This is a genomic window from Neisseria gonorrhoeae (assembly GCF_003315235.1).
GTDB classification, from domain to species: domain Bacteria; phylum Pseudomonadota; class Gammaproteobacteria; order Burkholderiales; family Neisseriaceae; genus Neisseria; species Neisseria gonorrhoeae.
Genome location: NZ_QNRU01000006.1, coordinates 1 through 57,671, shown reverse-complemented (window position 1 = coordinate 57,671; position 57,671 = coordinate 1). Strand labels below are relative to the sequence as shown.

The 57,671-nt window shown below is 54.1% G+C and carries 46 protein-coding genes, 5 pseudogenes and 1 riboswitch (1 of these 52 running past the window's edge); of the genes and pseudogenes, 26 read left to right on the top strand and 25 right to left on the bottom strand.

From position 1 onward, the window contains the following. From DFR77_RS04535 to DFR77_RS04515, 5 genes are all read right to left on the bottom strand, one after another. On the bottom strand, positions 1 to 332 hold the 5' portion of the coding sequence (locus DFR77_RS04535; RefSeq protein WP_003687399.1) for a hypothetical protein. 16 nt of this gene lie to the left of the window's left edge; only the first 332 of its 348 coding nucleotides appear in the window; its start codon is at positions 330 to 332; the stop codon falls past the left edge of the window. Between the two features lie 184 nt (positions 333 to 516). Then, positions 517 to 1,791 (bottom strand): HlyD family secretion protein, encoded by a 1,275-nt coding sequence (locus DFR77_RS04530; RefSeq protein WP_003692577.1) that lies wholly within the window; start codon positions 1,789 to 1,791, stop codon positions 517 to 519. A gap of 60 nt (positions 1,792 to 1,851) precedes the next feature. Then, on the bottom strand, positions 1,852 to 2,124 hold the full coding sequence (locus DFR77_RS04525; RefSeq protein WP_226888059.1) for a hypothetical protein: 273 nt from the start codon (positions 2,122 to 2,124) through the stop codon (positions 1,852 to 1,854). 74 nt (positions 2,125 to 2,198) lie between these two features. After that, a complete protein-coding gene (locus tag DFR77_RS04520) occupies positions 2,199 to 2,426 on the bottom strand; it encodes a hypothetical protein (protein ID WP_003696696.1) in 228 nt (75 codons plus the stop codon). A gap of 8 nt (positions 2,427 to 2,434) precedes the next feature. Continuing rightward, on the bottom strand, positions 2,435 to 3,589 hold the full coding sequence (locus DFR77_RS04515; RefSeq protein WP_003690582.1) for a cupin domain-containing protein: 1,155 nt from the start codon (positions 3,587 to 3,589) through the stop codon (positions 2,435 to 2,437). A gap of 251 nt (positions 3,590 to 3,840) precedes the next feature. On the opposite strand from DFR77_RS04515, the gene DFR77_RS04505 reads away from it, so the two are divergent. Continuing rightward, positions 3,841 to 4,134, top strand: coding sequence for a hypothetical protein (locus tag DFR77_RS04505; RefSeq protein WP_002258326.1), 294 nt, complete (start codon positions 3,841 to 3,843; stop codon positions 4,132 to 4,134). Continuing rightward, positions 4,131 to 5,174 (top strand): N-acetyl-gamma-glutamyl-phosphate reductase, encoded by a 1,044-nt coding sequence (gene argC, locus DFR77_RS04500; RefSeq protein WP_003687386.1) that lies wholly within the window; start codon positions 4,131 to 4,133, stop codon positions 5,172 to 5,174. Before DFR77_RS04505 ends, argC begins: the two co-directional genes overlap by 4 nt. Positions 5,175 to 5,767: 593 nt before the next feature. Here the strand turns inward: argC and recG are convergent. The 3 genes from recG to grxC all read right to left on the bottom strand — a co-directional run bounded on the left by recG (position 5,768) and on the right by grxC (position 8,617). Continuing rightward, on the bottom strand, positions 5,768 to 7,810 hold the full coding sequence (gene recG, locus DFR77_RS04480) for an ATP-dependent DNA helicase RecG (RefSeq protein ID WP_003692571.1): 2,043 nt from the start codon (positions 7,808 to 7,810) through the stop codon (positions 5,768 to 5,770). A gap of 85 nt (positions 7,811 to 7,895) precedes the next feature. Beyond that, positions 7,896 to 8,339 (bottom strand): protein-export chaperone SecB, encoded by a 444-nt coding sequence (secB, locus tag DFR77_RS04475; protein WP_003687381.1) that lies wholly within the window; start codon positions 8,337 to 8,339, stop codon positions 7,896 to 7,898. Positions 8,340 to 8,359: 20 nt separating this feature from the next. Next, positions 8,360 to 8,617, bottom strand: coding sequence for a glutaredoxin 3 (gene grxC, locus DFR77_RS04470; RefSeq protein WP_003687379.1), 258 nt, complete (start codon positions 8,615 to 8,617; stop codon positions 8,360 to 8,362). Between the two features lie 218 nt (positions 8,618 to 8,835). On the opposite strand from grxC, the gene rng reads away from it, so the two are divergent. Then, on the top strand, positions 8,836 to 10,329 hold the full coding sequence (rng, locus tag DFR77_RS04465; RefSeq protein WP_003687377.1) for a ribonuclease G: 1,494 nt from the start codon (positions 8,836 to 8,838) through the stop codon (positions 10,327 to 10,329). 34 nt (positions 10,330 to 10,363) lie between these two features. Here rng and DFR77_RS04460 read toward each other — a convergent pair. From DFR77_RS04460 to DFR77_RS04440, 4 genes and pseudogenes are all read right to left on the bottom strand, one after another. After that, a pseudogene (locus DFR77_RS04460) lies at positions 10,364 to 11,615 on the bottom strand (ATP-binding protein). Between the two features lie 81 nt (positions 11,616 to 11,696). Further along, positions 11,697 to 12,326: a response regulator transcription factor gene (locus tag DFR77_RS04455; RefSeq protein WP_003687375.1), complete on the bottom strand. Its 630-nt coding sequence runs from the start codon at positions 12,324 to 12,326 to the stop codon at positions 11,697 to 11,699. A 268-nt stretch (positions 12,327 to 12,594) separates the two neighbouring features. After that, complete coding sequence (locus tag DFR77_RS04450; protein ID WP_003687374.1) at positions 12,595 to 13,908, bottom strand: CitMHS family transporter; 1,314 nt, start codon at positions 13,906 to 13,908, stop codon at positions 12,595 to 12,597. Between the two features lie 368 nt (positions 13,909 to 14,276). Beyond that, positions 14,277 to 14,849, bottom strand: coding sequence for an NADPH-dependent FMN reductase (locus DFR77_RS04440; RefSeq protein WP_017146713.1), 573 nt, complete (start codon positions 14,847 to 14,849; stop codon positions 14,277 to 14,279). Positions 14,850 to 15,007: 158 nt separating this feature from the next. Between DFR77_RS04440 and dacB the strand changes: the two genes are divergently transcribed. Further along, positions 15,008 to 16,417, top strand: a complete 1,410-nt coding sequence (gene dacB, locus DFR77_RS04435; protein WP_003694761.1) for a D-alanyl-D-alanine carboxypeptidase/D-alanyl-D-alanine endopeptidase — start codon at positions 15,008 to 15,010, stop codon at positions 16,415 to 16,417. Positions 16,418 to 16,481: 64 nt separating this feature from the next. Here the strand turns inward: dacB and metK are convergent, their stop codons facing one another. Next, complete coding sequence (gene metK / locus DFR77_RS04430) at positions 16,482 to 17,651, bottom strand: methionine adenosyltransferase (protein ID WP_003692561.1); 1,170 nt, start codon at positions 17,649 to 17,651, stop codon at positions 16,482 to 16,484. A 183-nt stretch (positions 17,652 to 17,834) separates the two neighbouring features. Beyond that, positions 17,835 to 17,944, bottom strand: a riboswitch (SAM-I-IV-variant riboswitch). A gap of 97 nt (positions 17,945 to 18,041) precedes the next feature. On the opposite strand from metK, the gene DFR77_RS04420 reads away from it, so the two are divergent. Continuing rightward, positions 18,042 to 18,890: a lysophospholipid acyltransferase family protein gene (locus tag DFR77_RS04420; protein WP_020996767.1), complete on the top strand. Its 849-nt coding sequence runs from the start codon at positions 18,042 to 18,044 to the stop codon at positions 18,888 to 18,890. Positions 18,891 to 18,934: 44 nt separating this feature from the next. On the opposite strand, the gene tsaD is transcribed toward DFR77_RS04420, so the two are convergent. The 4 genes from tsaD to DFR77_RS04395 form a co-directional block, all read right to left on the bottom strand. After that, positions 18,935 to 19,999, bottom strand: a complete 1,065-nt coding sequence (tsaD, locus tag DFR77_RS04415) for a tRNA (adenosine(37)-N6)-threonylcarbamoyltransferase complex transferase subunit TsaD (RefSeq protein ID WP_003687363.1) — start codon at positions 19,997 to 19,999, stop codon at positions 18,935 to 18,937. Positions 20,000 to 20,114: 115 nt separating this feature from the next. After that, complete coding sequence (gene ccsB, locus DFR77_RS04410) at positions 20,115 to 21,302, bottom strand: c-type cytochrome biogenesis protein CcsB (RefSeq protein ID WP_003687361.1); 1,188 nt, start codon at positions 21,300 to 21,302, stop codon at positions 20,115 to 20,117. Then, positions 21,295 to 23,247, bottom strand: coding sequence for a cytochrome c biogenesis protein ResB (locus tag DFR77_RS04405; protein WP_033909003.1), 1,953 nt, complete (start codon positions 23,245 to 23,247; stop codon positions 21,295 to 21,297). The genes ccsB and DFR77_RS04405 overlap by 8 nt, the downstream gene beginning before the upstream one ends. A 277-nt stretch (positions 23,248 to 23,524) precedes the next feature. Continuing rightward, positions 23,525 to 24,148 (bottom strand): c-type cytochrome, encoded by a 624-nt coding sequence (locus tag DFR77_RS04395; protein ID WP_003687359.1) that lies wholly within the window; start codon positions 24,146 to 24,148, stop codon positions 23,525 to 23,527. Between the two features lie 206 nt (positions 24,149 to 24,354). On the opposite strand from DFR77_RS04395, the gene yihA reads away from it, so the two are divergent. Beyond that, the gene (yihA, locus tag DFR77_RS04390) at positions 24,355 to 24,984 is read left to right on the top strand and encodes a ribosome biogenesis GTP-binding protein YihA/YsxC (protein ID WP_003687358.1); all 630 of its coding nucleotides are present in this window, start codon (positions 24,355 to 24,357) and stop codon (positions 24,982 to 24,984) included. A 119-nt stretch (positions 24,985 to 25,103) separates the two neighbouring features. Here yihA and DFR77_RS04385 read toward each other — a convergent pair whose 3' ends face one another. Then, entirely contained in the window at positions 25,104 to 27,500 is a 2,397-nt protein-coding gene (locus tag DFR77_RS04385) for a penicillin-binding protein 1A (RefSeq protein ID WP_003687357.1), read from the bottom strand. Between the two features lie 151 nt (positions 27,501 to 27,651). Between DFR77_RS04385 and pilM the strand changes: the two genes are divergently transcribed. The 17 genes and pseudogenes from pilM (at position 27,652) to DFR77_RS04285 (ending at position 48,661) form a co-directional block, all read left to right on the top strand. Further along, a complete protein-coding gene (gene pilM / locus DFR77_RS04380) occupies positions 27,652 to 28,767 on the top strand; it encodes a type IV pilus biogenesis protein PilM (protein ID WP_003696683.1) in 1,116 nt (371 codons plus the stop codon). 2 nt (positions 28,768 to 28,769) lie between these two features. Next, a complete protein-coding gene (locus DFR77_RS04375; RefSeq protein WP_003687354.1) occupies positions 28,770 to 29,369 on the top strand; it encodes a PilN domain-containing protein in 600 nt (199 codons plus the stop codon). Next, positions 29,370 to 30,017 (top strand): type IV pilus inner membrane component PilO, encoded by a 648-nt coding sequence (locus tag DFR77_RS04370; RefSeq protein WP_003690570.1) that lies wholly within the window; start codon positions 29,370 to 29,372, stop codon positions 30,015 to 30,017. A 17-nt stretch (positions 30,018 to 30,034) separates the two neighbouring features. Further along, positions 30,035 to 30,580 (top strand): pilus assembly protein PilP, encoded by a 546-nt coding sequence (locus tag DFR77_RS04365; RefSeq protein WP_003692554.1) that lies wholly within the window; start codon positions 30,035 to 30,037, stop codon positions 30,578 to 30,580. A gap of 18 nt (positions 30,581 to 30,598) precedes the next feature. Then, the gene (locus DFR77_RS04360) at positions 30,599 to 32,794 is read left to right on the top strand and encodes a type IV pilus secretin PilQ (protein ID WP_003696681.1); all 2,196 of its coding nucleotides are present in this window, start codon (positions 30,599 to 30,601) and stop codon (positions 32,792 to 32,794) included. 1,269 nt (positions 32,795 to 34,063) lie between these two features. Continuing rightward, positions 34,064 to 34,576, top strand: coding sequence for a shikimate kinase (locus DFR77_RS04345; protein ID WP_003687349.1), 513 nt, complete (start codon positions 34,064 to 34,066; stop codon positions 34,574 to 34,576). A gap of 79 nt (positions 34,577 to 34,655) precedes the next feature. Beyond that, on the top strand, positions 34,656 to 35,735 hold the full coding sequence (gene aroB, locus DFR77_RS04335) for a 3-dehydroquinate synthase (RefSeq protein ID WP_003690567.1): 1,080 nt from the start codon (positions 34,656 to 34,658) through the stop codon (positions 35,733 to 35,735). A 738-nt stretch (positions 35,736 to 36,473) separates the two neighbouring features. Then, positions 36,474 to 37,316, top strand: a complete 843-nt coding sequence (locus DFR77_RS04330; RefSeq protein ID WP_003687345.1) for a class II glutamine amidotransferase — start codon at positions 36,474 to 36,476, stop codon at positions 37,314 to 37,316. Between the two features lie 29 nt (positions 37,317 to 37,345). Beyond that, the gene (locus DFR77_RS04325) at positions 37,346 to 37,810 is read left to right on the top strand and encodes a transcriptional regulator NrdR (RefSeq protein ID WP_003692543.1); all 465 of its coding nucleotides are present in this window, start codon (positions 37,346 to 37,348) and stop codon (positions 37,808 to 37,810) included. A 31-nt stretch (positions 37,811 to 37,841) separates the two neighbouring features. Then, a complete protein-coding gene (gene ribD / locus DFR77_RS04320; protein WP_003687342.1) occupies positions 37,842 to 38,951 on the top strand; it encodes a bifunctional diaminohydroxyphosphoribosylaminopyrimidine deaminase/5-amino-6-(5-phosphoribosylamino)uracil reductase RibD in 1,110 nt (369 codons plus the stop codon). A gap of 194 nt (positions 38,952 to 39,145) precedes the next feature. Further along, positions 39,146 to 40,567, top strand: a complete 1,422-nt coding sequence (locus tag DFR77_RS04315; RefSeq protein ID WP_003699474.1) for a lipopolysaccharide biosynthesis protein — start codon at positions 39,146 to 39,148, stop codon at positions 40,565 to 40,567. Beyond that, positions 40,564 to 41,629 (top strand): annotated as a pseudogene (locus DFR77_RS04310) (glycosyltransferase family 4 protein). Before DFR77_RS04315 ends, DFR77_RS04310 begins: the two are co-directional and overlap by 4 nt. A 13-nt stretch (positions 41,630 to 41,642) precedes the next feature. Continuing rightward, positions 41,643 to 42,815, top strand: a complete 1,173-nt coding sequence (locus DFR77_RS04305; protein ID WP_003699470.1) for a glycosyltransferase — start codon at positions 41,643 to 41,645, stop codon at positions 42,813 to 42,815. Beyond that, a complete protein-coding gene (locus DFR77_RS04300; protein ID WP_003699467.1) occupies positions 42,808 to 44,049 on the top strand; it encodes a NeuD/PglB/VioB family sugar acetyltransferase in 1,242 nt (413 codons plus the stop codon). Before DFR77_RS04305 ends, DFR77_RS04300 begins: the two co-directional genes overlap by 8 nt. A gap of 130 nt (positions 44,050 to 44,179) precedes the next feature. Further along, positions 44,180 to 45,355, top strand: a complete 1,176-nt coding sequence (locus DFR77_RS04295) for a DegT/DnrJ/EryC1/StrS family aminotransferase (RefSeq protein WP_010359745.1) — start codon at positions 44,180 to 44,182, stop codon at positions 45,353 to 45,355. A gap of 47 nt (positions 45,356 to 45,402) precedes the next feature. Further along, the gene (locus DFR77_RS04290) at positions 45,403 to 47,313 is read left to right on the top strand and encodes a polysaccharide biosynthesis protein (protein ID WP_003687337.1); all 1,911 of its coding nucleotides are present in this window, start codon (positions 45,403 to 45,405) and stop codon (positions 47,311 to 47,313) included. A gap of 55 nt (positions 47,314 to 47,368) precedes the next feature. After that, positions 47,369 to 48,661: a valine--pyruvate transaminase gene (locus DFR77_RS04285; RefSeq protein WP_010359743.1), complete on the top strand. Its 1,293-nt coding sequence runs from the start codon at positions 47,369 to 47,371 to the stop codon at positions 48,659 to 48,661. Between the two features lie 51 nt (positions 48,662 to 48,712). On the opposite strand, the gene DFR77_RS04280 is transcribed toward DFR77_RS04285, so the two are convergent. From DFR77_RS04280 to DFR77_RS13980, 4 genes are all read right to left on the bottom strand, one after another. Beyond that, the gene (locus tag DFR77_RS04280; protein WP_003692529.1) at positions 48,713 to 49,549 is read right to left on the bottom strand and encodes a PHP domain-containing protein; all 837 of its coding nucleotides are present in this window, start codon (positions 49,547 to 49,549) and stop codon (positions 48,713 to 48,715) included. Positions 49,550 to 49,843: 294 nt separating this feature from the next. Next, a complete protein-coding gene (locus DFR77_RS04270) occupies positions 49,844 to 50,047 on the bottom strand; it encodes a hypothetical protein (protein WP_003692526.1) in 204 nt (67 codons plus the stop codon). Then, on the bottom strand, positions 50,025 to 50,258 hold the full coding sequence (locus DFR77_RS13985; RefSeq protein ID WP_010950990.1) for an RNA-binding S4 domain-containing protein: 234 nt from the start codon (positions 50,256 to 50,258) through the stop codon (positions 50,025 to 50,027). The genes DFR77_RS04270 and DFR77_RS13985 overlap by 23 nt, the downstream gene beginning before the upstream one ends. Before the next feature lie 11 nt (positions 50,259 to 50,269). Beyond that, positions 50,270 to 50,506 (bottom strand): hypothetical protein, encoded by a 237-nt coding sequence (locus DFR77_RS13980; protein ID WP_003704548.1) that lies wholly within the window; start codon positions 50,504 to 50,506, stop codon positions 50,270 to 50,272. Positions 50,507 to 50,790: 284 nt separating this feature from the next. On the opposite strand from DFR77_RS13980, the gene dnaE reads away from it, so the two are divergent. Continuing rightward, positions 50,791 to 54,225: a DNA polymerase III subunit alpha gene (dnaE, locus tag DFR77_RS04250; RefSeq protein WP_003687327.1), complete on the top strand. Its 3,435-nt coding sequence runs from the start codon at positions 50,791 to 50,793 to the stop codon at positions 54,223 to 54,225. Positions 54,226 to 54,290: 65 nt separating this feature from the next. Continuing rightward, a pseudogene (locus DFR77_RS13975) lies at positions 54,291 to 54,521 on the top strand (hypothetical protein); the annotation flags it as partial. Positions 54,522 to 54,876: 355 nt separating this feature from the next. Here DFR77_RS13975 and DFR77_RS04235 read toward each other — a convergent pair. The 3 genes and pseudogenes from DFR77_RS04235 to DFR77_RS04220 all read right to left on the bottom strand — a co-directional run bounded on the left by DFR77_RS04235 (position 54,877) and on the right by DFR77_RS04220 (position 56,581). Further along, a pseudogene (locus DFR77_RS04235) lies at positions 54,877 to 55,807 on the bottom strand (alpha/beta hydrolase). 69 nt (positions 55,808 to 55,876) lie between these two features. After that, positions 55,877 to 56,420, bottom strand: a pseudogene (locus DFR77_RS04225) (TonB-dependent receptor domain-containing protein); the annotation flags it as partial. After that, positions 56,366 to 56,581, bottom strand: a complete 216-nt coding sequence (locus DFR77_RS04220) for a hypothetical protein (protein WP_020996764.1) — start codon at positions 56,579 to 56,581, stop codon at positions 56,366 to 56,368. The gene DFR77_RS04220 and the pseudogene DFR77_RS04225, both read right to left, overlap by 55 nt. A gap of 159 nt (positions 56,582 to 56,740) precedes the next feature. Between DFR77_RS04220 and DFR77_RS04215 the strand changes: the two genes are divergently transcribed. Then, positions 56,741 to 57,400 carry an HAD-IA family hydrolase gene (locus tag DFR77_RS04215; protein ID WP_003692521.1) on the top strand — a complete coding sequence of 220 codons (660 nt, stop codon included), beginning with the start codon at positions 56,741 to 56,743 and terminating at the stop codon, positions 57,398 to 57,400. Positions 57,401 to 57,671: the final 271 nt, after the last annotated feature.

The following is a 57,671-nucleotide window of genomic DNA, read 5'->3' as shown; positions in this document are numbered from 1 at the left end:
TCACAATGGCAGTCTTCTCCGCATTGGCAGTTGCGCCTGTCGATCATTTTTCCCCATTTTGCACCGGCAAAACCGCCGATATGCCCACCCAATGCAGAACCGCCCTCAGCTCCTACCCATCCGCCGCCTGCGCCGCCGATGGCAATTCCGGCAGGATTTCCGCCTGTTACCAATGCGCCGCCCGCCATTCCCGTGAATGCTCCGGCAAACGACCCTAAAGCGCCGCCGACCTTGCTTCCGACCCATTCTCCGGAGACTCTGCCCCTGTGCCCCCAAGTACCTTCTGTGCCGCCGAAAACAGCGGTCATTTCGTTCATGGTCAATTCTCTCATTTCAAAACTCCTTTTATCGTCAATCGAAAAATTGAAAGGGCAGATACCCTATCCTTGCTTTTACAGACAGAGTATCTGTAAAAGGGGGTAGTTTCAGGCAGCTTCAGTGTTTATGTTTTTATGTAGTGTTTTACAGGTCGTCTGAAGAGGTTTCAGACGACTTTTTATCTTTCAGCCTCAAGCCTTACAACCTGCCCGACATACTATAAATCGGCTCCAATACCCATTCGTACAGCCGCCGTTTCTCGTGTAGGATGTCTGCTTCCAGCGTCATGCCGATTTGCAGCGGTTTTTCCTCACCGTATGCAGTGATGGTTGGTTTGTCGGGTTTTATTTTCACGAGATAAACAGGTTCGTTGCTCTTCGCCAAATCGGAGGATACCATGCCCAATCCCGACAATTCCTGTCTGCCCAGTGCCGTTTTTGCCACTGATACGACACTGCCGGAAGCAAGCCCGAATTTCTGATAGGGATATGCCTGATAACGTAGGACAACCTTGTCTTTCGGCTTGATAAAGCCTGCTGCACTGCTGGGGATATATAGATGGGCATATAACTCGGTACGTTCGGGAACAATGCTCAAGAGCAGTTTGGAAGGATCAACCTGCCGTCCGACTTCGACGTTCGGTATTGCTATATAACCCGACCGTCCTGCACGGATGATTTGTTCAGAGCGCATTTCAAAATCCAAAACTTCTTGAGAAATATCGGCAATGGTGCGTTCAAGCTGGCTTTGTTCTGTCTCATGCCGTTTGGGGAGGCTGGCCAATGTCAGATTCTGCGTGCGGATTTCCTGAAGCAGCCCGGCTTCTTCTCGGCGGTAGGCATCAAGTTTGGCTTTCTGCTCTAAAAGCTCTGCCTCGACATTCATCGTTTCTTGTTTTGACACTGCATCATTGGCGGATAGGAAACGATATTTCCGCAACATTTCTTCCGCAAGTCTAATGCGCCTTTTCTGGCCGTCTATCTGTTGCAAAATATGGAGTTTCTGGTTTTCCAAACGTTCGACAGTTGCTTTAAGGCTGCGCGTTTCATTCTCGTGTATCAGCTTCAGACGACCCAGTTCCTGTTCTGCCAACGTTTTCTTCAAAACCGCTTCCGTTTTCAACTGCTGCTGCACGCTACCTCCTGCGCCGAAACGTGAGGTCGAAAGCGCAAATAGCTTGTCGCCAGCCTTGACCTTTTCTCCATCTTCCACGAATTTCGCTGTAATTGTCCCCGTATCCGGTGCATACACCCTGATTACGCCCGATGCAGGTAAAATTTGTCCCTCCACTGTTGTCTTTCGCGTATAGTTACCGAATATCAAAAACAGGATAATCAGTAACGCAGATATCGATGCAAATGTCGTCCATAGGGAAAATGACAACGGTCGTGTCAGAATCACTTTACCCGTCAGGCTGGTTTGCCGGGCAATGGCGACTTCAGGGCGGAAGAAAGGTTGCTTGGGTCTATTCATAAAATTGAAGTTAAGAAAGTTTCAGACGACCCCTAGAGATCGTCTGAACAATGAGAAATATCAGCAGTAATCTGTACCGTCAGTGTAGCCGTTTCCTGATTTATCTGCTTTTGTTGCGGGAGCAGTTAATCCATGTTCAATCTCAAAGATTGGTCTTCCGTTATAAGGAGGTGCATTAACGGCATCATTTACCCAATCACGAGTCAGATTGTATACACCATTTGCACCATATAGCACCGAAAAAATTTTTCGGCAGGAAATGAACTGTCGCTGCAGCAGCAGGTATTGCAACAAAATCCCCCCATGTGGGACCTCCTTTGGTTGTGGCAGCATTAGCTACATTTCCAGCTATATTGTCTGTTACAGGACCTCCCCCTGAAACCAGCTTCAATTCATGAAGTTGAAGTTCAATCATTTTTATACTCCTTTTCTTGGTTGGTATTCCTAAAAATTCGGCTAACAAAAACATATGGCAGATATATTGAAAAAAAATTCAAAGTACCCTGAATAAAATTCAAATTCCAACTATATTTGTTAATGTAGTCGAGAAGAAACATATCTGATAAAGAATATAGCAATTGATAACAAGCTATTACTAATATTACGAAAGATGTAAACTGCTTCCAGTTTTTCATAGAATCCCTCACAAAATTTCCAGAAAATCTAACTCTATCAACTGATAGATCAACTTCCTAACTTCTTCATGTTTTGCCTGATTGAAGTTAACCAGTAGATTTTTCAACAATAACGGTTCATTCTTACCGATGTGTTCTAACACTTTTTTCCCCAACTCATCTACGCTTATCTTCATCCCATTCCCAATCAAATATCCCTTTTCCAACGTATCCAAATTATTGGCATTTAATCTCAACCTGACGTCGTCTGAAAGCGGAGTAGCGTTGGGATTCGCGAACTGTTCGAGATGAAAAGCGGTATCGGTACGTTCTTTGCCGAGAAAGTCTTCACTGAAGGCTTCGTAATTGACGGGGTCGGCAATCATGGCGGCAATTTGTGCGGCAGTATCGTTGATACGCGTCCTATCTTGCTCCCAGTCTGAGAAACTGTGGCGCAGACTTTCTATGGTGGGAAATTTCTTCATTAGCCACTCGAGGTAATTATAGCCGTTTGGTGGGAAGGTACCGACAGCGAAGTGGAAGGTTTCACAGCCGAGCGGGATAGGTCTGTGCCACCAACCGCGTGGGATGTAGAGGACATCACCTGCTTCAAGGATAATATCCATATCGATATGTTCAGGAATGGAAATATCAGTATCTTTAGTCTGTTGCATATACAATGGCATAGGGAAATCAGGGGCAGTAAGTTGCCAACGTTTCTTGCCGAAAAGCTGGACGGCATACATATCTCGGGCGTCCCAATGGTTTTTATAAGATTCGTCGCTGCCAAAAGCAAGATATCCACTAACAATAGTATGTGCGCCGGCAAAGCGGGCGACTTGACGGGCGATATGGTCTGAAAACGGCTCGTTGTTAATATGGTTATAGACTAACGACGCACCATTCTTCATATGTTCGTAGATAACGGATTTAATAAAACGGTAGCGAGTTTTGCCCAAATCGTCGAAACTTTCGACGTATTCTTCTTTAGGAACGATTGCGCCTTTTTTACGCAGATGAAACAGCGGTGCGGTTGGGTCTGCTCGTTGGTATATCTCGTTGATATATTTACAAGATGCGGCTTCGAGATTCCGAACCGCTCCTTTAAAGAGCTTGGGCTTTTGATACAGATAAGTCTGTCGGAACGTTTTAGGACTAATGCCGAAGTCGAGATGGATGCCCATTACTTCCCCTTACTCAGAAAATATTTAAAATTTATAATGTTACATATAGTTACAAATATTAGAGTTTTTTGTGTGTGCATCAAGGAATTGTTGACAATTTTAGTTAAAAATTTGTCTCCAAACGGAAAAAAGCGGTTTGTTTTTTGTTGTTAACATTTTTATTGTAATTAAATAAAAGGTCGTCTGAAAACGGTTTTCAGACGACCTTTTGCTATAATCGGGCTTCATCGCCCCGTTCGGTTTGGAACCTTATGAAAACCCTCGTCCTCCTCCTGCTTTCCTTCTCCACGACCACCGCTTTCGCCGCATACGGTTTGGGTTTGGGGCAGGCACCGAAATATCCTGCCGGCTTTCGCGCCTACGGTTATGTTTATTCCGGACGGCAGGGCTGGGTTTTAAAAACAGAGGCGGATGCCATTAAATTAGACACGCTTTTCAAACGCTTTGTGTACCGTCCTTCCGCCGCCAATCAAAACCCCGTCGGACAAGCCGTCGGACAGCGTTCGGACGGCATACCCGCCAACCACACAAAGGAAAAACCATGAGCAAAAAAATCAAAGCCGGCATTGTCGGCGCGACGGGCTACACGGGCGTGGAACTGCTGCGCCTGCTTGCCGCCCATCCAGATGTCGAAGTTGCCGCCGTAACCAGCCGCAGCGAAGCGGGAACCGCAGTTGCCGATTACTTTCCAAGTCTGCGCGGCGTGTACGGCCTCGCCTTCCAAACGCCCGACGAGGCAGGTTTGGAACAATGCGACATCGTCTTCTTCGCCACGCCCAACGGCATCGCCATGAAAGACGCGCCGCGCCTGATTGAACAGGGCGTGCGCGTCATCGACCTTTCCGCCGACTTCCGCATACGGGACATTCCGACCTGGGAACACTGGTACGGCATGACCCACGCCGCCCCCGGCCTCGTTTCCCAAGCCGTGTACGGATTGAGCGAACTCAACCGCGAAGCCGTCGCACAGGCGCGCCTCGTCGCCAACCCCGGCTGCTACCCGACCTGCGTATCCCTGCCGCTCGTGCCGCTGTTGCGGCAATGCCGTCTGAAGCCCGGTATGCCGCTGATTGCCGACTGCAAATCCGGTGTGTCCGGCGCGGGCAGGAAAGGCAATGTCGGTTCGCTGTTGTGCGAAGCCGGCGACAACTTCAAAGCCTACGGCACAGCCGGACACCGCCACCTGCCCGAAATCAGGCAGACCATCGCCGGGCTTCAGGACGGCATCGCCGAAGGATTCGTGTTCACGCCGCACCTCGCGCCGATGATACGCGGTATGCACGCCACCGTTTACCTCCACCTTTCAGACGGCAGCGACCCCGAAACCGTCCTGCGCGACTACTACCGCGACAGCCCGTTCATGGACATCCTGCCCGCCGGTTCGACACCCGAAACCCGCAGCGTGCGCGGCGCAAACCTCTGCCGCATCAGCATCCGTCAGGCGGCGCAATCCGATGTGTGGGTCGTCCTTTCCGTCATCGACAACCTCGTCAAAGGCGCGGCGGGTCAGGCAGTCCAAAATATGAACATTATGTTCGGACTGGAGGAAACACACGGCTTGGGCGGCATCCCCCTGCTCCCCTGAAGCGCAAACGGCAAACCGCAGGCATCGTGCCTGCGGTTTTTTGATGCCGTCTGAAAGCGGCGGTTTTTTTAGGTTCGGACGGCTTTTGGCTCATCATTCAGCGAAAACAAAAATCTAAAATACCGTCATTCCCGCAAAAGCGGGAATCTAGTTTATCCGGCTTCAGCAATTTCCGACACATTTCCACACGCTTCGATTCCGTCATTTCTCCGGTTTCAATCGTTTCCGATAACACCGTGGTTTTTCATTTCTAGATTCCCGCCTGCGCGGGAATGACGGCGGGGGGCTTGCCGTTTTCCCGATAAGCCTCTGCGGATTCTCATTGCCGGATTTCCGCCCACTTGGGAATAACGGGATTTAAAATCATGAAAATGTGTCAAAAATAATATAGTGGATTAACAAAAACCGGTACGGCGTTGCCCCGCCTTAGCTCAAAGAGAACGATTCTCTAAGGTGCTGAAGCACCAAGCGAACCGGTTCCGTACTATTTGTACTGCCTGCGGCTTCGCCGCCTTGTCCTGATTTTTGTTAATCCACTATAAAAAATCAGATTTCCGTTACACTTTTTTCTAATATTTCAGACGGCATTTTGCTCACACACCCAAATAACCTTCCCTGCCGGAAAGCCACCTTGCCAAATGCGCTTCGACGATTTCAGGGTTTTGTTCAATCAGCATCGGGGCGGTTTCGCGCGCTTGTTCCAAAAGGTGTAAGTCTTCTTCGAGCTTGGCGAAGCGCAGCATAGGCACGCCGCTTTGGCGCGCGCCGAGAAATTCGCCGGGGCCGCGGATATTGAGGTCTTGGCGGGCGATTTCAAAGCCGTCGGTGTGTTCGTAGATGACTTTCAGCCGCGCTTTGGCGAGTTCGCCCAAGGGTTCGGCAAACAGGAGGACGCACACGCTTTCCGCCGCGCCGCGCCCTACCCGTCCGCGTAATTGGTGAAGCTGCGCCAAGCCCATGCGCTCGGCGTGTTCGATCACCATCAGGGCGGCGTTGGGCACATCTACGCCGACTTCGATGACGGTGGTGGCAACCAAGACGTTCAGACGGCCTGCGGCAAATTCCGCCATGACTTCGGCCTTTTCGGCGGCCTTCATGCGCCCGTGTACCAGTCCGATATTGGGTTCGGGCAATGCCGTCTGAAGCCGGGCGAGGGTTTCGGCGGCGGTTTGCAGTTGCAGGGTTTCGCTTTCTTCAATCAATGGGCAGACCCAATATGCCTGCCGCCCTTTTCGGCAAGTGCCGAGGACGAAGCCTTCGACTTCGGCGCGGCGGACGTTGTTGACGAGGCGCGTTTTAATCGGCGTGCGCCCGGGCGGCAATTCGTCGATGACGGATACGTCCAAGTCAGCGAAGAAGCTCATGGCGAGCGTGCGCGGGATGGGTGTGGCGGACATCATCAGCTGATGGACTTCGCGCCCTTTGTTTTTGAGTGCGAGGCGTTGTGCAACGCCGAAACGGTGCTGTTCGTCCACAATGCTCAAGCCCAAATTGTGAAACGCCACGCCGTCTGAAAACAGGGCGTGCGTGCCGACGGCGATTTTGACGCTGCCGTCGGCGAGTTTGGCTTTGGCTTCGTCTTTGGGTTTTTTGCGCAAACTGCCAAAAAGGCAGACAACTTCAATGCCCAAAGGTTCGAGCCATTGTTTGAACTTGATGAAGTGCTGTTCGGCAAGGATTTCAGTGGGCGCCATTACAGCCACTTGCGCGCCTGATTCGATGGCGGTCAGCGCGGATAAGGCGGCGACGATGGTTTTGCCGCTGCCGACATCGCCTTGCAGCAGGCGGTGCATGGGGTGGGTTTGCGCCATATCGCGGCAGATTTCGGAAACAACTTTTTCTTGTGCATCGGTCAGGGCAAACGGCAGGGCTTGGCGCAGGGCTTGGGTCAATGTGCCGTCGCCGCGCAATGCCGCCGCCGTGCCGCTGACGCGCTTCTGCCGCGCCAAACGCATGGACAACTGTTGCGCCAAAAGTTCGTCGAATTTGAGCCGCTGCCACGCCGGCAGCGTGCCGTCTGAAAGTTGATGAATAGTGAAACTCGGCGGCGGCGAATGCAAAAGGCGCAGGCTTTCGGCAAGGCGCGGCAGCTTCAGACGGCCTAATAAAGCATCAGGCAAGGTGTCGTGCAGCGGCGTAACGTCCAACGCCGTCTGAATGATGCGGCGCAAAGTGGGCTGGTTCAAACCGTTTACGGTCGGGTAAACCGGCGTGAGGCTTTCCGCCAAACCGCCGCCCTCGGCATCGCGGATTTTGGGATGAATCATCTCGTCGCCGTAAAATCCGTGTTTGATTTCGCCCACGGCGCGGATGCGTTTGCCGACCGCCGTCTGCTTCTGATGGCTGGCGTAAAAGTGGATGAAGCGCAGAAAAAGGACGCTGCCGGAACCGTCGGCAATTTGAACAATCAGCTGCTTGCGCGGTTTGAACGTTACTTCCTGATGGATAACCTCGCCCTCGACCTGACACGGCACGCCAATCGGCGCGTCCTTAATCGGCATAATGTGCGTCTCGTCCTCGTAACGCAGCGGCAGGTGCAACACCAAATCCCACGCGGTATGGAGGTTGAGTTTGTCGAGCTTCTTGGCGGAAGCATCGGTGATTTTGAGCTGTTTCTGGGTTTCGGGCGACATCATAGGCAGATTCCTTTGGACGCGCCTATTTTATCCGAAAACAAAAATGCCGTCTGAAACGGATTCAGACGGCATCGGCAGGCAGGAATCAAGCCCCGGCGGCTTCGGCTTCCTGCTGTTGTTGGTAAATCGCTTCAAAATTAATCGGCGCAAGCAGGACGGGCGGGAAGCCGGCGCGCGTTACCGTACCGGAAACCGCTTCGCGCGCGTAAGGGAAGAGGATGTTCGGACACGCCACGCCCAACAGCAGCTGCACATCTTCTTCGGGGATGTTTTCCAGACGGAAAATACCGCTTTGGGTTACTTCGTTCAAAAACATCGTGCGCTCGTTATCCAATTTGGCGGTAACGGTTACGGTAACGTCCACGTCGTAGTAGCCGTCTTCCAGCTTTTGGCTGCCGGTGGAAACGCGCATATCCACTTCGGGATCGCCCTGTTCCAAAAAGATTTGCGGCGCGTGCGGCACTTCCAAAGACAAGTCTTTGACATACAGTCGCTCGATGCTGAATACGGGTTGCAGTTCTTCGCTCATTTTGTTTTCCTAGTTGTGGGTTAAGGGTTCAGCAGTCCGTCCAGCCCGCCTTCCTGCTGAAGGCGGTAGAGGTCGGTAAATCCTCCGACGTGCGTTTCGCCGATGAAAATCTGCGGCACGCTGCGCTGTCCCGAAAGCCGCTGCATTTCGGCAAAGGCTTCGGGGCTTGCATCGACACGGATTTCGTCGATATGTCCGACACCTGCCGCGTGCAGCAGCCTTTTCGCCATCGCGCAGTAGGGGCAAAACGGACCTGTGTACATGGTAACGGTCTGCATATTGGGTTTCCGAAAGTTTTGCAATGATAATCAATATAGGGGCAATCGCTCCGTTTGGCAAGTGCGGAACAGATGCACGTTCAGACGGCATGTGCGGAGTGTGTCAAAGTTTCTTTTTTAAAGTATGATAGGCATTGTGAAAAATATTTTTGCACCCGCTCTGCGCGGCGGGGCGGAACGGATGCAAAAATATTTTTATTACATTTTCAGGAAAAACCATGTTGTCAGGACTCCCCATCCCCAAAGACATCGCGCGCCCGCCCGAAACGATATTGGTCAACATCACGCCGCAGGAAACGCGCGTGGCGGTGTTGGAGGAAAACAATATCTGCGAGCTGCACATCGAGCGCAACAGCGGGCACAGCCTGGTCGGCAATATCTATCTGGGCGTGGTGCGCCGCGTACTGCCCGGGATGCAGAGCGCGTTTATCGACATCGGCTTGGAACGCGCGGCGTTTTTACACATCGTCGATGTCCTCGAACAACGCCGCAACCCCGAAGAAACCCAGCGCATCGAACATATGCTGTTTGAAGGGCAGTCGGTTTTGGTGCAGGTCATCAAAGACCCGATCAACACCAAAGGCGCGCGGCTTTCCACCCAAATCTCGCTGGCGGGGCGTTTCCTCGTCCACCTTCCGCAAGAAGACCACATCGGCGTGTCCCAACGCATCGAAGACGATGCCGAACGCAGCAGCCTGCGCGAACGCCTCGACAAGCTCCTGCCGGAAAATGCCTGCCGGGGCTACATCATCCGCACCAACGCCGAAAACGCCACCGACGAACAGCTCCAGTCCGACATCGACTACCTGACCAAAGTGTGGGAACACATCCAAGAACAGGCGAAAATCCGGCCGCCGGAAACCCTGCTTTATCAGGATTTGCCTTTAAGCCTGCGCGTGTTGCGCGATATGGTCGGCTGCGACACGCAGAAAATCCTCGTCGATTCCACCGTAAACCACGGGCGCATGACGCGTTTTGCCGAACAATACGTCCACGGCGCATTGGGCAGGATAGAATTGTTCAAAGGCGAACGCCCGCTGTTTGAAACCCACAACATCGAACAGGAAATCAGCCGCGCCCTGCAACCGCGCGTCAACCTCAACTTCGGCAGCTACCTGATTATCGAGTCCACCGAAGCCATGACCACCATCGATGTCAACACCGGCGGCTTCGTCGGCGCGCGCAATTTCGACGAAACCATCTTCCGCACCAACCTCGAAGCCTGCCACACCATCGCCCGCGAATTAAGGCTGCGCAACCTTGGCGGCATCATCATCATCGACTTCATCGATATGGCGCAGGAAAGCCACCGCGAAGCCGTGTTGCAGGAGCTTGCCAAAGCCCTCGCCTTCGACCGTACCCGCGTTACCCTGCACGGTTTTACCAGCCTGGGGCTGGTCGAGCTGACGCGCAAACGCTCGCGCGAAAACTTAAACCAAGTCCTCTGCGAACCCTGCCCTTCCTGCCAAGGCAGGGGCCGCCTGAAAACGCCGCAAACCGTATGCTACGAAATCCAGCGCGAAATCGTCCGCGAAGCGCGCCGTTACGATGCCGAAAGTTTCCGCATCCTCGCCGCCCCCAACGTCATCGATTTGTTTTTGGACGAAGAATCGCAATCCTTGGCAATGCTGATAGATTTCATCGGCAAACCGATTTCTTTGGCGGTCGAAACCGCTTACACGCAGGAACAATACGATATTGTGCTGATGTAAAAAATGCCGTCTGAAGCCTTCAGACGGCATCTGTCTATTTCAGGGTTTCCTTGTCCAACAGCGCGCGTATCAACAGCCCGTGTCCGAAACGTCGGCTGTCGGTCAGTTCCAAATATCCGCCGTATTTTTTGGCCAGCGTGTCGGCAATCGACAGCCCCAGCCCCGCCCCCTGCTGCTCCGTTCCCAAAATACGGTAAAACGGATCGAGGACGCGGGCGCATTCGGATTCGGGAATGCCGTTCCCGTTATCCTCCACCCACACGGCGAGATATTTCCCTTCGTCCGTGAAACCCAAATCTATCCTGCCCTCGGGCGGCGTGTAACATACCGCGTTGTCGGCAAAGGTTTTAACCAGCGTATAGATTTCCGTTTCGTCGGCAGACACTTCGACATCGCCTCCGACCGCCACACCGATGTCCTGACGTTTTTCCAAAACCAGCGGCATCAGTTCCTGCAACACTTGGCGGAAACGGCTTTGCAGACCGAATGTCGTTTTCGCCAAGGGGGGTTTCGTCCGACTGCGAACGCGCCAGTGCCAAAAGCTGTTCGAGCAGGTGTTTGTTGCGCCTGATGCTCTGCTGCAAAACGGCGGACTGCCGCCCCGCATCGGGTGGGAGCGGCATATTGTTGAGCCGTTCCGCCTGAAGGGAAAGGGCAGTCATCGGCGTACGCAATTCGTGTGCCGCGTCGGCGACAAACCGCTGACGGCGGCGTATATCTTCATCAACACGTTTCAAAAGCAGATTGATGGCGGTTACGAACCCTCTGATTTCACTGGGAATATTGTACACACTCAAAGCAGACAGGCCGTTGATTCGGCGTTGTTCGAGACTTTGCGACAATTTGCGGACGGGGCGCATGGCTTTGTGCGTAATCCACACAGTCAGCAGTATCATCAGCGGCAGTGCCGCCAACAGGGGCAACACGCTTTGCCGTGCCGCATCCTCCGCCAAATCTTCACGGTATTCGTTTTCCTGCATGACGGCAATCCGTCCCTGTTCGGTCGTGCGGATATAGGCGCGGTAATAATCGTCGTCCCCGTCCGCCCGAAGCGTGTGCAGACCGTCCGCCAGATGCGCGGGCAGGCTGACAACAGGGTCTTCCTGCCGCGGCATCTGTACCAAAATACGCGTATCGCCGTCGCCTTCGGGCAAAGTTTCGGGTTTGGAATCAGGGCCGACATACAATGCCGCCTGACGGAGCAGGTCGTCCTGCAACGCTTCCGTTTCGTGGAAGGTTTCGTAGTAGGAAAACATACCTGCAAGCATTGCCAGCGGAACAAACATCCAAATCAGGGCAAGGCTGATTCTGACCTGAAGCGAATGTTTTAAAATTTTAAAAAAACGGTCCGGCATCTTCGTTCCTGTTCAGACGGCATCTTGACGCGGCATCAGCCAGCCGACACCGCGCACATTTTGTATGCTTTCCTTACCCAATTTCTTGCACAGCCCGTGAATCAGAAAATCCACCGCATTGCTTTCGACTTCCCCGCCCCAACCGTAAACCTTGTCCTCCGAATCCGAGCGCGACAAAATCACACCCGGCCTCGCCAGCAAAGCCTGCAATACCGAAAACTCCTGGTTGCTCAATGCCACCTGCCTCCCCTCGGCAATAATTTCTACCTGATACGTTGCAGGATTGAGGGATAACGCACCATTTGACAGACACGCCTGCGCCTGTCCGCTCCCGCGCCGCAACACCGCCCGCATCCGCGCCTTAAACTCCGCCATATCGAACGGCTTGACGATATAGTCATCCGCACCGCCGTCCAAACCGTTCAGCCGGCTGTACAAATCATCCCGCGCCGTAACGATCAGCACGGGGACGGTACAGCCTGCCGCGCGTATTTCCGACAAAACATCCAAACCGTCCCGCCCAGGCAAACCCAAATCCAGCAGCATCAAGTCATAAGGCTGGGCAGCGGCAGCCGCCGCAACCTGCGCGCCGTTTTTGACCCAATCCACCGCATAGCCGCCGTCTTTCAAACTTGCCGACACCGCTTACGCAATCATCGCATCGTCTTCCACCAGCAAAACACGCATCAACTTTCCCTTCAAAATAAACCGTGCCTATTCTAACACCCCAAAATTAGCCGCAATTTAGCGGCCTTTACGCTTGCCGGTATTTTTCAAAACTGCGGCACAAAAAAAACCGCGCCGGCAACCGCCTTCAGACGGCATTGGGGCGCGATTGCAACACACGGACAGGCAGGCAAAGCCTGCGACAGATCACAGGAACGATTCGGGCTTCAGGCGGCTTCGCCGTTTACGGCAGAGGCACGATTCCTGCCGCTATCGAACTGACCAATATCGCCAGCGACAAACCCCACGCCCAGAAAAACGAATAACGGATGTGTTTGCCCATCGACAATTTCGCCAAACCCAAACCCATCCACAAAGCCGGCGAAAGCGGCGTAACAAAAGTACCGACGATACTGCCGATCAACATCGCATAGCCTGCCGCTTCGGGTGCAACGCCCGCCTGCGAGGTAATCTGTTCCACAATCGGAAACAGTCCGAAATAATAAGCGTCCGTACTCAAAACCAACTCAAGCGGAATACCCAACACACCGATGGCAATATGCAGATAAGGCAGCAACGCGTCCGGCAGGATATGCACAAGGTCTTTGGAAATCGCGTCCAACATCCCCGCGCCCTTCAAAATCCCCAAAAACGTACCTGCCGCCAAAATAATGGACGCCATCATCACCGCGCCGCCGGCGTGGGCATAAATCCGCTCCATCTGTTCCTGCGGGCTGCGGTAATTCAAAAGCAACGCCGCCGTTGCAGCCAGCATAAATACATAACCCGGCGGGAAGATGCCCGAAAAAAGCAGGCTCATCGCCGCCAAAAACAGCAGGACATTCCACCAAAACAGTTTCGGACGCGCCAATTTTTGTTCTTCTTCCGACAAAGGCGCCGGCTTTATCAAATCCGCCACGGCGGGCAACGCGCCCAACTCCCGGACAATCCGCCTTTTTTCACGCACACCCAAAAACAGGGACAGCACAAGGATAAACACCACACCGATAATTTGCACCGTCAACAAAGGTTTATACAATTCGCCCACATCTGCGCCCAACACGCTTGCAACCCGCCCGATCGGCCCGCCCCGCGGCAAAAGGTTGATTAGCCCCGCGCTGGAAGTCAGCAGCAAAAACAGCAGGTAAGGATTCATATGCAGACGCTTGTAAAGCGGCAAAAGGGCGGGGACGACCGATAAAAACGTCGTCGCGCCCGCCCCGTCCAACTGTGCCACCACCGACACCAAGACCGTCCCCACACTCACTGCCACGATATTACCCCGAGTCAGCTTAATCAAACCGCCTATCATCGGACGGAACAGCCCCACATCGTTCATGATTCCAAAAAACAAAATGGAAAACATAAACATAATCACAATCTGCGTCACCGATTTCGTGCCGCCCGAATAAAATTCTTTTAATTGGGATACATCAAACCCCGCCAGCAACGCCCCAATCAGCGGCACCAAGATTAATGCGATGATGGGCGACACTTTTTCCGTCAGCAACAGCCATACGATGACCCCGATAATCAGCAATCCGATAAACGTCAGCATTATTTCTCTTTATTTTATTTTGAACATAAAACCGCCCGTGCAGGCAAAACCGCCAACATATGCGGGATAAGCCTTGCATTCCATTCACGCCTGCCGACATTTCTGCATCCGTCCGTCATTTCACGGCGGCAACCGATACGGAACAACCGGTATCGGGACGGCGCGGGGGCATCCGTCCCGGTGCGCCGATTCAAACGAAACTGCCCCCTATCATTGCGGAGCGCGGGGCGTGCCGTACACGCGGGATTTTAAACACGCCGATCATTTGCCGCGCATTATCCGGCAAACGGCAAACCTTGACGCTGCCCGGCCCATATAAAAAAGCCGCAAAACCCGAACCGGTTTTGCGGCTTTTCGATTTGGTTTGTTTATTTGGCATTTCTTTCAATCAAACCGACAAACTGATTGATATATGACTGAACAAAATCCCTTGCCGAGTCAATCAACTTACCGTTTTCATCAAACAGCGTCGGCGAATTGCCCAAAAATACTTCCGGCTGTCCGGTTACGGGCATATCAAAATACGACAGGGCAAGGCGCAGGTTTTTTTGGGAACTGTAACCGCCCATCTTGCCGACGGAATGGCTGATGATGCCGGCCGGTTTGTTTTTCCAAGCCACGTCGGCATTCGGTTTCGAGCCGATGTCCACCGCATTTTTCAAACAGGCGGGAATGGTGCGGTTGTTTTCGGACGTAACGAACAAAATGCCGTCCGAAGCCTTAATCGTTTCGCGGAAAGCCGTGTAGCTTTCGGGCAGCGGCACATCTTCCACCTCAGGGTCGTCATAATCGAAATTGTAAAGCGGCAGATGTCCGATTTCGACGATTTCCGCCTGCCAGCCTTCGGGGAACATCTCCGCCGCATTCAATGCCACTTTGCGCGCAAACGAAGCACGGCGCAGGCTGCCCACCAAAATACTGATTTTCTTAGCCACAATCATTCCTCCTGAATATTAAGTTTGTGCGTTTCAATCATTTCATAATGGTAACGATTATTATATATGTGATTTCCCCTGCAAACAAGCCGGTCCGCCGCCCCGGCGTTCCCACTTATCCGGCTTTGCCTTATAATTGCTTTTTTTATGTAACAGATTCACCTATGAATTTCCCCAAAACAGCGGCCTCCCTGCTGCTGCTTCTCGCCTCCCTCGCCGCACACGCGCTCGATACCGGCCGCATTCCGCAAAACGAAATCGCTGTATATGTCCAAGAGCTTGACAGCGGAAAAGTCATCATTGACCACCGTGCCGGCATACCCGTCAATCCCGCGTCCACGATGAAGCTCGTTACCGCGTTTGCCGCCTTCAAAACCTTCGGCAGCAATTACCGCTGGGCGACCGAGTTTAAAAGCAACGGTACGGTAAACGACGGCACGCTTGACGGAAACCTGTATTGGGCGGGCAGCGGCGACCCCGTTTTCAATCAGGAAAACCTGCTTGCCGTCCAACGCCAGTTGCGCGACAAAGGCATCCGCAATATCACGGGGCGCCTGATGCTCGACCACAGCCTGTGGGGCGAAGTCGGCAGTCCCGACCATTTTGAAGCCGACAGCGGTTCGCCGTTTATGACGCCCCCAAATCCGACTATGCTGTCTGCCGGTATGGTTATGGTGCGCGCCGAACGCAATGCCGCCGGCAGTACCGACATCCTCACCGATCCGCCTTTGCCGCATATTTTTGCCCAAAACAACTTGAAAATTACCGCCTCCCAAGCTGCCTGCCCTTCGGTCAAAAAACTGATGCGCGCATCTTTTTCGGGCAATACGCTGAAATTGCGCGGCAATATTCCCGAAAGCTGTTTGGGCAAGCCTGTCGGTGTCCGGATGTTCGCGCTTGACGAACTGATCCGCCAAAGTTTTACCAACCGCTGGCTGCTCGGCGGCGGACGGATTTCAGACGGCATCGGCATAGCCGACACACCGGAAGGCGCGCAGACGCTTGCCGTTGCACACGCCAAACCGATGAAGGAAATTTTGACGGACATGAACAAGCGTTCGGACAATCTGATTGCGCGTTCCGTCTTCCTCAAACTCGGCGGCGACGGCAAACTGCCCGCCGTTTCCGAACAGGCGGCGTCTGCCGTCCGGCGAGAACTTGCCGTATCGGGCATCGATGTTGCTGATTTGGTTTTGGAAAACGGTTCGGGTCTGTCCAGAAAAGAAAGGGTAACGGCGAGAATGATGGCGCAAATGTTGGAAACGGCTTATTTCAGCCCGTTTGCACAAGATTTCATCGACACGCTGCCCATCGCCGGCACAGACGGGACTTTACGCAACCGCTTCAAACAAAGCGGCGGGCTGTTGCGCTTAAAAACCGGCACGCTCAACAATGTCCGCGCCCTTGCAGGTTATTGGCTGGGCGACAAACCGATGGCGGTGGTCGTCATCATCAACAGCGGCCGCGCCGTTTCCCTGCTGCCCGACTTGGACAACTTCGTTGCCAAAAACATCATCTCCGGCGGCGACGGCTGGCTGGATGCGAAACTGATGTGCAAAGAACGCCGCGCCTGAATCGGGAAAATATAAAAATGCCGTCTGAACTGTTCGGACGGCATTTTTGATTTTCAAACCGGAATTACAGCCCCGCTGCCGCTTTCAATGAGGCCGCTTTGTCGGTGCGCTCCCAAGTAAACTCGGGTTCTTCGCGGCCGAAATGTCCGTAGGCGGCAGATTTTCCGTAAATCGGGCGCAAGAGGTCGAGCATTTGGACGATGCCTTTGGGACGCAGGTCGAAATGTTCGCAAACCAGCGCAATCAGTTTTTCCTCGCTGATTTTACCCGTACCGAAAGTATCGATGGAAATCGAAGTCGGTTCGGCAACGCCGATGGCGTAGGAAACTTGGATTTGGCATTGGGTTGCCAAGCCTGCGGCGACGATGTTTTTCGCCACATAACGGCAGGCGTAAGCGGCGGAACGGTCCACTTTGGACGGGTCTTTGCCGGAGAATGCGCCGCCGCCGTGCGGAGCCGCGCCGCCGTAGGTATCGACAATGATTTTGCGGCCGGTCAAACCGCAGTCGCCTTGCGGGCCGCCGATGACGAAGCGGCCGGTCGGGTTGATCAGGTATTTTGTTTCGTCGGTCAGCAGTTCGGGCGGCAAAACGGGCTTGATAATCTGCTCAATCACGGCTTTACTCAGTTCTTCATGGCTGATGGCAGGATCGTGCTGGGTGGACAGGACGACGGTATCAATGCGTTTCACCTTGCCGGTTTCGCTGTCGTAAACCACGGTCAGTTGGGCTTTTGCGTCAGGGCGCAGCCAAGGCAGGCGGCCGTCTTTGCGCAATTCGCTTTGACGCTGCATCAGGCGGTGGCTGTAATAGATGGCAAACGGCATCAGGGTCGGGGTTTCGTCGCAGGCGTAGCCGAACATCAAGCCTTGGTCGCCCGCGCCTTGGTTCAGGTCGATGCCTTCGCCTTCGTTCACGCCTTGGGCGATGTCGGGGGATTGTTGGTCGTAGTACACGCCGACCGCGCAGCCGTTGGCGTCAAAGCCCGGCTCGGAGGAGTTGTAGCCGATGCGTTTGATGGTTTCGCGTGCGACTTTGATGTAGTCCACTTGGGCGGTGGTGGTGATTTCGCCCGCCAATACGCACAAGCCTGTGTTGACCAAAGTTTCCGCCGCGACACGCGCTTTGGGGTCTTGCGCCAAGATGGCATCCAAAATCGCATCGGATACTTGGTCGGCTACTTTGTCCGGATGGCCTTCGGAAACCGATTCGGAAGTAAACAGATATTCGCTCATTGAAATTTTCCTTGAAAAACAAACCATCTTCTTCAGACAGCATGTTGTATGAACATAATGTCGACAGCGGGAAATATAGCAAAATTTCCCTATTCGTGCCATTCAGTTGAGAAATATTCCTATTTAAACGGCGCTTTGGAATCTCTGTCCGTACGTTTCGTACAGGCAAAAAAATTCCCGCATCAAGCGGGTTTGGATTGCTCCGGCGAGCCACATCGGTTTTTCAACCGTCCACCTTACCTTTCCGTTTGAAAAGCAGGTTGGCATGGAATTCCCAACTCTTAATGCAGCGCGCATCGTAGCAGAAAAGGCATATTGCCGCAATACTTCCCTTTTTCAGACGGCATGTTTCGTTTACAATTCAGGCTGTTTCCCCCTTTGCGAACCGCCATGCACATCCTGTTGACCGCCCTGCTCAAATGCCTCTCCCTGCTGTCGCTTTCCTGTCTGCACACGCTGGGAAACCGGCTCGGACATCTGGCGTTTTACCTTTTAAAGGAAGACCGCGCGCGCATCGTCGCCAATATGCGGCAGGCGGGTTTGAACCCCGACACGCAGACGGTCAAAGCCGTTTTTGCGGAAACGGCAAAATGCGGTTTGGAACTTGCCCCCGCGTTTTTCAAAAAACCGGAAGACATCGAAACAATGTTCAAAGCGGTACACGGCTGGGAACACGTGCAGCAGGCTTTGGACAAGGGCGAAGGGCTGCTGTTCATCACGCCGCACATCGGCAGCTACGATTTGGGCGGACGCTACATCAGCCAGCAGCTTCCGTTCCACCTGACCGCCATGTACAAGCCGCCGAAAATCAAAGCGATAGACAAAATCATGCAGGCGGGCAGGGTGCGCGGCAAAGGCAAAACCGCGCCCACCGGCATACAAGGGGTCAAACAAATCATCAAGGCCCTGCGCGCGGGCGAGGCAACCATCATCCTGCCCGACCACGTCCCTTCTCCGCAGGAAGGCGGCGGCGTGTGGGCGGATTTTTTCGGCAAACCTGCATACACCATGACACTGGCGGCAAAATTGGCACACGTCAAAGGCGTGAAAACCCTGTTTTTCTGCTGCGAACGCCTGCCCGACGGACAAGGCTTCGTGTTGCACATCCGCCCCGTCCAAGGGGAATTGAACGGCAACAAAGCCCACGATGCCGCCGTGTTCAACCGCAATACCGAATATTGGATACGCCGTTTTCCGACGCAGTATCTGTTTATGTACAACCGCTATAAAACGCCGTAACGAAAATAAAAATGCCGTCTGAACAGGTTTCAGACGGCATCTTGTCATTTGACGATTTCGGACAACGACCAACGCGGACGGACGTTGAACGCACCGACCTCCCTGCCCTTGCCCAGGTGCATCGCACCGGCAAAGGCAATCATGGCACCGTTGTCCGTGCAGTATGCCATCGGCGGGAAAAACACGCTGACTTTTTCGGACGGATGTTTCGGCTTGCCTTTGGGGGTCGGGATTTGTACCGTCATGTTGCCGAAAGTTTCACGGAGTTTGCGGTTTGCACCGACCCCGCCGGCGACCACTACGGTTCTGAACCCTGTCTGCAACAGGGCTTTTTTCACTTTTGCCTCCAACACTTCTACTACCGCATCTTGAAACGCACGGCAAATATTGTTGCGGGTTTGCTCGGGTATGGTTTCCGAACCGTTTGCCTCACGCACTTTTTCAACGGCAGTCAAAACAGCGGTTTTCAATCCCGAAAAACTCATCTGCAAATCGTCGGAATGAATCATCGGGCGCGGAAAAACAAACGCTTCGGGCCTGCCCGATTCCGCAAGTTCCGACAGTTTCGCACCGCCCGGATACGGCAAACCCAGCAGTTTCGCCGTTTTGTCGAATGCCTCGCCCGCCGCATCATCGACGCTCTCGCCCAAAAGCTCGTAGTCGCCTATGCCCCTGACCGCCATAATCTGCGTATGCCCGCCCGAAACCAACAGCGCGACAAAAGGAAAGTCGGGTTTTTCCTCCGCCAACAGCGGCGACAGCAGATGTCCTTCCAAATGATGGACGGGGATGACGGGCTTATCCAACGCTAAAGCCAGCGCGTTGGCGTAGCTCGAACCCGCCAGCAGCGCACCGCCCAAACCGGGCCCCTGCGTAAAGGCAACCGCGTCAATATCGCCATACGATGCGCCTGCCTGCGCCAAACAGCCTTCAGTCAACGGAACAAGGCGGCGGATATGGTCGCGGCTCGCCAATTCCGGCACGACCCCGCCGTATTCCGCGTGCATTGCCATTTGAGTGTGCAGGCAGTGCGACCGCAATCCTCGTTCGGTGTCGTACAGCGCAACGCCGGTTTCGTCGCAAGAAGATTCGATTCCTAATACCAACATGGTCTGATGCCGTTAAAAACTGAAAAACGTATTCTAGCGAATTTCGGCACGACTGCCGTATCCCCAAAACGGAACATGCCGTCTGAAGCCCTTCAGACGGCATCGTCGCACCGTATCAAAGCGTTCCGTAAGAATGCAGCCCGCTCAAAAACATATTCACGCCGATAAAGGCGAATGCGGTTACGAACAAACCGATAATCGCCCACCACGCCAGCACTTTGCCGCGCCAGCCCGCCACCAGCCGCAAATGCAGCCACACGGCGTAATTCAACCAAACGATGAACGCCCAAGTCTCTTTCGGATCCCAGCTCCAATAGCGTCCCCAAGCGTCCGCCGCCCACAACGCGCCCAAAATGGTGGCAATGGTAAAGAACAAAAAGCCGACGGCAATCGCCTTATACATCACCTCGTCGATCAATGCCGACGGCGGCAGCCACAGTTTTCCGCCTTTTTCTTCCGCACGCAGGGAAACCAGTTCGGCAATACCGAGCATCGCGGAAATGCAGAACGCGCCGTAACCGATAAAGTTTGCCGGAACGTGGATTTTCATCCACCAGGACTGGAGCGCGGGAATCAGCGGCTGGATGGTATGAGCCTCACGCGACACGCTGTACCACAACACAAAGCCGACCACGACCGCCATAAAGCCGAACACGAAGCCGCCCAATTTCTGCACGGCAAATTTACCCTCGTAATACAAATACATCAGCGCGGTAATGACCAAAAACAGAATGAACACTTCATAAAGGTTGGACACGGGGATATGCCCTGCATCGGGACGGAGCAGATAGCTTTCGTGCCAACGTACCAGCAGACCGGTAAAGCCTGCTACGGCAGACACCCATGCAAACACGGTTCCCATACCCAACAGCGTGTTGGTCGGCACATTTTTTACGCTTGCCAAAACCGCGCCCGAAATATAGGCGAACAGGGCGAAGAAGACAAAAGCACACTGCCACATGATCGCCGATTGGCTGCTGAGGAAATACCGCAACAGGAAAATCTCTGCCGATTTAATGTTGCCGCCATACAGACCGACGGCGGCATAGGCAAGCAATACGCTTAAAGGAACAAACCAGCGCATCGGTTTGAAAAACCAACCCAAAAACACGGCAATACCGGCACTCGCCCACAACATGACCGTTTCGTAAATGTCCATATGCATACCGGAACGGGTCTGCACGAAAACCGTAGCCGCAAAAACCAGCACGGCAAATACCCAATCCCAAAGATTCAGATTGCGGATCAAAGATTTCTGAATCAGCAGCTCGTGTTCCGGAAGGGTTTTATAGTGTTCAGTCATGATTCAAGTCCTTGCCGAGCCGTTGCAGGCTCTCGACGTGTTTTGGAAATTCCTTCTGCAAATCCCGTTCGCTGCGGGCCGAAGACATAGCAAAACGGATTTTGCCGTCTGAAAACAATACCCACGCCCGTTTTTCGCGCACATAAAACATAAATACCGTACCCAAAACCAACAATACCGAGCCGAGATAGACCAAAAGCGCACCCGGCGAACGGGTCATCTGCAAACCTGAGGAACGCACCTCGGAAAACCCGTCAAGCTGGAGCAGCATAGGCGCGGGATATTCCGTCAGCCCCGTATAGGCATCCATACTGTGCAGCAGGAAACGGTTCCGCGCTTCATCCTGCCGCCATTCGGGCAAGCCGTACCGGCGTATGGTTTCATCCAAAGCAGCGTTCATCACGCCGTAAAGCATTTCGTAGAAATAGCCCTGCATCTTATCCTGCTGCCCTTTCGGGATATTGGACGTAATAAATTCGTCCAATCCCAAATAGCCTTTTTGCGCAAAGATATTCAGCGTGTTTTCCGCAGCCAGCATGAATTGTTCGCGGATTTCGGCAGGTGCGTCTTTGGTTGCGTCGGCAACCAGACGTTTGCGCCCTTCCCCATCTTTCAAAAACTCACGCAATGCCATAAAGGTGTCCGCTTTCAACTGCTTGTCCAAGGGGATACGCAGCCAGCGGTATTGCTGCTGCAAGCCGCTGCGCGTGCCGGTCAGCCAAAAATAATCTTTGTCCTGCAAAATCGGCAGCATATAGTTTTTATATTCGACCGCCTGCCCTGCCGCATCACGGATGCGGTACACGATGGAAGGGCCGATATTGGTGTATTTTTTACCTTCCTGAGTAACGGCGCGGACATCGTTCAGAGTGGATTTCAGGCTTTTTTCCCGTTCCGCACCCTCGCTCATGTCCTCCACATTCATAGAAGTGAACTGATCGAACTCAAGACGATATTTGTGTTTGCCGATTTCCAACGGAAACTGGTGTATGGAGGTTGCCTTCAACACGACAGGTTCGCGCGAAGCATCCCTCAAATTCCACGCCTTGAATGTCAAATCCGAACCGCCGTCGGCAAAACTCGCCTGATAAATCGTGATGCCGTGCAAGGTCAAAGGATGGTTCACGCGGATGGTGCGCTCGAGTTTCTCACCGGTTCCCTTGTCCGTTACTTCAATATCGCTGGCAAAATCGCGCGGCATACCCGTATTGTAAAAATCGATATGGAATTTTTTCAGTTTGACTTCAAAAGGCAAGTCCTGAACCAACATCCCGTTGTCGGCATTCAGGAAAACCACATCCGCACTTTGCCCCTCGGAAATATTGACGTTGCCCCTAAATGAGAGATTGGACGCACCCAAAATACTTTCGGGCTTGAAATCCTTGGCATAAACCGCCTGATTGTCCGGAACAATCCGACCGGCCAGCATACCCAGCTTCAGCAGCAGGTTACTGTCTATCAACCCGCCCAGGCAAATGACAATCAAAGCAACATGGGCAAAGATATAGCCCCATTTGTTCATCGTGCCTTTTTTGGCGGCAATCAGAACCGACCCGTCCTCACGGCTGACGGTTTTTCCCTGAAAACCCCGCACCTCCAGATAACGTTTGGCAACTTCGGGGGCAATTTTTACATCCAACAGCGAAGAATGGCGCATCGCCGCCAGAGATTTTTCTTTAACCTTTTCCCGGAAAGACTTCATTTCGCGCCAAAACGGCGGAACGTTACGGATTAAACACAAACTGGTAGAAACCACCAGAAACATCATGATAACGACAAACCATGCCGAAGCATAGACATCGTACAAACCCAAAAAATCAAAAATCCGAGTCCAAAACGGTCCGAATTTGACCAAATAATCCGTCTGCGGCTGGTTTTGCTGTAACACCGTGCCGATAACCGATGCAATACCCAGCAGACTGAGCAAAGCGACCGCAAAGCGCATGGAGCTGAAAAAAGCGAACCACGGACGGGAAAGAAGTGTGGGGGATATACGGGATTTACTCATTGTGTGTTTATTCCGCCATCAGGAATATGGGAAAGCAGAATTGGGCAGACAGAAAACAACGTCCCGATTCTACTGTCTTGATGCTTTTTATTTCAAGACAATGAAGACAGCCTGCATCGATTCCAACGGTTGCGATTGAAAAAACTTATCGCAAAATTTTCAGAAGCCGTCTGAAAACCTTTTCAGACGGCTTCTGAAGCAGACCCTTGGATGATTAACGCAAACCCTGGATAAAGTTAGCAACTGCTTTTAAATCTTCTTCGGACATACGGTTTGCAATATCTTCCATGATGGTATTTTTACGCTGACCGGACTTGTAGGCATTCATCTGTTCAACAATATATGCCTGGTGCTGGCCGCCCAAACGCGGATAAGCCTGAATTTCGCTTCCGCCTCCCGGCATACCCGCACCGCTCGGACCGTGGCAGGACATACACGCCGGCACTTTTTTATCGCTCAAACCGCCGCGATAGATTTTCGCGCCCAATTCGGGATTTTCCTTAGGATTGGCTTCGCCGGATTTGGGCTGCTGTTTGGCATAGAATGCGGATACGTTCAAAATATCCTGATCGCTCAAATTCATTACCACCGGTTTCATCACAGCTGCCGAACCGTGGGTGCGTTTGCCGTCGCGGATGCCGATAGTTTGATGATAGATGTAAGCAGTATGCTGTGCCGCCAAACGCGGATACATCGCAATGCCGCTGTTACCGTCTGCTGCATGGCAAGCCGCACAAACCGTTGCAGCAACCTGTTTGCCTTTTTCCACGTCTGCTTTGGGAGATGCGGAAACCGCACCGGCAGCCAAAACAAAGGCCAATAAAGTCAATCGTCTCATGGAGTGCTCCTGATTACAGCATTGGATAACGCAACAATGCTCTTTTTTATATTCAAATATGGGATTTTTGACCCGATTAAAACCGATGATTCTGTAAACGTGTTATTCTATACTAAATTTACATTAAATTACCACTGTGTTTCACATAAAACCAACCGCATATTTTTGCTGTCGGACAAACGGCGGCGGAAAACAAGGATATGCCCATGAACCTTTTTCAAAACGCCAAATTCTTCACGACGGTAAACCATCTCAAAGACCTGCCGGACACACCGCTCGAAATTGCCTTTGTCGGCAGGAGCAATGCCGGAAAATCCAGTGCCATCAATACCCTGACCAACCATGTCCGTCTTGCCTACGTTTCAAAAACACCGGGACGGACACAGCATATCAACTTCTTCGAGCTGCAGAACGGCAATTTTATGGTCGATTTGCCCGGCTACGGTTATGCCCAAGTCCCCGAAGCGGTACGCGCACATTGGGTCAATCTGCTCGGCGACTACCTCCGCCATCGGAAACAGCTTATCGGGCTGGTTTTGATTATGGATGCCCGCCATCCTTTAAAAGAACTCGACATCCGTATGCTGGACTTTTTCCACACGACCGGCAGACCGGTTCACATCCTGCTGTCAAAAGCCGACAAATTATCCAAAAACGAACAGATAAAAACCCTGTCCCAAGTCAAAAAACTGCTCAAACCTTATTCCGACAGGCAAAACATCAGCGTACAGCTGTTTTCCAGCCTGAAAAAACAAGGTATTGACGAGGCCAACCGAACTGTCGGAAGCTGGTTTGACGCAGCAGATGCCGCCGCTTCCTCTCCAGAGGAAAACTGACCTCAATTATACGGAAACCGTATCCCCCCACTTGACCGGCCGCAAACATTTAAAAAATTGCCACTGCCAAATCTAAAATGCCGTCTGAAAGACTTTTCAGACGGCATTTTGCGGAGTCTTTAAAACAGGGAATCCAACTGCTGCTGTTTGGAATCCGTATTGCTCGGAAGCACCGGCGTTTCCTGTACGTCCTGACGCGTTTCGTCAGACCTTCCCTGCTGTTCGTTTTCTACTGCCGCTTCATCATCTTCTTTTGCCCGTCGGGAAGGTTGCGGCGCAATACCGCTGTTGTCCAGCATCAAGCCCGGATCGGTTACCATACGTTCCTTCATATAGTATTCGCCATTGCTGCTGACCACACCTTCAGGCATTTTCATCCCTTTGCCCTGCTTTCCTTTCAACGCAAAACGCATATAGTCCACCCAAACCGGCACCGCAATCGTACCGCCGTAGCCGGCACGCCCCATACTCTTAGGTTTGTCGAAGCCGATATATACGGCAGTAACCACATCAGGGTTAAAACCGACAAACCACGCATCTTTATTGTCGTTGGTCGTACCCGTTTTACCGGCAATATCCGTTCTTCCCAACGCAGCTGCCCCCCTTGCCGTACCGACACGGACCACATCCTGCATAATCTTATACATAATATAGGCATTGCGCGGATCGATTGCCTGAGGCGCATTTTGCCCTGCCACCAAAGGTTGCATTTGGGCGCGCAACCTGCCGTCTCTGTCATAAATCTTATCGATCACGTGCGAAGAAACCCTATATCCGCCGTTCGCAAATACACTATATGCCTCCGCCACTTTCAACGGCGTCGTCTCGCCCGTACCTAAAGCCATAGACAGGCTTGCCGGCAGCTCGGACGGCCTGAAGCCGAAACGCCGGATATACTGTTGCGCGTAACCGACACCGATAGACATCAAAATACGGATGGAAACCATATTCTTGGAAGCCGTCAGAGCCTGTCTCAAAGTAATGTAGCCGGAATATCTGCCGTCTGAATTTTTAGGTGTCCAAACCGAACCGTTCGGCCCTTTCCCCGGCAGGGAAATCGGCGCATCGTTAACCACTGTGGACGCGGTCATCCCCTTAGATAATGCCGCCGAATAGACAAACGGCTTAAAGGTCGAACCCGGCTGCCGCATTGCCTGAACGGCACGATTGAATGTTTTGCTGTGAAAATCATAACCGCCGACCAGCGCGCGCACAGCTCCGGTTTTTGCATCCAGCGAAACCAAAGCCCCCTGCAGCAACGGCTCTTGAACCACCGCCCAACGCCCGCCGTTGTTTTTGACACGGATGACCGCGCCCCTGCGGATACGGTCCTCCCCCATTTTCTCATTATCGACCGCTCGGGCCGCAAAACCCAAGGCGCGCCTGTCAAGCGCAACCCGCCTGCCGCCGGGCAGCTGTATGACGACATTTTTCTTTTTAGTAACATCCAACACAACGGCGGGAACCATTTTATCGACGGTATAGAGTCCCGACAGATACTGGCTGACAGTCTCCTCGACATCTTCACTCTTACTCAAATCGATATAGTTTTCCGCACCGCGGTAGCTGCTGCCGCGATCGAAATTCCGTAGAGCCTTGCGCAATGCCTCGGTTGCCGCCTTCTGATGATCGGTGCGGACCGTGGTATAAACCTTAAAACCCTGCGTATAGGCATCTTCACCATATTTCTCATACAGTTCCCGACGCACCATTTCCGCCACATATAAAGCACTCTGATCGATTTTCCGAACAAACCGCTCATAATGCAGTTCCTCATTCAATGCCTGATCGCGCTGTTGCACGGTAATCATCTTCTCCTCGAGCATATTGTTCAAAATATACTTCTGGCGCAACTTGGCACGCTCCGGATTAACAATCGGATTATAGGCAGACGGAGCCTTGGGCAGTCCCGCAAGCATGGCGGCTTCCGCCAAAGTCAAATCTCGGACATTCTTATTGAAATAGATTTGCGCGGCAGATGCAAAACCATAGGCACGCTGACCGAGGTAAATCTGATTGAAATACAACTCAAGGATTTTGTCTTTGCTTAAAGACTGCTCGATTTTATAGGCAAGCAACACCTCATTGAATTTGCGTGTGAACGTTTTTTCACTGCTCAAATAAAAATTTTTCGCCACCTGCTGTGTAATCGTACTCGCACCCGACTGCACGCTGCCGGACACGACATTGCCGACGGCAGCGCGGGCAACACCCCAAACATCCACCCCCCAATGCCGGTAAAAGCGTTTATCCTCGGCGGCAATAACCGCATTCCGCAACACCTCGGGGAAATCGCCGATTTTTGTAAATTCGCGCCGCTGCTCCCCATACATACCGATGACTTCTCCATCCGCCGAATAAATAGTCAACGGCATTTTAGGCTGGTAATGCTGCAAAGAATCCAAAGACGGCAGTTTCGGATACGTTACCAAAATAGCAATGGCAACCAGACCCACTCCAAATACACAAAAACCAAAAAACAAACCAAAACAAGTAGTTAAAATCTTTTTAATCATAGCTGAATAATAATTTACCATTATTGGTATTAAATAAAGTAAAATAGCAACCGATTTCTACAAAGCACGGTTTCAATGTGCAAAGAACAAGGAATCCATTACGGATACCGAAACGGTTACTCACTGTACAAATAAAGCAGGAACTTTCATCATGCGCTTGTTTAAAAGCTTGAAAAACCCTAAAAAAACAGATGCCAAGCTCCCTAAAAAATCTTCGGGACTCAATAACCGCGCGGCAATCGGCATCGATATCGACCAGCATTCCATCAAAATGGTACAATTGTCAGGACGTAGTTTAAACCAAATTCAATTGGAAAAATACGTCATTGCCAAATTACCAAAGAATATCATTCAAGGCAATAAAGTCCAAAATTACGATCAACTTGTTACATATTTGCAACAAGCCTATGCCAAACTGGGTACTTCGTGCAAAAACATCGTCGCGTCCGTCCCGCAAAATCTGGCAACCATCGAACAATTGACCTACACGGCCAAAGATGCAGAATTGGACCTGCAGGGGTTCGTGGAGTCCTCCATCTCCGAAGCCAGCTCGATATCGCTCGAAGAAGCCAATTACGACTATCAGGTCTTGTCCCAATCGGCCGTCGGCGAAGCTGTTTTGTCCGTCGCATCGAGAAAGGATGAAATCGAACCCCTGATTGACGCATTCAACGCAGCCGGTATGAAATTATCCGCGCTTGATGTGGACATTTTCGGACAATACAACGCCTACGCGCTGTGGATAAACCATTTTGCCCCCGAGCTTGCGGACGAAAAAGTGGCCATTTTCGGCGTATATGCCGCACAGACCTACGCCCTGGTCATCCAAGACGGAAAAATCCTATACAAACAGGAAACCTCCGTCAGCGAAGAACAGCTCAACCAACTCATCCAGCGCACCTATCAGGTAACAGCAGAAAAAGCGGAAGAGATCATCAACTCCCCGCAAAAACCTTCCGATTACCAAGAAAGCGTGGCAAACTATTTCAACCAGCAGATTACCCAAGAAATACAAAGGGTCTTGCAGTTTTATTACACCACGCAGACCGCAGACGATATGACCGACATCAAGCATATCCTGCTGACGGGGGAAGCGGTGCGCCAGAAAGGCATCGCCCAAACCGTCGCCTCGCAAACCAATGCGGATGTACAATGCGTCCATCCCGCGCGTTATTTTGCGAACGACCTCAAAACAGACGAACAACAATTCGAACTTGATGCGCCGACACTGACCAAGGCGTTCGGTTTGGCGGTACGGGGATTATAATTATGAACAATTTAATCAAAATCAACCTCCTCCCCTACAGGGAAGAGATGAACAAACGCAAACAGCAGCAGTTTAAAACGCTGATGTACGGCGCCGTGCTGACGGGCGTTGCCGCCGTTGCGGCAACCTACCTGTTTATCGACAATATGATCAATAAACAGTCGGAAAAAAACACGCTGCTGGAAATCTCCATCGCACACTTGGATACCGAGCTGTCGGAAATACAAAAGCTCAAACAGGAAAAAGATGCCTTCCTGATTAAGAAAAACAAAATCGGGGAGCTCCAGATCAAACGCCTCCAAGCCGCAAAAATCCTCGACAGCCTGAATGAGGCCGTCCCCGGAAGCACCTACCTAACCTCGCTGGATGCCGTTACCGCCGACTCTTATCGGCTCAGCGGCAGGACATCCAGCGACAACCGCGTTGCCGCCATGATGAGGGCGATGCCCAATACCGGCATATTCAAGCAACCCGAATTGTTAAGCATCAAGAAAAACAATTCGCATCAAGAATTTACCCTTCAGGCAACATTACAACCTATCGTAAAGGCGGCCGAATCCAAAGAGAATCCGGCTTCGGGAAACGCACAGGAGGCAAACTGAATGGCTTCTAAATCATCTAAAACCAACTTGGATCTCAACAACCTTCACCTGCTCAACCTTCCTGCCAGGCTTTTTATCGCCCTGCTGGTCGTTGCCGCCGTGCTGGGGCTCGGTTATGCCGGATTGTTCAAAAGCCAGATGGAATCCCTTGAGGAATATGAAGCAAAAGAAACCGAACTGAAAAACACCTACAAACAGAAAAGTATCGACGCGGCCAGCCTGAACAACCTTAGGGACGAACTTGCCTCAATCCGCTCTGCCTTCGATATCATGTTGAAACAGCTGCCGACAGATGCAGAAATTCCCAATTTGGTTCAAGAGCTTCATCAGGCGGGTTCGAGCAACGGTCTGCGCTTGGACAGCGTTATGCCCCAACCTCCCGTAGATGACGGTCCCATCAAAAAATTACCCTATTCCATTTCCATTACCGGAAATTACGAACAGATCAGCCAATTTACCCGCGATGTCGGCAGTCTCTCCCGAATCATTACCCTTGAGTCGCTGAAAATCGCCCAATCTCCGGAAAACGGCGGCAATCCTGACGGCAAGAGCAGTATCCTGAACCTCAGCGCCATTGCCACCACCTACCAAGCAAAATCCGTAGAAGAGCTTGCCGCAGAAGCGGCACAAAATGCCGAGCAAAAATAACTTACGTTAGGGAAACCATGAAACACTATGCCTTACTCATCAGCTTTCTGGCTCTCTCCGCGTGTTCCCAAAATTCTGAAGACCTAAACGAATGGATGGCACAAACGCGACGCGAAGCCAAAGCAGAAATCATACCTTTCCAAGCACCTACCCTGCCGGTTGCGCCGGTATACAGCCCGCCGCAGCTTACAGGGCCGAACGCATTCGACTTCCGCCGCATGGAAACCGCCAAAAAAGGGGAAAATGCCCCCGACACCAAGCGTATTAAAGAAACGCTGGAAAAATTCAGTTTGGAAAATATGCGTTATGTCGGCATTTTGAAGTCCGGACAGAAAGTCTCCGGCTTCATCGAGGCTGAAGGTTATGTCTACACTGTCGGTGTCGGCAACTATTTGGGACAAAACTACGGTAGAATCGAAAGCATTACCGACGACAGCATCATCCTGAACGAGCTGATAGAAGACAGCACGGGCAACTGGGTTTCCCGTAAAGCAGAACTGCTGTTGAATTCTTCCGACAAAAACACCGAACAAGCGGCAGCACCTGCCGCAGAACAAAATTAAGAAGAGGATTACTCCATTATGAATACCAAACTGACAAAAATCATTTCCGGTCTCTTTGTCGCAACCGCCGCCTTTCAGACGGCATCGGCAGGAAACATTACAGACATCAAAGTTTCCTCCCTGCCCAACAAACAGAAAATCGTCAAAGTCAGCTTTGACAAAGAGATTGTCAACCCGACCGGCTTCGTAACCTCCTCACCGGCCCGCATCGCCTTGGACTTTGAACAAACCGGCATTTCCATGGATCAACAGGTACTCGAATATGCCGATCCTCTGTTGAGCAAAATCAGTGCCGCACAAAACAGCAGCCGTGCGCGTCTGGTTCTGAATTTGAACAAACCGGGCCAATACAATACCGAAGTACGCGGGAACAAAGTTTGGATATTCATTAACGAATCGGACGATACCGTGTCCGCCCCCGCCCGCCCAGCCGTAAAAGCCGCGCCTGCCGCACCGGCAAAACAACAGGCTGCCGCACCGTTTACCGAGTCCGTAGTATCCGTATCCGCACCGTTCAGCCCGGCAAAACAACAGGCAGCGGCATCGGCAAAACAACAGGCGGCGACACCGGCAAAACAAACCAATATCGATTTCCGCAAAGACGGCAAAAATGCCGGCATTATCGAATTGGCGGCATTGGGCTTTGCCGGGCAGCCCGACATCAGCCAACAGCACGACCACATCATCGTTACGCTGAAAAACCATACCCTGCCGACCGCGCTCCAACGCAGTTTGGATGTGGCAGACTTCAAAACACCGGTTCAAAAGGTTACGCTGAAACGCCTCAATAACGACACCCAGCTGATTATCACAACAACCGGCAACTGGGAACTCGTCAACAAATCCGCCGCGCCCGGATACTTTACCTTCCAAGTCCTGCCGAAAAAACAAAACCTCGAGTCAGGCGGCGTGAACAATGCGCCCAAAACCTTCACAGGCCGGAAAATCTCCCTTGACTTCCAAGATGTCGAAATCCGCACCATCCTGCAGATTTTGGCAAAAGAATCCGGGATGAACATTGTTGCCAGCGACTCCGTCAGCGGCAAAATGACCCTCTCCCTCAAAGACGTACCTTGGGATCAGGCTTTGGATTTGGTTATGCAGGCGCGCAACCTCGATATGCGCCAGCAAGGGAACATCGTCAACATCGCGCCCCGCGACGAGCTGCTTGCCAAAGACAAAGCCTTCTTACAAGCGGAAAAAGACATTGCCGATCTGGGCGCGCTGTATTCCCAAAACTTCCAATTGAAATACAAAAATGTGGAAGAATTCCGCAGCATCCTGCGTTTGGACAATGCCGACACGACCGGAAACCGCAACACGCTTGTCAGCGGCAGGGGCAGCGTGCTGATCGATCCCGCCACCAACACCCTGATTGTTACCGATACCCGCAGCGTCATCGAAAAATTCCGCAAACTGATTGACGAATTGGACGTACCCGCGCAACAAGTGATGATTGAGGCGCGTATCGTCGAAGCGGCAGACGGCTTCTCGCGCGATTTGGGCGTTAAGTTCGGCGCGACAGGCAGGAAAAAACTGAAAAATGAGACGAGCGCATTCGGCTGGGGCGTGAACTCCGGCTTCGGGGGCGGCGATAAATGGGAGGCCCAAACCAAAATCAACCTGCCGGTTGCCGCTGCCGCAAACAGCATTTCGCTGGTGCGCGCGATTTCCTCCGGCGCGTTGAATTTGGAATTGTCCGCATCCGAGTCGCTTTCAAAAACCAAAACGCTTGCCAATCCGCGCGTGCTGACCCAAAACCGCAAAGAGGCCAAAATCGAATCCGGTTACGAAATTCCTTTTACCGTAACTACAGCCTCGGGCGGCGGCAACTCTACCAACACGGAACTCAAAAAAGCCGTCTTGGGGCTGACCGTTACGCCGAACATCACGCCCGACGGACAAATCATCATGACCGTCAAAATCAACAAAGACTCGCCTGCACAATGTGCTTCAGGCAACAACACAATCCTATGTATTTCGACCAAAAGCCTGAATACGCAGGCTATGGTTGAAAACGGCGGCACTTTGATTGTCGGCGGTATTTATGAAGAAAACAACGGCAATACGCTGACCAAAGTCCCCCTGTTGGGCGACATCCCCGTTATCGGCAACCTCTTTAAAACACGCGGGAAAAAAACCGACCGCCGCGAACTGCTGATTTTCATTACCCCGAGGATTATAGATACGGCCGGCAACAGCCTGCGCTATTGATGCGTCAAAATAAGGGCATATGTTTTACAGCATATGCCCTTTCTTTATGCTTTTTGCCGCGACCGAAATGCCGTCATTCCCGCGCAGGCGGGAATCCAACTTGTCCGGTTTCGGTTGTTTTTCGTCTCGTAACTTTTGAGCCGTCATTCCCGCGAAATCGGAAATCCAGTCCGTTCAGTTTCGGTCATTTCCGATAAATTCCTGTTGCTTTTCATTTCTAGATTCCCACTTTTGTGGGAATGACGGCGGAAGGGATAAATCCTCGCAATCCAAAGCCTCGTCATTTCCACAAAAAACAGCAACCCGAAACACCCCGTCATTCCCGAGCAGGCGGGAATCTAGGTCTTTAAACTTCGGTTTTTTTCCGATAAATTCTTGCCTCATTGAAATTCTAGATTCCCGCTTTCGCGGGAATGACGGGATATGGGTTTCCGTGCGGACGTGTTCGGATTTCCGCCTGCGCGGGAATGACGATTCGGGTATTACTGACGATTCATCGGGCCGTAGGGTGGGCTTCAGCCCACTAATTTCACCGCATCAAGGGTTTTGGGGAATAGGCGTAACTCGGCGGTTTCGGTTTTTGGCGAAGTTGGTTGGAATCGGCGGGCTGAAGCACACCCTACAGTCCACCCTACAACCCATCTTACGCATCCGCCTTACGCATTTATCCTTCGCCTGCCGATATGCCGTCATTCCCGCACAGGCGGGAATCTAGAACCGCAACGCGGCAGGAATCTGTCGGATACGGCTGAAACCGAACGGACTGGATTCCCGCCTGCGCGGGAATGACGGCTGCAGATGCCCGACGGTCTTTATAGCGGATTAACAAAAATCAGGACAAGGCGGCGAAGCCGCAGACAGTACGGATAGTACGGAACCGATTCGCTTGGTGCTTCATCACCTTAGGGAATCGTTCCCTTTGAGCTAAGGCGGGGCAACGCCGTACCGGTTTTTGTTCATCCGCTATAGTATTGATAAACATATTATCTTCAATATATTCAATTGGATAATTGTTTACCTAAGCAAAGATAATTGCCTTTTCCTGACAAATTAAGTGAAATCAACGGATTGTCAAAACACAGCCTGAAATAAAAAACCTCCCTGATTTCTTTTATTTTTCCTTAAAATCAGAAAAGTTCGGGATGGTCGGGTTATTTTTCCAAACGTACCGCCGCCCTGCCGATTTCGTATAAAATCCCGCCGTAACCCGACAAGCCCGAACCCTGCCGCCCCGAAAGGCGGGGGGGGGTCAAACATTAAGGAACCGTGATGAAAAACTTTAACGGCAAACTCATCCTCATCGGACTGATGGGCGCGGGCAAAACTACGCTGGGCCGGCAAATGGCGCAGCGGCTGGATTACCGTTTTTACGACAGCGATCACGAAATCGCCGCAGCGGCGGGCGTTCCCATCCCCACCATATTTGAAATGGAAGGCGAACAGGGATTCCGTTCGCGCGAAACCGCCATACTCAAAAAACTGATTGTCCTGCCGCATATCGTCCTGTCCACCGGCGGCGGCGCGGTGTTAAAAGAAGAAAACCGCGCCCTTATCCGCAAAAGCGGCACGGTCGTTTATCTGCACGCCCCGCCCGAAACCCTGCTCGAACGCACGCGCTGCGACAACAGCCGCCCTTTGCTGCAAGTTGCCGATCCTTTGGCGAAATTGCGCGAACTCTACGCCGCACGCGACCCCGTTTACCGCCAAACCGCCGACTTTACCGTAGAATCGGCAAACTGCCGGGAAACCGTGCAAACCCTGCTCAAACGCTTATCCCGATAAACCGGCATATGCGCCGCTCCCCGAAAACCAAACCGCACCCCGCCCGGCGGGCCGGCGGTTCAAACTTTAAGGAACAACAATGAAAACACTGACCGTACACACGCCTTCGCACAGCTACCCCATCTTTATCGGCAACGGGCTGCTGCCGCAGGCGGGAAGCCTGCTCAAACCGCATTTGGGCAAACGCGCCGCCATCATCACCAACGAAACCGTCGCCCCGCTCTACCTCGGCACGCTTCAGACGGCATTGGATGCGGCAGGCGTATCCCATTTCAGCATCATCCTGCCCGACGGCGAGGCGCACAAAAACTGGCAGACGCTCAACCTCATCTTTGACGGGCTGATGCAAAACCGCGCCGAACGTAAAACCACGCTGATTGCGCTGGGCGGCGGCGTGATCGGCGACATGGTCGGCTTTGCCGCCGCCACCTACCAGCGCGGCGCGCCGTTCATCCAAATACCGACCACGCTGTTGAGTCAGGTCGACTCATCGGTGGGCGGAAAAACCGCCATCAACCACCCGCTCGGCAAAAATATGATCGGCGCGTTTTACCAGCCGCAGGCGGTGCTTGCAGATTTGGACACGCTGCACACCCTGCCCGCCCGCGAACTGTCCGCCGGTATGGCGGAAGTCATCAAATACGGCGCGCTCGGCGACATCGGCTTTTTTGAATGGCTGGAACAGCATATGCCCGAACTGATGGCACTCGAACGCGCGCCCCTCACCCAAGCCGTGTACCGCTGCTGCCAAATGAAGGCAGACATCGTCGCCCAAGACGAAACCGAACAGGGCATACGCGCATGGCTCAACCTCGGACACACCTTCGGACACGCCGTCGAAGCGGAAATGGGTTACGGCGTATGGCTGCACGGCGAGGCCGTTGCCGCCGGCTGCGTGTTGGCGGCGCGTTTGTCCGAACAACTGGGCAAAACCTCCGCCGCAGATACCGCGCGGCTCGCCGCCCTGCTCGAAGCCGCCGGACTGCCGTCCGCACCGCCCGTGTTTGCCTTTGAAAAATGGCTGGCACATATGAGCCACGACAAAAAAGTCAGCGGCGGCATCATGCGCTTTATCGGTCTGAACCGGCTGGGCGAAGCCGTCATCACCGAAATTACCGACACGGACATCCTCCGGCGCACCCTGCAACCGTATCTCTGATTTCCTCTGCCGATGTGTTGCCGCGCGGGTTTGACGCACGATGATGACTTTCCATCATCATTCTCCGCAAAAGCGGGCATCCGGTTATTCCATATTGCAGGGATTTATCCGGAATAACGACAACCTGTCCGCCGTCATTTCCGCGCAGATGGAAATTTGGAAATTCAAAATCACAGGAATTTATCCGGAATATAGCGGATTAACAAAAATCAGGACAAGGCGGCGAAGCCGCAGGCAGTACAAATGGTACGGAACCGGTTCGCCCGGTGCTTGGGCGCCTTAGGGAATCGTTCCCTTTGAGCCGGGGCGGGGCAACGCCGTACCGGTTTTTGTTAATCCGCAACAGCAACCCTGTCGCCGTCATTCCCGCAAAAGCGGGAATCCAGTCCGTTCAGTTTCGGTCATTTCCGATAAATTCCTGTTGCTTTTCATTTCTAGATTCCCACTTTCGTGGGAATGACGGCGGAAGGGTTTTGGTTTTTTCCGATAAATTCTTGAGGCATTGAAATTCCAGATTCCCGCCTGCGCGGGAATGACGGCTCAAAAGTTACGGAACGAAAAACAACCGAAACCGGACAAGTCGGATTCCCGCCTGCGCGGGAATGACGGAATCTTAAGTTTCCGTCTTTGTTTTCTGTTTTCGCGGGAATAATGGGGAACAAGCCGTATTTCAGACGGCATTTTCAGTTCGGGGTATAATCCGAATACTTGCGACCATCTGAATCATTTGGACAAACTATGTGTCAACTGCTGGGCATGAACTGCAATACGCCGACCGATATTATGTTTTCCTTTGAAGGCTTCCGCCGCAGGGGCGGCATTACCGACCATCACGCCGACGGTTTCGGCATCGGCTTTTTCGAAGGCAAAGGCGTGCGCCTGTTCCATGACGACAAGCCGAGTGCAAATTCCCCCGTCGCCGACCTCGTACGCGCCTACCAGATTAAATCGGAAAACGTCGTCGCCCACATCCGCAAAGCCTCGCAAGGTCAAACCTCGCTGGCGAACACCCATCCCTTTATGCGCGAAATGTGGGGCGGCTACTGGCTGTTTGCCCACAACGGGCATTTGGTCGATTTTTTCCCCGAACAAGGAGAATTTTTCCACCCCGTCGGCACAACCGATTCCGAACGCGCGTTCTGCCACATCCTCAACCGCCTGCGCACCCGCTTTGCCGCCCGTCCCGACGACGACACGCTGTTTGACGCGATTGCGGGGCTGACGCACGAAATCCGCAAGTTCGGGCTGTTTAACTTCATGCTTTCAGACGGCATTTCCCTGTTTGCCCACGCCAGCACGCTGCTGCACTACATCGTCCGCCAAGCCCCGTTCGGCAAAGCGCGCCTGCTCGACGACGATGTAATGGTCGATTTTGCCGAAGTAACCACGCCGGACGACCGCGTCGCCGTTATCTCCACCCTGCCGCTGACTCGCGATGAATCGTGGTCCCAACTTGCCGTGAACGAACTGGTCATGTTCCGCGAAGGCAACATCGTCCGGCACGACCGTCCCGAAAATCCCGTCTATATGAGTGCCGAAGAAGGCCTGGAAATCGCCCGCGCCGCCGGCGTATCGGTTTGACGTTCAGACGGCATCAGTGAGGAAATACCATGAAATGCCCGTTTTGCAGCCACCCAGACACCCGAGTTGCCGATTCCCGCCTGATGGAAGAGCGCAATACCGTCCGCCGCCGCCGCCACTGCCCCGGCTGCGGCAAACGCTTCGGCACACTCGAAACCGCCGAACTCAAAATGCCCGCCGTCATCGGTCCGGACAAGAAACGTTCGCCCTTCAATGCACAACGCCTCCGCAACGACCTGACCGCCGCCGCCCGAAAATCCGCCCTGACACCCGAACAGATTGACGAAACCGTCCGCCTGACGGAACACAGGCTCTACACTTCGGGTCAGCGCGACATATCCTCATCCGAACTTGTCGAAATCGTGCTGGAGGAGCTGTTCGGGCAAAACACGGAAGCCGCCGTCCGTTTCGCCGCCCTGCACAAACGCTTCGACAATCCGGCAGACTTTGCCTCGTGGCTGGCGCAAGCCGTCAAAACAGGCGGCAAAACCTGATTCCCCCAACCCATACTGATACGGTATCCCTATGTTTTCGGACACAAATATATCCATGATGGAAAACGCCCTCCGACTTGCCGCTTTGGGGCGTTTTTCCACTTCGCCCAACCCGCGCGTCGGCTGCGTTATCGCACACGGCAGACAAATTGTCGGACAGGGCTTCCACGTCAAAGCGGGCGAACCCCATGCCGAAGTCCACGCCCTGCGTCAGGCGGGGGAAATGGCAAAAGGCGCGACCGCCTTTGTTACCCTCGAACCGTGCAGCCATTACGGACGCACACCGCCCTGCGCCGAAGCCCTGCTCCGTTCCGGCGTAACACGCGTCGTCGCCGCCATGCGCGACCCCAACCCGCCGGTTGCAGGCAAAGGGCTTGTCCTGCTCAAAGCAGCGGGCATCAAGACGGAATGCGGACTACTTGAAAACAAAGCACGCGAACTCAACCGGGGATTTTTATCGCGCATCGAACGCCGCCGCCCCTTTGTCCGCCTCAAATGCGCCGTTTCGCTGGACGGCAAAACCGCCCTTTCAGACGGCAGCAGCTTTTGGATTACCGGCGAGGAAGCGCGTGCCGACGTACAGGTTTTGCGTGCCGAAAGCTGCGCGGTGCTGACCGGCATCGGCACGGTGTTGGCAGACAATCCCCGGCTCAACGTCCGCGCTTTTCCAACTTTGCGCCAACCCGCACGCATCGTTTTAGACAGCCGCCTGCGCCTGCCCCCGAACAGCCATTTGGTTACCGACGGACAATCTCCGACCTACATCGCCACCTTGGAACGCGATGAAGACAAACTCCGCCCCTATCGGGAACACGCACACATCCGCATCCTGATGCCGTCTGAAACGGCAGACGGCAAAATCGACCTGCACCATCTGATGCGCCTCCTTGCCGACGAAGGTTTCGGCGAAATCATGGTCGAAGCAGGCTCCGAACTCACATCCGCATTTTTGGCGGAAAATTTGGCGGACGAAATCGTGCTGTACCGTTCGCCCAAAATCCTCGGCGGCGGCAAAGACCTGTTTTCCCTGCCCGAAAACCGTGCCGCCCTTTCCGCACCGCCCTTGTGGACACCCGTTTCAAGCGAAATCCTCGGACACGACATCAAAACCGTGTTCCGGAAAAACGGCAACGCCTTTTAAAGGGTTTGCCGCCGTTTCACTATATAATAACGCCGATAAAAAACGGCCCGTTCAGACCGCCGCCCGCCCGGAAAAGCGCAACCCGGGCTGCCGCACCCCGCCGGCAGCCGCGACGGCCTGAAAGCCGTCAAATTCCGATCAAGAAAGGCTTCAGACGGCACAGGCAGCATCCCGCCGCCGACCGGACATCAAAAATGGACACAAAAGAAATCCTCGGCTACGCGGCAGGCTCGATCGGCAGCGCGGTTTTAGCCGTCATCATCCTGCCGCTGCTGTCGTGGTATTTCCCCGCCGACGACATCGGGCGCATCGTGCTGATGCAGACGGCGGCGGGACTGACGGTGTCGGTATTGTGCCTCGGGCTGGATCAGGCATACGTCCGCGAATACTATGCCGCCGCCGACAAAGACACTTTGTTCAAAACCCTGTTCCTGCCGCCGCTGCTGTTTTCCGCCGCGATAGCCGCCCTGCTGCTTTCCCGCCCGTCCCTGCCGTCTGAAATCCTGTTTTCGCTCGACGATGCCGCCGCCGGCATCGGGCTGGTGCTGTTTGAACTGAGCTTCCTGCCCATCCGCTTTCTCTTACTGGTTTTGCGTATGGAAGGGCGCGCCCTTGCCTTTTCGTCCGCGCAACTCGTGCCCAAACTCGCCATTCTGCTGCTGTTGCCGCTGACGGTCGGGCTGCTGCACTTTCCGGCGAACACCGCCGTCCTGACCGCCGTTTACGCGCTGGCAAACCTTGCCGCCGCCGCCTTTTTGCTGTTTCAAAACCGATGCCGTCTGAAGGCCGTCCGGCGCGCGCCGTTTTCGCCCGCCGTCCTGCACCGGGGGCTGCGCTACGGCATACCGCTCGCACTGAGCAGCCTTGCCTATTGGGGGCTGGCATCCGCCGACCGTTTGTTCCTGAAAAAATATGCGGGCCTGGAACAGCTCGGCGTTTATTCGATGGGTATTTCGTTCGGCGGGGCGGCATTATTGCTCCAAAGCATCTTTTCAACGGTCTGGACACCGTATATTTTCCGTGCAATCGAAGAAAACGCCACGCCCGCCCGCCTCTCGGCAACGGCAGAATCCGCCGCCGCCCTGCTTGCCTCCGCCCTCTGCCTGACCGGAATTTTCTCGCCCCTCGCCTCCCTCCTGCTGCCGGAAAACTACGCCGCCGTCCGGTTTACCGTCGTATCGTGCATGTTGCCGCCGCTGTTTTACACGCTGACCGAAATCAGCGGCATCGGTTTGAACGTCGTCCGCAAAACGCGTCCGATCGCGCTTGCCACCTTGGGCGCGCTGGCGGCAAACCTGCTGCTGCTGGGGCTTGCCGTACCGTCCGGCGGCACGCGGGGCGCGGCGGTTGCCTGTGCCGCCTCATTCTGGTTGTTTTTTGTTTTCAAGACAGAAAGCTCCTGCCGCCTGTGGCAGCCGCTCAAACGCCTGCCGCTTTATATGCACACATTGTTCTGCCTGGCCTCCTCGGCGGCCTACACCTGCTTCGGCACACCGGCAAACTACCCCCTGTTTGCCGGCGTATGGGCGGCATATCTGGCAGGCTGCATCCTGCGCCACCGGAAAAATTTGCACAAACTGTTTCATTATTTGAAAAAACAAGGTTTCCCATTATGAAAATCATCCTGACTACTTCTATGTCGGGCCTGGGCGGCACAGAAACCGCCACCGTCCGCCTCGGGCGGCTGCTCAAACGGCACGGGCACGACATCATCCTCGCCTCCTCGGACGGCCCTTTTGTCGGAGAGGCGCAAGCATCGGGCATCCGTTGGCAGCCGGTTGATTTTTACCGGGGCGGGCTTGCCGGCTACCTTAAAAGCACCTTTGCCTACGCCCGGATGCTGCGCCGCGAACAACCCGACATCATCGACTGCCAAATGGCGCGCGTCGTCCCGGCCTGCGCCCTTGCCGCCAAAATCGTTTCACCGAAAACCAAAATCATCTGCCACTCGCACGGTTTGGACGCGGCAACCTACCCCAAAACCGCCAAACTCTTCGACAAGCTGGGCGCGTACATCATCGGCAACTGCAAACACGAACGCGAAAAGCTCATCCGCCACGGCTTCCCCGCCGGCCGGATTGCCTACGCCTACAACACCCCCCCCGGAATTTCATTTCCGGAAAACCGAAAAAGAATGCGCCGTACTCGGCACACTTTCCCGTTTGGACACCGTCCGCGCCGTGCATCTGATGTTGGATATTTTGAAGAAAATGGTTGGCCGCAATATACCCGTACGCCTGAACATGGCGGGCATAGGAGAAGAAATGGACAACCTCAAAGCCCAAGCCAAACGTTTGGGTATTGAAGACAAAGTGACCTTCCTCGGCGGCGTCCGCGATTTGACCGGCTACTTCAAAGAAGTCGATATTTTAGTGAACACGCCGCATTGCGTAGGTGACCACGGCGCAGGTGTCGGCAACAATATTTTGGAAGCCGGCCTTTACGACACGCCTGTCGTGACCTACAACATGGCGGGCATTTCCGAAATGGTCATTACCGGCCAAACCGGCTACTGCATTCCTTTCGGCGATGACGAAGCGTTTATCGAAGCCGTCGATACACTCATCAAGCATCCAGAGTTGCGCAGCCAAATGGGCAAAGCCCTGCACAAACATGTCGAAACCTTATGCTCCGACGACGAAATCTACCGCACCACCATGGCTGCGTACGAAATGTAAGGTCGTCTGAAACATGAACATTACCATAGCCGCCCCCTACTGCTCGCTGCCGTCCGAACCGCATTTCAACCGCTTTTGGTATCTGGCAGAACTATTGTCGCAATCGCACGACGTGTTGCTGATTACCAGCAACTTCAAGCACTACGACAAATCTTTCAGACGGCCCGAAGATGCCGAGGCCGCCTCACAAGGCCGTCTGAAAGTCATACTGTTGGAAGAAAGCGGATATAGCAAAAACGTATCTTTGGGACGCGTGACCAGCCATCACCGCTTCGTCAAACATTTTGAAAAATGGTTGGAAAACTGCCGTCCGGGCGAACAAGACGTCATCTATTCCGCCTATCCGCTGATTGCCACCAACCTGCTGTTGGGCAAACACAAAGCGCGTTTGGGCTACAAACTGATTGTCGATGTGCAGGACGTATGGCCGGAGTCTTTCTCCTCGGTCGTACCGTTTTTGAAAAAAGTACCGCACAAGCTGCTGCCCTTTGCTTCACGCGCCAACCGGGCCTACCGCTACGCCGACGCGCTGGTTGCCGTATCGCAGACTTATCTCGACCGCGCCAAAGAAACCAATCCGAACGTACCCGGCGAAGTCATCTATATTGGTGCTGACTTTCCCAAACTCGATGCCGCACCTGCCAAAGATTTTGGCGACGACAAAACCCGCTTTTTCTACTTGGGCACGCTCAGTTACAACTATGACGTGGAAACCGTGTGCAAAGGCGTTCGCAAGCTGTTGGACGACGGGGAAAACGTCGAATTGCACATTATGGGCGGCGGCCCCGATTTGGACAGGCTCAAACAATATGCCTGCGACGGCATCAAGTTTTACGGCTACATCCCTTACGCCGAAATGATGTCGGTCGCCAAAGGCTGCGACATTGCTGTCAACGCCATCCGGTCCTATTCAATGGCATCGATTACCAACAAACTCTCCGACTATATGGCTTTGCAAAAACCGATTCCGAACAGCCAGGTCAACGACGAAGTTGCCGAAGTCCTTACCCTGCTGCCGCATGCGAACTACCGTTCCGGCGATGTGGACGGTTTCGTTCGAGCCGCCAAAGATATTTTGAAGCGCAAAAACGATCCTGTTCAGTCCGAAGAAATCGTCCGCCGTTTCAAGCGCGACGTTGCCTATCAAAAAATCGTCAACCTGATTGAAAGATTAGCTGATGAATAAATTTTTCAAACGCCTCATCGACATTGTCGCCTCCGCATCGGGGCTGATTGCCCTGTCGCCCGTGTTTCTGGTTTTGATATACCTCATCCGCAAGAATCTGGGTTCGCCCGTCTTCTTCATTCGGGAACGCCCCGGAAAGGACGGAAAACCTTTTAAAATGGTCAAATTCCGTTCCATGCGCGACGCGCTTGATTCAGACGGCATTCCGCTGCCCGACAGCGAGCGGCTCACGCCCTTCGGCAAAAAATTACGCGCCACCAGTTTGGACGAACTTCCTGAATTATGGAATGTCCTCAAAGGCGAGATGAGCCTGGTCGGCCCCCGCCCGCTTTTGATGCAGTATCTGCCGCTTTACAACAAATTTCAAAACCGCCGCCACGAAATGAAACCGGGCATTACCGGCTGGGCGCAGGTCAACGGGCGCAACGCGCTTTCGTGGGACGAAAAGTTCTCCTGCGATGTTTGGTACACCGACAATTTCAGCTTTTGGCTGGATATGAAAATCCTGTTTCTGACAGTCAAAAAAGTCTTGATTAAAGAAGGCATTTCGGCGGAAGGGGAAGCCACCATGCCCCCTTTCGCGGGGAATCGCAAACTCGCCGTTATCGGCGCGGGCGGACACGGCAAAGTCGTTGCCGAGCTTGCCGCCGCACTCGGCACATACGGCGAAATCGTTTTTCTGGACGACCGCACCCAAGGCAGCGTCAACGGCTTCCCCGTCATCGGCACGACGCTGCTGCTTGAAAACAGTTTATCGCCCGAACAATTCGACATCACCGTCGCCGTCGGCAACAACCGCATCCGCCGCCAAATCACCGAAAAAGCCGCCGCGCTCGGCTTCAAACTGCCCGTTCTGATTCATCCCGACGCGACCGTCTCGCCTTCTGCAACAATCGGACAAGGCAGCGTCGTAATGGCGAAAGCCGTCGTACAGGCCGGCAGCGTATTGAAAGACGGCGTGATTGTGAACACTGCCGCCACCGTCGATCACGACTGCCTGCTTGACGCTTTCGTCCACATCAGCCCGGGCGCGCACCTGTCGGGCAACACGCGTATCGGCGAAGAAAGCCGGATAGGCACGGGCGCGTGCAGCCGCCAGCAGACAACCGTCGGCAGCGGGGTTACCGCCGGTGCAGGGGCGGTTATCGTATGCGACATCCCGGACGGCATGACCGTCGCGGGCAACCCGGCAAAGCCCCTTACGGGCAAAAACCCCAAGACCGGGACGGCATAAGCGATTAAAATAAACTTCCGTACAAACCGATTTTGACAACACCTGCGGCGCGCGCCCGATTCTTCGGAACACGCCCCCTTCAGACGGCATAGGGTCGGAAATGCCGTCCGAACCCGACGGACCAAACACCATGCTGAACACCGCCCTTTCCCCATGGCCGAGCTTCACCCAAGAAGAAGCCGATGCCGTTTCCAAAGTCCTGCTGTCCAACAAAGTCAACTACTGGACGGGCAGCGAATGCCGCGAATTTGAAAAAGAATTTGCCGCCTTTGCCGGCACGCGGTACGCCGTCGCCCTTTCCAACGGCACGCTTGCGCTCGATGCCGCACTCAAAGCAATCGGCATAGGCGCGGGCGACGATGTGATTGTTACCTCGCGCACCTTCCTCGCCTCCGCCTCCTGCATTGTGAACGCGGGCGCAAACCCCGTGTTTGCCGACGTGGATTTGAACAGCCAAAACATCAGCGCGGAAACCGTCAAAGCCGTGCTGACCCCGAATACCAAAGCCGTCATTGTCGTCCACCTTGCCGGTATGCCTGCCGAAATGGACGGCATCATGGCTTTGGCAAAAGAACATGATTTGTGGGTGATTGAAGACTGCGCCCAAGCGCACGGCGCGACCTACAAAGGCAAATCCGTCGGCTCTATCGGGCACGTCGGCGCGTGGTCGTTCTGTCAAGACAAAATCATCACCACCGGCGGCGAGGGCGGTATGGTTACGACCAACGACAAAACCCTGTGGGAAAAAATGTGGGCGTACAAAGACCACGGCAAAAGCTACGATGCCGTGTACCACCGCGAACACGCGCCCGGTTTCCGCTGGCTGCACGAAAGTTTCGGCACCAACTGGCGCATGATGGAAATGCAGGCTGTCATCGGCCGCATCCAGCTCAAACACCTGCCCGAATGGACGGCGCGCCGCCAAGAAAACGCCGCCAAGCTGGCAGAAAGTTTGCGCAAATTCAAAAGCATCCGCCTGATTGAAGTCGCCGGCTACATCGGACACGCGCAATACAAGTTCTACGCCTTCGTCAAACCCGAACACCTGAAAGACGACTGGACGCGCGACCGCATCGTCAGCGAACTGAACGCGCGCAACGTCCCCTGCTATCAAGGCGGCTGCTCCGAAGTGTATTTGGAAAAAGCCTTCGACAACACGCCGTGGCGGCCCAAAGAGCGGCTGAAAAACGCCGTCGAACTGGGCGGCACCGCCCTGACGTTCTTGGTGCACCCGACGCTGACCGACGACGAAATCGCGTTCTGCAAAAAACACATCGAAGCCGTCCTGACCGAAGCCGCACGATAACCCTTCAGACGGCATATGCCGCCTGAAAGCACATACCGCCCCACGATATGAATCTGGAAACCCTGATCGCCCTGCCGCGCAACATCAAGAAAATCTGTTTCCTCATACACGATTTTCTGATGATTTTCACCGCCTTTTGGTTCACCCAAAGCCTGAAGGCCGACTACTCGGACGAATGGTTCGATTTTGCCAACTGGCAGTCTTTTTTGCTGACTGCCTTGCTGACCATCACATTATTTATCCGAATGGGGCTTTACCGCGCCGTTACACGCTTTGTCAGTTTCCACGTCCTGACCACCGCCTTTGCCGGCAGCCTCGCCTCCGCCGTATTGTTCTTCCTCAACACATTGATTTTTGAAGAAAGGCTGCGCCTCGCCCTGCCGATTGTCTATTTCTTACTGCTGTTTGTTTCCGTGACCGGCTCGCGTATGGTTTTGCGCGGACTCCTGTCCGACCACCAGAAAAAAACACATGACCCCGTCATCATTTACGGCGCGGGGCGTTCGGGTCGGCAGCTCCTTGAAGCCGTCAAACAGATGCGCGAATATTCCGCCGCCGCCTTTGTGGACGACAACCCCAAGCTTTGGCACACCGTCATCTACGACCTTGCCGTTTACCAGCCCGATGCCATCGCCTTCCTCATCGAACGCTACGGCGTGGAAAAAATCCTGCTCGCCATTCCCAGCGCGACTCAGGAACAACGCCGCCGAATCATCAGCAAACTGAAAGCCTATCCGTGCGAAGTGTTGACCATTCCCGGAATGAAAGACCTGATGGACGGGAAAATCAGCATCGGCACGCTCAAAAAAATCTCTGTGTCCGACCTGCTCGGGCGCGATTCCGTCGCACCCGACGACCGCCTCATGAATGCCGACACCGAAGGCAAAACCGTCATGGTAACCGGCGCGGGCGGCTCCATCGGTTCGGAACTCTGCCGCCAGATTATCCGCCGCCGCCCCGAAAGGCTGCTGCTGTTCGAGCTGTCCGAATTCGCCCTGTACACCGTTGAAAAAGAATTGTGCGAATACTGCGCCCGAAACGGCATCGCCGCCGAAATCCTTCCCTTTTTGGGTTCGGTGCAAAACCGCACGCTGCTCACGCACATTATGACCGCCTTTTCCGTTGCGACCGTCTATCACGCCGCCGCCTACAAACACGTCCCTATGGTCGAGTTCAACACCGTCGAGGGCATACGCAACAACATCTTCGGCACACTCGAATGCGCGCTTGCCGCCACGGCTTCGGGCGTGGAAACCTTCGTCCTCATCTCCACCGACAAAGCCGTCCGCCCCGCCAACACGATGGGTGCGGGCAAACGCATGGCGGAACTCTGCCTTCAGGCACTCGCCGCCGAACCCGGACAAAAAACCCGCTTCAGCATGGTACGTTTCGGCAATGTTTTAGGCTCGTCCGGCTCCGTCGTCCCGCTGTTTGAAAAACAGATTGCCGAAGGCGGCCCCATCACCCTGACCCACCCCGACATCACGCGCTATTTCATGACCATACCCGAAGCGGCGCAACTGGTTATCCAAGCCGGCGCGATGGGCAGAGGCGGCGACGTGTTCGTCCTCGATATGGGCGAATCCGTCAGAATCACCGACCTTGCCCGCCAAATGATTACCTTAAGCGGACTCAAACCCAAAACGCCCGAACAGCCCGACGGCGACATCGAAATCCTCATTACCGGGCTGCGCCCCGGCGAAAAACTCTACGAAGAGTTGCTCATCGGCGACAACGTCCGCAAAACCGGCCATCCGCGCATCATGACCGCCGACGAGACCATGCTGCCGTGGCACGAACTCTCCGCCCTGCTCGACCGCATCCGCACCGCCTGCGACCGTTACGACCAGCAGGCAATCCGCGACCTGCTCGTCAACGCCCCGACCGGCTTTACCCCGACCGGCGGCATCTGCGACCTGCTTTGGGTATGCGAAACACACAGAAAAAATGCCGTCTGAACCTTCAGACGGCATACCGTACAAACCAATCTGCCTTACACACACTGAGTTTGACATGCAGTTCTCGGCATTCGGCGAAAAATTCACGCAACACAGCGGCATCCTGCAACTGATGGACGACCTCGGCGACGCGCTCAAAAGCGACAAGCCCGTCAATATGCTCGGCGGCGGCAACCCGGCGCGCATTCCCGAAATCGATCGGGCGTTCGCCGACATATTTTCCAAGCTGGCGGCGGAACACGCCGTCGAGAACATCGGCAACTACTCCAATCCCCAAGGCGATGCCGCGCTGATTGACGCGCTGACCGCCTTCCCCAACCGCGAATACGGCTGGAACCTGACCGTCGGCAATATCGCGCTGACCAACGGTTCGCAAAACGCGTTTTTCTATTTATTCAACCTCTTCGGCGGCAAATTCAAGCTTTCAGACGGCACATCCGCAGAAAAAGCCATTTTGTTGCCGCTCGCGCCCGAATACATCGGCTATGCCGACGTGCATGTCGAAGGGCGACACTTCGTTTCCGTCAAACCCAAAATCGAAAACGTCGAACACGAAGGCGAAGCAGGCTTCTTCAAATACCGCGTGGACTTTGACGCACTGGAAAACCTGCCCGAACTCAAAGCGGGCAAAATCGGCGCGATTTGCTGTTCGCGCCCGACCAACCCGACCGGCAACGTGTTGACCGACGGCGAAATGGCGCGTTTGGACGCTTTGGCGCGTGAACACGGCATTCCGCCGATTATCGACAACGCCTACGGAATGCCGTTCCCCAACATTATTGACAGCGGCGTAACGCTGAATTGGCACGAAAACATCATCCTCTGCTTCAGCCTTTCCAAAGTCGGCCTGCCGGGCGTTCGCACCGGCATCATCGTCGCCGCGCCCGAAGCCGTCAAAGCCGTCAGCAGCCTGAACGCGATTGTGAACCTTGCCCCCACGCGCTTCGGCGCGGCCATCGCCGCCCCGCTGCTGGAAAGCGGCGAGATGAAACGGCTTGCCGACCAAGTCATCCGGCCGTTTTACCGCAATCAGGCGCAAACCGCCGTTTCGCTGCTCAAGCGCGAGCTGGGCGCGTACCCGATGAAAATCCACAAACCCGAAGGCGCGATTTTCCTGTGGCTCTGGTTTGAAAACCTGCCCGTTTCGTCGCAAACCCTGTACGAAATGCTCAAAGCCGAAGGTACGCTGATTATTCCGGGCGAACATTTCTTCGTCGGCATCGACACGCAAGACTACCCGCACGCGGGCGAGTGCATCCGTATGAGTATCGCACAGGACGCTCAAACGCTGGAAAAAGGCATCGCCGCCATCGGCAAAACCGTCCGAAAACCGTACGACAACGTTTAAAACGCAAAAAATGCCGTCTGAAGACCTTTCAGACGGCATTTTCATCCGCATTCAATGTCGGGAAAAATGCGCCCGCACCGGTTTGCAGTTTTCCGGAAGATCGGGACACGCGCCGAGGATGCCGCCGCTGAAGTCGTCTAAACGGTGGAAGTCGCTGCCCGCGCTTGCCAACAATCCGAAGCGGTCTGCCAAAAGCGCGTAGTTGAGGCGGTCGTTTTTGCAGCAGTTGCCGCTGTGGACTTCGATGCCCGCGCCGCCGAGGTTTTTAAATTCTTCAAACAGGTTGCGCTTGGCGGTTGCCGACAAATCATAACGCATCGGATGGGCAATCACCGCCATGCCGCCCGCGCCGTTGACGGCGGAGACGCAGTCTGCCAGCGTCGCCCATTCGTGGCGTACCGCGCAGGATTTGCCGTCGCCCAAGTATTTGGTGAACGCCTGCCGCTTGTTTTTGACGTGTCCGTTTTTGATGAGGAACTCGGCGACGTGGGTGCGGCTGACCATTTCTTTGTTTGCCGCCAGCGCCAGCGCGCCGTCGTATGCGCCGCCGATGCCTTTCTTTTCGAGCTTGGCGGCGATGGCTTCAAGACGTTTCAGACGGCCTTTGCGGACATCTGCCAACAGGTTTTGCAGGTTTTCGTCCTGCTCGTCGAAATCCAAACCGACAACGTGTATGGTACGCCCGCGCCACGTTACCGAAATTTCCACGCCGTTAATCAGGCGCAAACCGAGCCTGTCGGCTTCGGCACGCGCTTCGGAGATGCCGCCCGTGTGGTCGTGGTCGGTCAACGCCAGCAGCGTGCAGCCGTTTTGATGTGCGAGGCGGACGACTTCGGCGGGGGGGAGCATACCGTCGGAAACGGTGGAATGGCAGTGCAGGTCTATCATGGGGTGTTATGTGGTGGTGAATGAAGGACGGGATGTTTCAATGTTGTCGGACAGTGTGGCGGCGGCGGTCATTTTAAAAAACAGGTGTATGGCAAATGCAAAGGAAAAGCCGCTATGCCGTCATTCCCGCGCAGGCGAGAATCCAGACTTTGATTTATTGGAAATGTTTAAGGTTAACCGCTATTTCAAACTTCCGGATTCCTGCTTTCGAGGGAATGGCGATATGAACGTTTTCAATTTTAATCTACTATAAAAGACCGTCTGAAAACGTGGTTTTATCAAGTCCAACCGTTTTCAGACGGCATCGTCCGACCAACCCGCTTCCTTCAGTTTTTTCCGTTGCGCATCGTAGCATGCCTTGTCCGCCCAGTAAATCGTCTGAATGCACGCCTCGCCGCAGTCGCTGCCGCAGCATTCCCACGACTCGGGGCGGACGGGTTCGTCCAAAAGCGGCTCGCCCAAAAGGGCTTCGGCTTTATGCTTCAGGGTCGTATCCATCGGCGATTTCCAAGCGCGCGCCGTCAAACTCGATGACTTCTCCGCCGCGTATTTTGGCCGTTTTGCGGATTTCGGTTCCGCCGTTGCGCAACACCAGCCCTTCGGCGATAAATGCTTTTGCCTGTCCGCCGCTTTCGGCAAGTCCGGCCAATTTCAAGAGGTCGCACAAAGCGATGTATTCGTTGTCTTCGAGATAGACGGTGGCTTCCATAATGTCCCCTTTTAGAAAGAGGGCGTTATTGTAGCACCTGCCGCCGCCGCACCCAAAATTGCCGCAAAACCGGCGATGTGTCCGCACTGCCTGTTCCGTAAAAATGCCGTCTGAAACCCCGTATGCCGCCATCCGTCCAAAGAAATCCTGCCCAACGGCAGGCTGCAAATCCTGTTCCCCGACGAATCCGCATTGACGCTGATGCACATCCTCAAACGCGGACTGCCCGATACACCGGCAATCGGCATCAAAACGAAATCAAAAACCTGTTTGAACGTAAAATCTATTTAACTGCTTGCCGTCCGTCCGAATAAGGTATATAGTTCCTTATAACTAGTTTGATAGTCCTTTATATCTATCAATACTCCTTGGGAAGCCTCCGCCACACGGCAGGAGGCATTTTTTTGCCGTCGTAAAAGCTCAAAAAACATTTGCAGGTCATGCCGTCTGAATCCGAAACGGCATTACCTGCACCGCCATCTAAAGACAACCCTGCTACAATACGCCTTTTATTGTCCACGCCGATTTTGCCATGACCGAGCCGACCTACATCCCCCTGCGCCTGCATACCGAATTCTCCATTACCGACGGTATGGTGCGGATTAAAAAACTGATTGCCAAAGCGCAAGAATACGGTTTGCCTGCTTTGGGCATCAGCGATTTGATGAACGAATTCGGTTTGGTGAAATTCTATAAAGCCTGCCGCGGCGCAGGGATTAAGCCCGTCGGCGCGGCGGACGTGTGGATAGGCAATCCGAATGCGCCCGACAAGCCGTTCCGCGCCATGCTGGTTATCCGCAACGATGCGGGTTATCTGCGCTTGAGCGAGCTTTTGACGGAGGCTTATGTCGGCCAAGACCGCAATATCCATCATGCGGAACTCAATCCCGAATGGCTGGAAAACGGCGACAACAGCGGCTTGATTTGTTTGAGCGGCGCGCATTACGGCGAAGTGGGCGTGAATCTGTTGAACGGCAATGAAGACGCGGCGCGTGCGGCGGCGTTGAAATATGCGGCATGGTTTCCCGATACGTTTTATTTAGAGCTGCAACGCCTGCCCGAACGCCCCGAATGGGAGGCTTGCGTTTCCGGCAGCGTGAAGCTGGCGGAGGAACTGGGTTTGCCGGTGGTAGCAACGCATCCGACACAGTTTATGAACCGCGACGATTTCAACGCGCACGAGGCGCGGGTGTGCATCGCGGGCGGCTGGGTGCTGACGGACAAGAAACGTCCGCGCGATTTCACGCCGAGCCAGTTTTTCATTCCGCCGGAAACGATGCTGGAGCGTTTCGCCGACTTGCCCGAAGCCTTGGAAAACACGGTGGAAATCGCCAAACGCTGCAACTTGCACATCACATTGGGCAAAAACTTCCTACCCCTTTTCCCCACGCCCGACGGTTTATCACTCGATGACTGTCTCATCAAACTCTCCAACGAGGGTTTGCAGGAACGCATGGTTCAGCTTTATCCCGACGAGGCGGAACGGGCGGCAAAAATGCCGGAATATCAGGAGCGGCTGGACTTTGAGCTGAACATCATCATCCAAATGAAATTCCCCGGCTATTTCCTTATCGTACAAGACTTTATCAACTGGGCGAAAACGCACGGCTGTCCGGTCGGGCCGGGACGCGGTTCGGGCGCGGGTTCGCTGGTGGCGTATTCGCTGAAGATTACCGACCTCGACCCGCTGAAATACGCGCTGCTGTTCGAGCGTTTCCTAAACCCCGAACGCGTTTCCATGCCCGACTTTGACGTGGACTTCTGTCAGGCAAACCGCGGCCGCGTGATTGAATACGTGCGCGAAAAATACGGCGCTCAGGCGGTCAGCCAGATTGTGACTTTCGGCACGATGTCGTCCAAAGCGGTCATCCGCGACGTGGGGCGTGTGCTGGAACTGCCGTTTATGCTGTGCGACAAACTGTCCAAGCTGATTCCGTTGGAAGCCAACAAACCCCTGAGTTTGGACGACGCGATGAAGGCGCAGCCGCAGATTCAGGAATTGCTTGAAGCGGAAGAAGCGGACGAACTGATTACGCTGGCGAAAAAACTGGAAGACCTGACGCGCGGTTTGGGTATGCACGCAGGCGGCGTGTTGATTGCGCCGGGCAAGATTTCCGATTACAGCCCCGTGTATCAGGCGGACGAATCCGCCTCGCCCGTATCCATGTACGACAAGGGCGACGTGGAAGACGTGGGTTTGGTGAAGTTCGACTTTTTGGGCCTGCGCAACCTGACCATTATCGAAATGGCGCAGAACAACATCAAAAACACCGCCGGCGATATCGTCGATGTCGGCAAGATTCCGCTTGACGACCAGACTGCCTACCAAATCTTCCGCGATGCGAACACCACCGCCGTCTTCCAGTTCGAGTCGACCGGCATGAAAAAAATGCTGAAAACGGCGCATACGACCAAGTTTGAAGAACTCATCGCCTTCGTATCGCTCTACCGACCCGGCCCGATGGACAACATTCCCGACTTCGTCGCACGCATGAAGGGACAGGAATTCCAATACATCCACCCGCTGCTGGAAGGCATCCTCGCGCCGACCTACGGCATTATGGTGTATCAGGAACAAGTGATGCAGGCGGCGCAGATTATCGGCGGCTACTCGCTCGGCGGCGCGGACCTGCTGCGCCGCGCCATGGGTAAGAAAAAGCCCGAAGAGATGGTGAAACACCGCGAAATCTTCGCCGAAGGTGCGGCAAAACAAGGCATTTCGCGCGAAAAATCCGACGAAATCTTCAACTACATGGAAAAATTCGCCGGCTACGGTTTCAACAAATCCCACGCCGCCGCCTACGCCCTGATTTCCTACCAGACCGCATGGCTCAAAGCCCACTATCCCGCCGAATTTATGGCGGCGACGATGTCGTCCGAATTGGACAACACCGACCAGCTCAAACATTTCTACGACGACTGCCGCGCCAACGGCATCGAGTTCCTGCCGCCCGACATTAACGAATCCGACTACCGCTTCACGCCGTATCCGAACATGAAAATCCGCTACGCACTCGGCGCGATTAAAGGCACGGGCGAAGCCGCCGTCGAATCCATCATCGCCGCGCGGCAAAGCGGCGGCAAATTTACCGGCCTGTTGGACTTCTGCGAGCGCGTCGGCAAAGAACACATGAACCGCCGCACCCTCGAAGCCCTGATACGCGGCGGCGCGTTCGACAGCATCGAACCCAACCGCGCCATGCTCTTGGCGAACATCGACCTTGCCATGGACAACGCCGACCAAAAAGCCGCCAACGCCAATCAGGGCGGGCTGTTTGACATGATGGAAGACGCCATCGAACCGGTGCGGCTCATCGACGCACCCATGTGGAGCGAATCGGAAAAACTCGCCGAAGAAAAAACCGTCATCGGCTTTTACCTGTCCGGCCACCCGTTCGGCCCGTATGCCCAAGAAGTCCGCCAAATCGCCCCGACCAAATTAGGCCGTCTGAAACCGCAAGACAGCGTGCGCCTCGCCGGATTCGTTACCGCCGTGCGCACCATGATGGGCAAACGCGGCAAAATCGCCTTCGTCAGCCTCGAAGATTCGAGCGGGCAGGCTGAAATCATGGTCGGCGGACAAACGCTGGAAAACTGCGCCGACTGCCTCAAAGCCGACCAAGTGCTGATTATCGAATCCAAAGTCAGCCGCGACGATTACGGCGGCGGCGACGGGCTGCGCATCATGGCAAACCAAGTCATGACCCTGCAAACGGCGCGCGAACGCTACGCCCGCAGCCTCAGCCTCGCCCTTGCCCCGCATCACGACATCGGCGGACTGGTACGGCTGCTCGCCGCCCACCAACTGCCCGACACGCCGCGCATCCCGCTTCAATTGTCGTATGCCAACGAAAAAGCGTCGGGCAGGCTTCAAGTGCCTCCGAAATGGACGGTTACACCGAGTTCCGCATTGTTCGGCGAACTGGAAACATTGCTCGGCAGCCGGTCGGTGCGCGTGAATTGGTAACCAAAAATACAAATGCCGTCTGAAGCCCAAAACCGGTTTCATTCGTACTTTATTCGAATGATTGAATAAAAGTAACTGCCAAGAAAAACGTATTTTTTGGTTATTTCGCCAGCCTAAATAAATCAACCGGGGCGATTGATATCCGTGTACATGACACAGACAGCACCAAAGGGAAAAACGGCATTTTCAAAAGTATCGGTGTCAAAACCGCCCTTTCATTCCAAAAATACCAAATCGACGAACCGGGCAAAGAAATCAGACCGTGCCGCCTGAAAAAACGCCCGCCCGTCCGTTAAATTAATCTATCCCTGTTTCAGACGACCTGAAGCAGGGATTTTTATATCAAGATAAAATGAGAACGGGAGCGACAACCACGGGCAAAGTCGGCGCGAACTATCAAAAATTGTAGCACTGCGAAATGAGGACGGGAGCAATAACCCTTAGGTAGCTCTTGTTATAGTGGATTAACGAAAATCAGGACAAGGCGACGAAGCCGCAGACAGTACAAATAGTACGGAACCGATTCACTTGGTGCTTCAGCACCTTAGAGAATCGTTCTCTTTGAGCTAAGGCGGGGCAACGCCGTACCGGTTTTTGTTAATCCGCTATATTTTCCGATGCAAAACAAAGCAGTCATATATTTGATTCCCCCTACCGTTGCCACGCTTCCCTCAAATATTCGACGCAGTCGGTCAGCGAGTAAAACGGGACATTGCCGTGGTCGGCATTCGGATATTCCCGGAAAAATACGGCGGTCCCGCGCCTGTCCAACTCTGCCGCCATTTGTTCGGCCTGCCCTGCCATGTCGCGTTCTTCCCTGCGTTTGCAACCGCTGCTCCGCTCGAGTGCGCCGATGTTGAGGCAGGCATCGATGCCGTCCAGCCGGTTTTCAGACGGCATAAAGTCGAGTATCCGCCTGTTGTGCCACCAAATCGAGGGGATACGAGCCAATGCCGTCTGAAACAGCGGTGGGAAAGCAGGGAATACAGTCCGAACAGTGCGCCGAACGAGTGTCCGAATACGGCGGTTTCATTACGGTTAAGGGTGTAGCGGCTTTCTAAAAAGGCGGTCAGTTCGCTGTCGATAAAGTCGGCGAAGCGGTCTGCCTGTCCGAACTGCCGCCGTTCGTCTGCTGTGGCGTTGTCTCCAAGCGGCGGCGTGTAGTCGGCGGCACGCTGCGCCAGGTCGCGCACACTGCCTGTCGTGTAGCCGATACCGACAATCAGGCAGGGGGCGTTGCTTCGGGTAACGGGGTTGTTCATCAGCGACTGCATGATGTTGTACAGCGCGGGAAAAAGGCTTCGCCGTCGAGGACAAAGAGGACGGGATAGCCTTCAGACTGCATTTCGCCGAGTGTTGCCGTCTGAATCCGATAGATTCGCCCCGTGCAGGTGGATTTGATTTCGGTTTCAAAGGCTTGGGGCAGTATGGCAGGTTGGAATGTGTCGGTCGGTATGGGTTTCATGATGTTCGGCTTGTGGGTCAGACTGGCGGCAAGCGGTAAAACCGAACCGGCAAAGCGGTCTGCCTGCCGGTTCGGTCTGTTTTCCTTCGCAATGCCATACTCCGGTTGTGAGCGCATAGGGTATGCCGCGCAGCTTGTTGTGGTTTGATTATGCTGCGGCTGCCGTTTCAGACGGCATATTGGTCTTTAAAAACTGTAACGCAGGTTTGCCGTCAGGCTGCGCTCCGAACCGGGAATGTTAAAGGTGTTCGTGCCGCCGACGCGGGCGTAGTAATGGCGGTTGAAGATGTTGTCGGCATTGATTTGCAGCTTCAGCTTGGGCGTGAAGCGGTATGCCGCCATCGCATCGAACGTGGCATAACCGCCTGCATGCATCCCTGCAGATGAAGTAATGCCGCTCATCGCGTTCACGCCGCCGCCGACGGTCAGCCCGGGCGTAACTTGGTAAGTCGTCCACAGGTTTGCGCTGTGTTTGGGCACCAGCAGGAAGATGCCGTCGTCGCGTGGATTGGCGGCGGTTTTGATTTGGCTGTGCAGATAGCTGTAACCTGCATGGATTTGCCATTTCGGTGTAATCGCACCGCTGATTTCGGTCTCAACGCCTTCCATCACGCGTTTGCCCAATGCGGCGTAACGGGTGTTGCGGTTGTTCGGGTTCGGCGGCGTTTTTGTCTTTCAGGCGGCAGGGGGAGACGCGGGTATTGAGGCGGTCATCCATATAGCTGCCTTTAACGAGCTGTAATCGCCGTTTTTCTCGGTGGCAATCGCGTTGTACGAACGCTGCCCTTTGATATGGACGGTTTCCAAATCCGCCGTTTGTGCGGCAAAAACCGGAGACGAGAGTGCTGCCAAAACCGTGGCGGCGGCCATATTGATGCGGAAAACTGACATAAACTGTCCCATCTGTATAAATGATAATGGTTCTATTTTAATAAAGCACAACGCGGCTTGTTCGGAAAAACATATCGCTCAGCCGACAAATTTTGTCGAAAATGCGACACGTCTGCGTTTTCCGCATAAAATCTGCTTTTTTACTGCAACCAACCTGCCATGACCCCGCCCAAACTCATCATCTTCGACTGGGACGGCACGCTTGCCGATACGACCCAACCCATCATCGACACCATGCGCCGCAGCTTCGCCGAATGCGGTTTTCCGCCGCCCGAAGCGGAGCGCGTCCGCAGCCTGATCGGATACAGCCTGCCCGAAATCATCCGCGCCCTGCTCGAAATGCCTTCTGAAGCTGCCGTTGCCGACATCGCGCGCACTTATTCCGCGCATTACCTCAATCCCAACAACCGCAATATGACACTCTTTCCCGATGCCCCGCCCTGTCTGGACAAGCTCAAAGCGCAAGGCTTCCGGCTTGCCGTCGCCACGGGCAAAGGGCGGGCGGGTTTGGACAACGCCATCAGCCAAACCGCCACCGGCGGCTATTGGCTCGCCACCGCCTGCGCGGGGGAATACCCCTCCAAACCCTCGCCCGAAATGGTATTCGGACTCTGCGGCGAACTGGGACTCGACCCGAAAGAGGCATTGGTTGTCGGCGATACGGCGCACGACCTGCATATGGCGGCAAACGCAGGCGCGGCGGCAGTCGGCGTTGCCACCGGCGCACATTCGCGCGAACAGCTCCTTGGCGCACCGCATCTCTCCGTATTGGACGGTTTGTCCGAACTGCCCGGTTTTCTTGCACGACATTACGCCTGATTGGTTTCCGCATCCGGCACGCGGCAAAAATGCCGTCTGAAGCCTGTTCAGACGGCATGAGGCCTTTGCAAAAAAGCCCTTCCTTCGGCATCCGAAACCCAAACACAGGTTTTCGGCTGTTTTCGCCCCAAATACCTCCTAATTTTACCCGAATATCCCCTTAATCCCCCCCGGATACCCGATAATCAGGCATCCGGGCCGCCTTTTAGGCGGCAGCGGGCGCACTTAGCCTGTTGGCGGCTTTCAACAGGTTCAAACACATCGCCTTCAG

Coding starts and splice junctions, on each gene's coding strand:
- DFR77_RS04365 (WP_003692554.1), top strand. CDS start 30,035: ATGAAACACTATGCCTTACTCATCAGCTTTCTGGCTCTCTCCGCGTGT.
- DFR77_RS04370 (WP_003690570.1), top strand. CDS start 29,370: ATGGCTTCTAAATCATCTAAAACCAACTTGGATCTCAACAACCTTCAC.
- DFR77_RS04220 (WP_020996764.1), bottom strand. CDS start 56,581: ATGTCAGTTTTCCGCATCAATATGGCCGCCGCCACGGTTTTGGCAGCA.
- aroB (WP_003690567.1), top strand. CDS start 34,656: ATGAAAACACTGACCGTACACACGCCTTCGCACAGCTACCCCATCTTT.
- argC (WP_003687386.1), top strand. CDS start 4,131: ATGAGCAAAAAAATCAAAGCCGGCATTGTCGGCGCGACGGGCTACACG.
- DFR77_RS04285 (WP_010359743.1), top strand. CDS start 47,369: ATGCAGTTCTCGGCATTCGGCGAAAAATTCACGCAACACAGCGGCATC.
- DFR77_RS04270 (WP_003692526.1), bottom strand. CDS start 50,047: ATGGATACGACCCTGAAGCATAAAGCCGAAGCCCTTTTGGGCGAGCCG.
- DFR77_RS04405 (WP_033909003.1), bottom strand. CDS start 23,247: ATGCGCTTTGCGGTCGCTTTGCTCAGTCTGCTGGGTATTGCATCGGTT.
- DFR77_RS04305 (WP_003699470.1), top strand. CDS start 41,643: ATGAACATTACCATAGCCGCCCCCTACTGCTCGCTGCCGTCCGAACCG.
- DFR77_RS04530 (WP_003692577.1), bottom strand. CDS start 1,791: ATGAATAGACCCAAGCAACCTTTCTTCCGCCCTGAAGTCGCCATTGCC.
- DFR77_RS04450 (WP_003687374.1), bottom strand. CDS start 13,908: ATGCTGACGTTTATCGGATTGCTGATTATCGGGGTCATCGTATGGCTG.
- metK (WP_003692561.1), bottom strand. CDS start 17,651: ATGAGCGAATATCTGTTTACTTCCGAATCGGTTTCCGAAGGCCATCCG.
- ccsB (WP_003687361.1), bottom strand. CDS start 21,302: ATGACTGAACACTATAAAACCCTTCCGGAACACGAGCTGCTGATTCAG.
- pilM (WP_003696683.1), top strand. CDS start 27,652: ATGCGCTTGTTTAAAAGCTTGAAAAACCCTAAAAAAACAGATGCCAAG.
- DFR77_RS13985 (WP_010950990.1), bottom strand. CDS start 50,258: ATGGAAGCCACCGTCTATCTCGAAGACAACGAATACATCGCTTTGTGC.
- DFR77_RS04525 (WP_226888059.1), bottom strand. CDS start 2,124: ATGCTGCCACAACCAAAGGAGGTCCCACATGGGGGGATTTTGTTGCAA.
- DFR77_RS04420 (WP_020996767.1), top strand. CDS start 18,042: ATGCACATCCTGTTGACCGCCCTGCTCAAATGCCTCTCCCTGCTGTCG.
- DFR77_RS04295 (WP_010359745.1), top strand. CDS start 44,180: ATGCTGAACACCGCCCTTTCCCCATGGCCGAGCTTCACCCAAGAAGAA.
- DFR77_RS04315 (WP_003699474.1), top strand. CDS start 39,146: ATGGACACAAAAGAAATCCTCGGCTACGCGGCAGGCTCGATCGGCAGC.
- DFR77_RS04290 (WP_003687337.1), top strand. CDS start 45,403: ATGAATCTGGAAACCCTGATCGCCCTGCCGCGCAACATCAAGAAAATC.
- DFR77_RS04375 (WP_003687354.1), top strand. CDS start 28,770: ATGAACAATTTAATCAAAATCAACCTCCTCCCCTACAGGGAAGAGATG.
- DFR77_RS04505 (WP_002258326.1), top strand. CDS start 3,841: ATGAAAACCCTCGTCCTCCTCCTGCTTTCCTTCTCCACGACCACCGCT.
- DFR77_RS04325 (WP_003692543.1), top strand. CDS start 37,346: ATGAAATGCCCGTTTTGCAGCCACCCAGACACCCGAGTTGCCGATTCC.
- ribD (WP_003687342.1), top strand. CDS start 37,842: ATGTTTTCGGACACAAATATATCCATGATGGAAAACGCCCTCCGACTT.
- dacB (WP_003694761.1), top strand. CDS start 15,008: ATGAATTTCCCCAAAACAGCGGCCTCCCTGCTGCTGCTTCTCGCCTCC.
- secB (WP_003687381.1), bottom strand. CDS start 8,339: ATGAGCGAAGAACTGCAACCCGTATTCAGCATCGAGCGACTGTATGTC.
- rng (WP_003687377.1), top strand. CDS start 8,836: ATGTTGTCAGGACTCCCCATCCCCAAAGACATCGCGCGCCCGCCCGAA.
- grxC (WP_003687379.1), bottom strand. CDS start 8,617: ATGCAGACCGTTACCATGTACACAGGTCCGTTTTGCCCCTACTGCGCG.
- DFR77_RS04300 (WP_003699467.1), top strand. CDS start 42,808: ATGAATAAATTTTTCAAACGCCTCATCGACATTGTCGCCTCCGCATCG.
- DFR77_RS04215 (WP_003692521.1), top strand. CDS start 56,741: ATGACCCCGCCCAAACTCATCATCTTCGACTGGGACGGCACGCTTGCC.
- DFR77_RS04515 (WP_003690582.1), bottom strand. CDS start 3,589: ATGGGCATCCATCTCGACTTCGGCATTAGTCCTAAAACGTTCCGACAG.
- dnaE (WP_003687327.1), top strand. CDS start 50,791: ATGACCGAGCCGACCTACATCCCCCTGCGCCTGCATACCGAATTCTCC.
- DFR77_RS04440 (WP_017146713.1), bottom strand. CDS start 14,849: ATGATTGTGGCTAAGAAAATCAGTATTTTGGTGGGCAGCCTGCGCCGT.
- DFR77_RS04330 (WP_003687345.1), top strand. CDS start 36,474: ATGTGTCAACTGCTGGGCATGAACTGCAATACGCCGACCGATATTATG.
- DFR77_RS04395 (WP_003687359.1), bottom strand. CDS start 24,148: ATGAGACGATTGACTTTATTGGCCTTTGTTTTGGCTGCCGGTGCGGTT.
- tsaD (WP_003687363.1), bottom strand. CDS start 19,999: ATGTTGGTATTAGGAATCGAATCTTCTTGCGACGAAACCGGCGTTGCG.
- DFR77_RS13980 (WP_003704548.1), bottom strand. CDS start 50,506: ATGCCGATTGCCGGTGTATCGGGCAGTCCGCGTTTGAGGATGTGCATC.
- DFR77_RS04280 (WP_003692529.1), bottom strand. CDS start 49,549: ATGATAGACCTGCACTGCCATTCCACCGTTTCCGACGGTATGCTCCCC.
- DFR77_RS04345 (WP_003687349.1), top strand. CDS start 34,064: ATGAAAAACTTTAACGGCAAACTCATCCTCATCGGACTGATGGGCGCG.
- DFR77_RS04520 (WP_003696696.1), bottom strand. CDS start 2,426: ATGAAAAACTGGAAGCAGTTTACATCTTTCGTAATATTAGTAATAGCT.
- yihA (WP_003687358.1), top strand. CDS start 24,355: ATGAACCTTTTTCAAAACGCCAAATTCTTCACGACGGTAAACCATCTC.
- DFR77_RS04360 (WP_003696681.1), top strand. CDS start 30,599: ATGAATACCAAACTGACAAAAATCATTTCCGGTCTCTTTGTCGCAACC.
- recG (WP_003692571.1), bottom strand. CDS start 7,810: ATGATGTCGCCCGAAACCCAGAAACAGCTCAAAATCACCGATGCTTCC.
- DFR77_RS04385 (WP_003687357.1), bottom strand. CDS start 27,500: ATGATTAAAAAGATTTTAACTACTTGTTTTGGTTTGTTTTTTGGTTTT.